This is a genomic window from Actinoplanes sp. NBRC 101535 (assembly GCF_030269225.1).
Taxonomy (GTDB): Bacteria; Actinomycetota; Actinomycetes; order Mycobacteriales; family Micromonosporaceae; genus Actinoplanes; species Actinoplanes rectilineatus.
This window is the reverse complement of sequence record NZ_BSSY01000002.1, coordinates 514,736-572,406: the sequence shown is the minus strand read 5'-3', so window position 1 is coordinate 572,406 and position 57,671 is coordinate 514,736. Positions and strand designations below refer to the sequence as shown.

Below are 57,671 nucleotides of genomic sequence, written 5' to 3'. Positions count from 1 at the left end.
GCCCGGAACCGCTTCATCAGGTCGTCCTGCAGCGACAGGTAGAACCGGGACTCGCCCGGGTCGCCCTGCCGGCCGGAGCGGCCACGGAGCTGGTTGTCGATGCGGCGGGAGTCGTGCCGTTCGGTGCCGAGGACGTAGAGGCCGCCGGCGGCCTGGACCTCGGCTGCCTCCTTCTCGCAGGCCTGCTTGACCTGCGGCATGACCTCTTCGAGGGCCTTCGCGTACTCCTCGGCGTTCTCCACCGGGTCGAGGCCGCGCTGGGCCAGTTCGGCGGCGGCGAGGAACTCGGGGTTGCCGCCGAGCAGGATGTCGGTGCCGCGGCCGGCCATGTTGGTGGCCACCGTGACGCCGCCCTTGCGCCCGGCCTGGGCGATGATCGTCGCCTCCTGGGCGTGGAACTTCGCGTTCAGCACGCTGTGCGGGATGCCGCGCTTGCGCAGGAGGGTGGAGAGGATCTCGGAGTTCTCCACCGAGACCGTGCCGACGAGGACCGGCTGGCCGGTGGCGTGCCGCTCGGCGATGTCCTCGATGACCGCGTTGAACTTGGCCCGCTCGGTCTTGTAGATGACGTCCGGGTGGTCGATGCGGACCATCGGCCGGTGCGTCGGGATGCTCACGACGCCGACCTTGTAGACGCTGTTGAACTCGCCCGCCTCGGTCTGCGCCGTACCGGTCATGCCGCCGAGCTTCTCGTAGAGGCGGAAGTAGTTCTGCAGGGTGACGGTCGCCAGGGTCTGGTTCTCCTGCTTGACCTCCACCCCCTCCTTCGCCTCGATGGCCTGGTGCATGCCCTCGTTGTAGCGGCGTCCGTGCAGGATGCGGCCGGTGAACTCGTCGACGATCAGGACCTCGCCCTCGGGGCTGACGATGTAGTCCTTGTCGCGCTTGTAGAGCTCCTTGGCCTTGATCGCGTTGTTGAGGTAACCGACGAGCGGCGTGTTGACCGACTCGTACAGGTTGTCGATGCCGATGCGGTCCTCGACCTTGGCGACGCCGCGCTCGGTGATCGCGACGGTCCGCTTGGCCACGTCGACGTCGTAGTCGCCCTCGCCGTCCTTGCCGGGCTGGAGCCGGGCGACGATCTGGGAGAACTCGCCGTACCACCGGGCGGAGTGCTCGGCCGGGCCGGAGATGATCAGCGGGGTGCGGGCCTCGTCGATGAGGATCGAGTCCACCTCGTCGACGATCGCGAAGTTGTGGCCCCGCTGGACCAGCTCGGTCTTCGACCACGCCATGTTGTCGCGCAGGTAGTCGAAGCCGAACTCGTTGTTCGTCCCGTACGTGATGTCGCACTGGTAGGCCGCGCGGTGCTCGGCGGCCGGCCGGTTCGGCAGGATCACGCCGACGGTGAGGCCGAGGAAGCCGTGGACCCGGCCCACCCACTCGGCGTCACGCTGGGCGAGGTAGTCGTTGACGGTGATGATGTGTACGCCCTTGCCGCTCAACGCGTTGAGGTAGGCCGGGAACACACCGGTCAGGGTCTTGCCCTCACCGGTCTTCATCTCCGGGATGTTGCCGAAGTGCAGGGCCGCGCCACCCATCAGCTGGACGTCGTAGGCCCGCTGGCCGAGTGCCCGCTTGGCGCCCTCACGGGCGACCGCGAAGGCCTCCGGGAGCAGCGAGTCGAGCGACTCGCCCTCCTCGTAACGTTCCTTGAACTGTTGGGTGCACTCCCGCAACTCGTCGTCGGTCAGATCGACGTAGTCTTCCTCGATCGAGTTGACCGCGTCCGCGATCGCCTTGAGCCGGCGCACCATGCGGCCTTCGCCGGCACGGAGGATCTTTTCCAATATCGACACGGGTCAGCGCTCCCCTAGACAGTCTGCCGACCCATCGTAGGCACTCCCGCCGCGGACCTGTGACCCGAGCCTCCGGCGAATCTCGTAAAACAGGTGAAACCTCCCAGCAAGTTCGCTGAAAGCGCAGTGCTGAGCTCTTCGGAACCCGTTTGGCGCCCGGGCGCGTCCCGGAGAGGATGACCGGGTGGATCAGGGACCCGAACACAGGAACACCGGCCGCGCGGTACGACTCCGCGCCCCCGGTCCGGCCGACTCAGGAATCCGGCCGGACGCCGGGAACGTGCTGGTCGTCACCGACGAGCAAACCGGTGAGGCGCTCGGTGAGGTCACCCTCGACCGCGGGGCGCACGACCCGCAGACCGCCGCCGCGACCTTCTCGGTCCGACCCGCCGCCCGCCGCCGCGGGGTGGCGACCGCCGCCCTGCGTGCCCTCGGCCGGCACGCCGCCGCGAGCGGCGTCCACCGGCTGGAGTTGGTGATCCCGTGGGAGAACACGGCGGCGCAGCGGGCCGCGCTGGCCGCGGGGTTCGCCCGGGAGGGTGCGCGCCGCGGCGCGTTGCCGGCCGCGGACGGCCGCCAGGACGCCCTCGTCTTCGCACGGCTGATCGGCGACCCGGAGGTCGCGCCCGTCCGCCTGCTGCCGGATCTGCCCGGCGGCGAGCTCTCCGACGGCGTGGTGACGCTGCGGCCGCTCGGGCCGGGTGATCTGGATTTCTACACCGAACTGCACCATCTGCCGGACGTGGTGGCGACCAGCGTCCCGCCGGTGCCGATGCCGGACGCCACGATCCGGGAGCGCTGCCACCGGGCCGAGGCGCACTGGCTCGCCGGGAGCCGGGCCGATCTGGTCATCCTGGACGCCGCGACCGGAGCCCCGGCCGGCGAGATCGGGCTCTATTACCAGGAGCCGGCGACCGCTCAGGCGATGATCGGGTACAGCATGCTCACCGCGTACCGTGGCAAGGGTTTCACGACCCGCGCGGCACAGCTCGTCGCGCTCTGGGCCTTCGCCGAGACGGGCATCGCGCGCCTGATCGCCGGGGCCGTCCCGGAGAACATCGGCTCACAACGGGTGCTGGAGAAGGCCGGTTTCCAGCGCGAGGCCTACCAGCGCTCGCGGCTGCCCGGACCGGGCGGGAGCCGGGTGGACGACATCCAGTTCGTCCTCCTGGCCGGAGACCTGCTCGCGCAGGCCTCCGGCAGGGCGTGAGACTCAGACGGCGAGGCTGAGGATGCCGTAGTCGTAGCCGCGACGGCGGTAGACGACGCTCGGGCGCCCGCTCTCCTTGTCGTGGAACAGATAGAAGTCGTGCCCGACGAGTTCCATCTGGAAGAGAGCGTCGTCCACGGTCATCGGCTCGCCCGAGTGTTCCTTCTCCCGGACGATGCGCCACGGCTGGTTCTCGTCGTGCTCGGCCAGCTCGTCGAGGGCCGGTTCGGCGGTCAGGGTGGCGACTCCACCGGTCAGATCGGTGGGGAGGTTGGCGGTGGCTGCCGCCACGGACACCGGCGCATGCCGGCCCCGATGGACGCGGCGCCGGTCGGCGGAACGGCGCAACCGGGCGTCCAGCTTGTTGATGGCGCAGTCCAGGGCTGCATAGAAGTCTTGTGCCTGTGCCTCAGCGCGGATCACCGGGCCCTTGGTACGGACCGTGATCTCGACACGCTGGCAGGTGTCGGCCTGTCGCGGGTTTCGTTCGTGGAAGAGCTCCACGTCCGCCCTCATCAGCTTCTGGTCGTAACGCTCGACCTTGCTCAGCTTGTCGGCGACATGCTCTCGATAGTGGTCGGGAACCTCTACGTTGCGGCCCTTGACGACAATGTCCACTCGTGACCTCCCCCAACGTTGTTCTTTGGTGCGCCGTTTCGCGGCGCATCGTGCAGCTCAGGGAAAACGCCGCGTGACTAGCCACCAGAACGCGGCCTGTGCCAGGGGTGAGACGACTCCTTTCCGGTGCGGCGACAAGACCCGACCTCGGCGCTCCGGTGGCGGGTAAGTCCGTGGGCTTACCCTCGTCACCTAGACGCTAACCTGCCCTTGCCCGCCCGTCACCCCTCGTTGGGGATACCGGAAGGCTGACGTTCGCCTCTATCGGCAGCTCCGGGCGGCTCGGGAGTCAAATCGCACGACGGTTGGCGCGCAGTCGTGTCGCGGCCACCACCGCAGCACCCGTGACCTGCATGTCCGCCTCCTTCAGACGTCGAGCCACCGCGGCCAGAGTGGCCCCGGTGGTGACGATGTCGTCCGTCACCACCAGCGTGCCCCTCGCCCGCACGACGCGTCGCAGAACGCCGATTCGGGAACCGATTCGCAGCGAATTGACAGCTACCGCGAGCCGTTCGTCAGCGCTCAGTGACGTTGAGTCGGGACGTGGCAGCGCCCGCAACGGCTGGGCCGTCCCGGCCTGGTAACCGGCCGCCCGCAGTCGTCGCACGGCGTGGTCCGTCAGCCGCGCCATGTGGTCACCGTGCCGTTCCCGCCGGGCCGCCGCGGTGGACGGGACCGGGATCAGCAGCACCGGACGGTCCCGCGGCACCGTCGCCGCCACCGCTGCGGCCAGCAGCGATCCCAAGGGCCGGGCGAGCCGGTGCCGGTTCTTCTCCTTGTACGCCAGAAGCACGCCCCGTAATGCCCCGGCATAGGGCCCCGCCGCCGTGCACGACGGAAAGCCCGGCGGTGACGGGGTCGGCGCCGTCCGGTGCGGCCGCAGCCCCTCCAGACGGGTCACGCAGTCCGGGCAGGCGCCGGCCACCAACCGGACGCGTTCGGCGCCGCAGCCGGCGCAGGAGGCGGGCAGAACCAGGTCCGCCAGGTCACCGAGCAGCGCGGAGAGCACAGTCGTCCCCTCGGGGAGTCGATCCGGGTGGCGCGGAGGCAGGGATCAGTTCAGGAAGAACGGCGCGGTCGGCACCGTCCCGGCGGGCTGCTCGCCGGCCTCGCCCGCCAGATCCGCCGCCGTGATCTTGACGGAGGTGGAGAGCGCGTCCCAGGCGGCGTCCGCGGTGGTGTACGAGATCGAGTCGGACACTGGTCGGCCGGTCCGGGTGGTCACCGGGTTGGCCGGGTACGCCGTCAGGTAGTTCACCGTGTCCTTGCCGATGTCCGGCAGGCGTGGCTCCTCGAGCGCACCGTCGATCGACACGTGCTTGATCGCGACCCGGTCGTTGTCCTCGCGGGTGCCGGCCACGGTCAGCCAGCCCTCACCGCTGAAGTCCACCGCGGTCACCCCGGACAGCGGCGGCTGGATCTCCTGCGGCGTGCTCAGCGCCAGTCCCTGCCCGCTCGGGGTGAGGACCGCACGGTAGAGCCGCCCGCCGGACACCAGTGCCACCCGGTGTCCGTCCGGCGCCACCGAGATCGCGCTGATCGTGCCGGCGCCACCGGCGGCCACCACCTGCTGGGCCACGCCGCCCTCGGAGCGGAAGCTGTAGAGCTTGCCGCCGGCGATGATCAGGCCGACTCCGCCCTCGGTGGTCGCGTCCGGGATGGTGGCCCACACCGGGTGCTGCAGGCCCTCGGCGGGCAGCCCGGTGACCGCCCGCAGGGTGGCGTTCTCCCCGGGCAGGGCCGCGCCGACCTTGAGCGTCTCCTTCTGCGCCGCCCCGGTGACCAGGGCCGCGAACGTGTGCGTCGTGGAACTGCTCAGCGCCGCCAGCCGGACGTTCTTGTTCTCGTCCGGGCCGACCGCGGGGACCGGATCGAACGCGTTGGGCGACTCGGACAGCCGGCGGATCTGCCCGCCGAAGACCACGAAGCGTTCCGGGTCGGGGGCCAGGCGGTAGGCCACGTTGCTGCTCAGGTAGTCGGAGCCGCTGTAGTGCCGGGTCTCCTCGTGACCGATCTTCAGGTCCAGGCTCTCCGGCAGCAGCGGCCGCAGCGACCACTGGAGCTGTTTGCGCAGCCGTTCCAGCGCCTGATCGGTGTTCTCGGTCGGCAGCGCCTGCGCGGTCAGGTTGATCTGCAGCTTGTCGTCGTCGGTCTGGAACACCTTGCCGACCGTGGCGGTGCCCTCCGGCAGCGGCTCGGCGACGTCGCGCAGCCAGGCGGCCGGGCCGTCGATGAGCCAGCCCAGCACCGTGGTCGGCTCCTGCTCGACCGGCACGCTGCGCAGCATGTAGCGCACGTCCGGGACCAGTCCGGTGTGCTCGGTGTTCCAGAAGTAGATCGTCCGTTCCTCGTAGAACGAGTCCAGAGCGTCGTCGCTGAGCAGCAGGAACGCCGGGGCCTTCAGCACGTAGAGGCCGTTGCCGGGCACCTCGCCGAGGGTGATCTCGTATTTGCCCTCGGTCGGCTCGGTGGCCGGGTCGAGCAGGCCGTTCTTGCCCAGGGTCCCGATCATCTCGTACGAGATGACGACCCGGTCCTGCCCCGGCGTGACCAGTGGTTTCTCGGTGAGCCGGATGACCCGTGGGGTGGGCGGCGCGGTGAACTCGGCGGCCTCGTCGGCCGGCATGAAGTCCTTGACCCGGTCCAGCGCGGTGTCGTAGTCGCCGGCTGCGGCCTGCAGGTAGTTGTCGATGAACTGGGTGCGGTCGGTGGTCTCGTCGCGGGTCACCCGGGCGACCGTGTCGTCGTCGCCGGACGAGATGCCGGTGGACGGCCCGGGGCCGGCGTCGGTCACCCCGGTCTCGTCCGGTATCCCGCAGCCGCCGAGCAGCAGCACCACGGCCGTCGCCGCACCGGCCAGCTTCCGATGACGCATCAGAGGACCTCCGCCGGTTCGCCGGTGGCCGCGGGACGGTCCCGGGGGATCAGCGGGATCGGCGCGGCCACCAGACGGTCGCCGGCCCGGACCGGCAGGGTGAGACGGAACTGGGCGCCCTCCCCGGGCGCGCCCCACGCCTCCAGCCAGCCGCCGTGCAGGCGGGCGTCCTCGGCGCTGATCGACAGGCCGAGGCCGGTGCCGCCGGTCTGCCGGGCCCGGGACGGGTCGGCGCGCCAGAACCGGTTGAAGACCAGGCGCTCCTCCCCCGGCTTGAGCCCGATGCCGTGGTCGCGGACGGTCACCGCCACCGCGGCGTCGTCCGTCGCCATGGTGATCACCACGGGTTTGGCCTCGGCGTGTTCGACCGCGTTGCCGATCAGGTTGCGCAGCACCCGTTCGACCCGGCGGGAATCCACCTCGGCGATCACCGGGGTGTCCGGCAGGTCGAGCTCGAAGGTCACGCCGGCCCGCTCGGCCAGGCTGCCCAGCCGCTCGGTGACCCGCTGCACGATCGGCACCAGGTCGCTGTGCTCGGAGTCCAGCGCGGCGAACCCGGCGTCGAACCGGCTGATCTCCAACAGGTCGGTGAGCAGGTCCTCGAACCGGTCCAGTTCGGCCTGCAGCAGTTCGGCGCTGCGGGCCACCGCCGGATCGAACTCCTCGCGCTCGGCGAAGATCAGGTCGGCGGCCATCCGGACGGTGGTCAGCGGGGTGCGCAGCTCGTGCGAGACGTCCGAGGTGAACCGGCGCTGCAGGCGCGACATCTCCTCGAGCCGGACGATCTGCCGCTGCAGGTTGGCCGCCATCTGGTTGAACGCGGCGGCGAGCAGGGCCAGGTCGTCCTCGCCCTCCACCTTCATCCGCTGGTCGAGCAGGCCGGCCGAGAGCCGCTGGGCGGTGCGCGCGGCGATCCGGACCGGCGTCACCACCAGCCGGGTGACCAGGCCGGCCACCACACCGAGCAGGATCACCAGGGCCAGGCCGGTGGCCAGCACGGTGGTGCCGATCTCGCTGGCGGCGCGGTCCTCGGTGGTCAGCGGGACCAGGTAGTAGAGCTCGACCTGACCGAACTTGGTGGGCACCGGCGAGCCGTACACCAGGTATTTCGTCGTCCGGCCGTCGATCTCGGCGGTGCGCACCTGGTGGGCGACCCGGCCCAGCTGGGACACCCGGCGGATCATGTCGGGCGTGATCAGCTCGCTGGTGTCCACGCTCGGCAGGGTCACCGCCTTGAGGTCCGGGTAGTGCTCGGCCCGGATCGAGACCACCGCGGCCCCGTCCTCCGCCTGGTCCCGGTCGATCAGCTCGTTGACCGTGTCGTTGATGGTGCTCGGCAGCTCCGGGTCACGTGCCTGCGGGTGGACGGTGAGCTGGTTGTAGGCGTACTCCACCTTGCCGCGCATGGACGCGGCCACCTCGTCGGTGGTGCGGTTCAGCAGGATCGTGGCGCTGCGGTCGGCGATGAACCAGCCGAACGTGCCCACCAGCAGGCTGGAGGCGATCAGGGTCAGCGCCACGACCCGCAGCTGCAGCGAACGCCGCCACTGCTTGCGGGCCGGGGCGGACCAGAGGGTCAGCCGTCCGGCGGCCATGCGCCAGTAGCGCCGCACCACCCGCAGGGCGCGGCGCACGGGCATGGGGAGCCAGGCCGGAGCACGCATCGCGGCCAGATTAGCCGCTCGCCCTGATCAGCCGGTGCCCGCCTTGTAGCCGACACCACGAACCGTCAGGATGATCTCCGGTCGTTCGGGATCCGGTTCGATCTTGGCGCGCAGCCGCTGCACGTGCACGTTGACCAGCCGGGTGTCCGCGGCGTGCCGGTAACCCCAGACCTGTTCGAGCAGGACCTCGCGGGTGAAGACCTGGCGGGGCTTGCGGGCCAGGGCCACCAGCAGGTCGAACTCCAGCGGGGTCAGCTTGACCTCGTCACCGTCGCGCGACACGGTGTGCGCCGGCACGTCGATGGTGATCTGGTTGCCGGACGGCCCGATGGTGAGCATCTCCGGCGCGGCGTCCTCACCGCGACGCAGCCGGGCCCGCATCCGGGCCACCAGCTCCTTGGGCTTGAACGGCTTGACCACGTAGTCGTCGGCGCCGGACTCCAGGCCCAGCACCACGTCCACGGTGTCGCTCTTGGCGGTCAGCATGACGATCGGGATGCCCGACTCGGCGCGGATCGCGCGGGCCACGTCGATGCCGCTCATGCCGGGCAGCATCAGGTCCAGCAGGACGATGTCCGGGCGGTTCTCCCGGAAAGCGGCGAGCGCGCGTTCCCCGTCCGCCACGAACGAGGGCAGGAAACCCTCACTGCGCAGGACGATGCCGAGCATCTCGGCCAACGCGGGATCGTCGTCGACGACCAGTACCCGGGCTCTCATGCGGTCCAATATTGCACTGTCCTCCCGGTCCCCGCGCCACCTGGGGGGCGATCTTGCCCCGGGAGCCCGCGGAACGGCGCGTCCTGACTCGAGAAGAACGACGTCGGCGAAAGGCCGGAACGTCGTGATGGAACCCGTCGAGAAGAAACGGGCGGTCCCGGTCCGGGACCGCCCGTGGCGGGCGATCCGAGGATCACACGCCGGGCCGGTCGAACTCCCCTGCGCGTACACCGGCGATGAAGCCGGACCAATCACCGTCGCCGAAGGTCAGCACGGGGCCGGCAACGTCCTTGGAGTCGCGGACGTGCACCTGAGCCGGCACGTTCGCGACCTCGACGCAGTGTCCGGCAGCGCCGCTGCGGCTACTCTTACGCCAGGTGAGCATGGCGTCCTGCATGGTTGTCTCCTTTCTGGGAAAGCATCTCCATTGGACCCCACACCGGCCTCTCACCGGGCGAGACGATCCCTCGTCTCAGCGATGGCCGTTCGGCTCTCTTCTGGCGACAATGTGCGTTCCGCCAGGTCATCGAATGCGTCCTGGTAAACGTCTATTTCCTCGGGCTTCACCCGGAAGAGGCCGCCGGTCAGCCCTTCGATGTGCACGACCGGATTACGCGTGTCGTCGGGGAACTCCATGATCAGGAACGACTCGATCAGCCCGGCGTGCGCGCCCGCCTGGAACGGCAGGACCAGCAACTCGACCCCGGGGGCGTTGCTCGACTCGTGGAGTTTGGCCAGCTGACGGCGCTGGACCTCGCGCCCGCCTATCTCGCGCAGCAACACACCCTGGTCGATGACGATGCGCAGGTTCGGCGGGGGATCACGGCGCAGCACCTCCTGCCGGGCCATCCGGACCGCGAGCCGGCGCTGGATCGTCGCGGTGTCGTCGATGTCCGCGCCGGTCTCGATCACCGCGAGGGCGTACTCGTCGGTCTGCAGCAGGCCCGGCACCACCTGGGCCTCCCACTCCGAGATCCGCACCGCCTCGGCCTCCAGGGCCAGATATTCGTCGTACGGGTCCGGGACCGACGACCGGTACGGCGTCCACCACGCCCGGGTCCGGCCACGGCGGGCCAGGTCGCGCAGCCGGGTGCGCGACTCCACCGCCAGTCCGTAGAGGGTGAGGAGCCGATCGAGGTCGTCCTCGGTGATCCCGGTGTGCGCGGTCTCGATCCGGCTCAGTTTCGACTCCGACCAGCCCAGGGCGGTGGCCACGTCCACCGCCCGGCGCTCGCCACGGAGTCGCCGCAATTCGCCGCCGAGCTCCCGGCGCGCTGTCGATGTCGGCCTCGCCACGATGCCACCATATCGGCGCTTCAATGGACCGCTGCAATGTGCAGAGCAGGCACAGGCCCTCTCCTCGGCGCGACCGGTGTACACGCGACCACGTGCCGCCCCAGTGTGGCCGTCCGTGGCCCCGCATGGCCCCCGTCAGCCCGCAGAACGCCGTTTTTCCACCGTCCTGGTGACACCGGACCGTCCCGCGAACGAGGTCGCCGATTCGGCTCGATCCGGAGAAAGAGGAGGCCGGGACAGCGAACGGGGCGACGAGCCTAAGCTCGCCGCCCCGTTCATCCCCCCGGTTTGGTACCGCGCGCGTCTGTGGGACCCCCCGATCACCAGTGACGCTGCGTACTTCTAGATTCACACTCTGCACATGCCATGTCAAGGTATTTCAAGAAATTTCGGACTCTTCGAGCGCGATTCGCCGGAGCGCGCCGAGAGCCGCCGACCGGCTGCACACCGCCGTTCGCCCGGCTTGCGCGCTCCGGAGGAGCCGGATCAGGGCAGCGGCGTGTTCCCGCTGGCCACAGGAGTCGCCAAAAGTACCACCGACCCCATCAGCACCAATAGAAACAACAATCGCACTAACCGCTGAAAAGCCGTTTTCGTCTCGACAAGCGACAATCCACTGCGAACCGGCAGGGTCAGGCCGGGACCGACGCCACGAACACCACGCCGACACCGGCCACCGTGATCGGTCCGGCGTTCGCCGGCGCGTACGCCGCATCCCCGGCACCGACCGTGACCGGCACGCCGTGGTCCTCACCCACCTGGACCTCGCCCGCCGCGCCCAGCACGATCCGTGGACCCGCACCGGTCAGCCGGACCGGCGGACGGTCCCCGGTCAGCTCCACCCGGCGCATCGCGAAGTCCGGCACCGGCACCTGCCACGCCGTCACCCCCGGCGCCTCGGTCACCCCGTGCAGCAACGGGTCGTCGAGCACCTCGAAGCGCAGCACCTTCAGCAACTCGTCCACGTCCACCCGCTTCGGGGTGAGACCCCCGCGCAGCACGTTGTCGCTGGCCGCCATCAGCTCCACGCCCAGACCGTTCAGATAGGCGTGCAGGTTGCCCGCGGGCATCCAGATCGCCTCGCCGGGCGCCAGCCGGACCAGATTGAGCAGCAGGGCCACCAGCACCCCGGGATCGCCCGGGTAGTGGGCGGCCAGGTCGATCGCCAGCCGGTACGAGTCACCCGACTGCCGCCGGGCCGCCGCCACCACGTCCTCGATCAGCGCGTCGCGGTCACCGGCCGGCCAGGAGAGCAGCAGGCGTACCGCCCCGGCCAGATCACCGGTCTCCAGGGCACTCACCACAGGCGCGAGCCGGGGCAGCCCGAGCCCGCCGATCACGGCGGCCGACGCCGACGGCGGACGGAACCCGCAGAGCGCCTCGAACGGCGTGAGCGCCACCAGCATCTCGGGCTTGTGGTTGGCGTCGGTGTAGTTGCGCGGCAGGGCGGGGTCGGCCTCCTGACGGGCGTAGGCCTCACGCGCGTAGTCCAGGGCCGGGTGTGCCTGCAACGACAGCGGGGCCCCGGCCGCCAGCACCTTCATCAGGTACGGCAGACGGGGCCCGAAACGCTCCTCGACATCGGCGCCGAGCTGGCCGTGCGGGTCGTCGGCGATGAGCTTGGTCAGCTCGACCGGCGTGTCACCGACCGGCACGGTGGAGGGATCGGCGGGGTGGGCGCCGAGCCACAGCTCCGCCTCCGGTCCCTCGGTGGGCGTCGGGCGGCCCTGCAACTCGGCGATCGCGGTCCGGGATCCCCAGGCGTAGTCCCGGATCACTCCGGTCAGCGGGTAGACGGTCATAATCGGCAAACTAACAGCCGTCAGACGGCGCTGGGCGTCACCGCCGAAGTCCGGTCGATGTCCGGCTCGATGTAGATCACCCGGGCGATCGGCACCGCCTCGCGGATGCGTGCCTCGGTCTCGTCGATGTGCGTGGCGACCTCGGCCGCGGTCTCACTGCGCGGCACCGCGATCTTCAGAGCCACCAGCAGTTCCTCCGGACCCAGGTGCAGCGTCTTCATGTGGATGATCCGCTCCACGCCGTCCCCGGCGAGCACGGCCGTCTCGATCCGTTTCACCGCCTCCGGGTTGGCGCCCTCGCCCAGCAGCAGGCTCTTGGTCTCGATCGCCAGCAGGGCGGCGACCGCCACCAGGAGCAGACCGATCGCGGCGGTGCCGACGGCGTCCCAGATCCCGTCGCCGGTGACCAGGGTCATACCCACCCCGAACAGCGCGAAGACCAGGCCGATCAGGGCCGCGGTGTCCTCCAGGAGCACCACCGGCAGCTCCGGCGCCTTGGCCCGGCGGATGAAGTCCACCCAGGAGGTGCGCCCGCGGACCTGGTTGGACTCCCTCATCGCGGTGGTGAAGGAGTACGACTCGAGCCCGATGGCGATCACCAGGACGACGACCGGCACCCACTGCCAGGAGTGGATGCCCTCCCGCTCGTGGAACTTGTGCCACGCCTCGTAGAGCGCGAACAGCCCGCCCACGGTGAACAGCACGATCGACACGATGAACGCGTAGATGTAACGCTCCCGCCCGTACCCGAAAGGGTGTTCCGGGGTGGCGGCCCGCCGCGAGCGCTTGCCGCCGATCAGCAGCAGGAGCTGGTTGCCGGAGTCGGCGACCGAGTGGATCGCCTCCGCCAGCATCGACGACGAACCGGTCAGGAACCAGGCGGCGAACTTGGTCGCGGCGATGCCGAGGTTCGCGCTGAGCGCCGCGACGATGGCCTTGCTGCCACCCTCGGCGCTCACTGCATGCCGTCCACAATCAGGTTCGAGAGCTCTTTCATCTCGCTGATGGCCGGCACCGCCATCGGGTCCAGGCCGTGTGCCAGGGCCAGGTAGAGCGAGGCGAAGTCGGGCACGGCGACCAGCGACGCCAGGCGCTCCAGCGTCGAGCCGCCCTCGGCGGTCAGCACGTCGCAGCGCACCCCCCGGCGGTCGGCCAGGGTCTGGATCGCGTCGGCACGGCGCTCCTCCACGGCCACCGGCTCGTCGGCGTCGTCCTCCGGGTTGAGACCACCGTCGCGGAGCACCACCAGGCGCAGCCGGGTCAGCGCCTCGTCGGCGTCGTCGTCCGGGTCGGCGAAGATGTCCCGCGACGTCTCGGCGAGTCCGCCGAAGACGCCGTCGAGCAGGCCCACCCGGCCGCGGCCGGCCTCGCCGAGCGCGCCGGCCATCACCGGGTAGCGGGCGTTGGCGGCGAGCGTGTCGGCGAACCTGCGGGCGGCCACGGTGGCCAGCGGCGAGGAGCCCCAGATGACCGGGACCGAGCCGGCCAGGCCGAGGGCGAGGGCCTTGGCCGGGTTGACGAACGAGTCGGCGGCCGGACGGCAGCGCTCGGCGTCGGCGTCCAGACGGGTCGCGGTCTCGGCGATGTCCGCCTCGGTGACCTTGACCAGGCCGAGAGCCCGGCCGGCGAGCAGCACCGGGACCGCGAGGCCCCAGAGCGTGGCCCGGGCCGGGGCGCGGCGCGGCACGCCGATGAACGGCGCGCGGGCCCGCTCGGCCATCGCCTCCAGCTCGGAGCCGGGGTTGCCGATGGCGACCAGTCGGGCACCGCGGCGGGCGGCGGCCTCGGCGGCGGCCAGCGCCTCCGGGCTGCGGCCGGACGCGGAGACCGCGATCACCACGTCGGCGGCGCCGACCCAGCCGGGCACGCCGGCACTGCGGTGACCGATGATCGGAACCGGACAGCGCGGGCCTGCCACGGTGGACAGGATGCTGCCGGTCAGGCCGGCGGTGCCGATGCCCGCGACGACGACCGCGCGGGGGCGGCCCTCGTCGGCGAGCATGCTCAGGTCGACCTCGGCGGCCAGTGCGGCGGACTCCCGCACCTGGGCGCCGGCCGAGGCGGTGGCCCGGAGCATGCCGCCCGGGTCGTTGCCGAGCATCGACTTCTCGTCGTCGAGCAGGGACTCGTCGGCGACGCGGTGGCCGTTGACCCCGGCCGATCCGTCCAGCGGGTTGACCATCAGGAAGCCTCACCCTTCGCCGTCGACGCCTCGTCCAGGAGCAGGATCGGGATGTCGTCCCGGACCTCGAAGACCCGGGCGCACTCGGTGCAGGTCAACGTCTGCGCGCCGGCGTCGTAGTCGAGGGGCGCGTGATGCGTGTCCGGGCACGCCAGGATCTCCAGCAACTGCTCATCGAGCGCCACCGTGCCAACTCCTCATGCTGCGAAGGACAGGTCGCCTGGATCCTATCCGCGAACGATGGTCAGCACGCGGTCACGCAGCTCCGCCATCCGCGCGGCGTCCGGCGCCTCCACGTTCAGGCGCAGCAGCGGCTCGGTGTTGGAGGACCGCAGGTTGAACCACGTCCCCGCGCCGACCTGGAACGTCAGGCCGTCGAGATCGTCCACGGTGGCGTCCGGGAAGGCGGCGCGCACTTCGGCGATCTTGGCAGTGGCGTCGGCCACCGTGGAGTTGATCTCACCGGAGGCGGCGTACCGCTCGTACTCCGCGGCGAACTCGGACAGCGGCTGATCCTGGCCGCCGAGCGCGGCGAGCACGTGCATGGCGGCCAGCATGCCGGTGTCGGCGAACCAGAAGTCGCGGAAGTAGTAGTGCGCCGAGTGCTCGCCGCCGAACACCGCGTTCGTCTGGGCCATCTCGGCCTTGATGAAGGAGTGGCCGACCCGGCTGCGCACCGGCTTGCCGCCCCGCTCCGTGATGATCTCCGGAACCGCGGCCGAGGTGATCACGTTGTGGATGATCGTGCTGCCCGGGAACTTCGCCAGCTCCCGGGAGGCGACCAGGCCGGTGATCGCGGACGGCGAGACCGGGTCGCCCTTCTCGTCGATGACGAAGCAGCGGTCGGCGTCGCCGTCGAAGGCCAGGCCGATGTCCGCGCCCTGCTCCCGGACCGCCTTCTGCAGGTCGACCAGGTTCGCCGGGTCCAGCGGGTTGGCCTCGTGGTTGGGGAACGATCCGTCCAGCTCGAAGAAGAGCGGCACGATCTCCAACGGCAGGGCGGCCAGCTCCTGGTCGCCGAGCACGGCCGGGACGGTGTAGCCGCCCATGCCGTTGCCCGCGTCCACGATCACCTTGAGTGGGCGGATGCCGCTGAGGTCGACCAGCGAGCGCAGGTGCGCCGCGTAGTCGGCGAGCAGATTGCGCTCCTGGACCCGGGACGGGCCGTCGGCCTCCGCGTTCAGGTCGGCGAGCAGTTGCTGGGCGCGCTGCCGGACGATCGCGAGACCGCTGTCCTGGCCGACCGGCCGGGCGCCGCGACGGCACATCTTGATCCCGTTGTACTGCGCCGGGTTGTGGCTGGCGGTGAACATCGCGCCGGGCAGGTCCAGCACGCCGGAGGCGTAGTAGAGCTGGTCGGTCGAGGCCAGTCCGATGTTGATCACCGCGGCGCCGGCCGCGTTGGCACCGGCGGCGAACGCGGCGGCCAGAGCCGGACCGGAGTCGCGCATGTCGTGGCCGATCACGATCTGGTCGGGCTCGTCGCCCGACTCACGCAGCATCTCGACGAACGCCGTGCCGATCGCCCGGGCCACCGGCTCGTTGAACTGGTCCGGGACGATGCCCCGGACGTCGTACGCCTTGATGATCTGCGACAGATCGGTCACTACCCGCTCCTCAGCCGATTCCCCTTTGGCCCGAGGGTATCGGAGCGGATTGTGTCGAATGGTTCAACCGCGGTTAACGCAGGAAGTCGCGACAGGCACGATCAGCCGCACGGGTCGTCTCCGGGAGACGGTACCGAGGGGTGAGCGCCAGGGTCAGCGCGCACGCGTTGTCCAGGTCGATCCGGTGCCCCACCGAGACGAAGAGCGGTTTCACGCCGTCGCGCGTCCGCAGCACCGCGCCGACCTCCTCCCCCGCGTCGATCAGCGCCGATCGGTCGCCGCGGCGCTCACCGACCGGCGCGAATTCACCCACCAGGCGGGTCTTACCGACCCCGAACGAGGGCAGATCGGTGAGCACACCGAGATGGGCGGCCAGTCCGAAGCGCCGCGGATGGGCCAGGCCCTGTCCGTCGCAGACCAGCACGTCCGGCCGGACGGTGAGCCGGTCCAGGGCGTCGAGCAGCGACGGCACCTCCCGGAAGGCGAACAGTCCGGGGATGTAGGGGAAGGCCGTCGTGCCGCGGACCACCGCGGTATCCTGCACCGAAAGATCCGGATATCTCAGGACAACGACAGCTGCGGCGAGCCGGTCGCCGTCGTAGGCCACATCCAGCCCGGCGACCGTGGCGGGAGACGCCGGCCCGGGGGCGGAGACCACCCGCGAGCGCAAGGCCCGCTGTTCGGCGAGGGCTTCTTCTTCGGTACGCGGCCCGCTGTGCACCGCAGGAGCATAGAGAGTGTTGTCTACCAGCGTGACCGGCGTCACGATGGACGGGTGAATCCGTGGCTCGCCCTGGTCCCCGGTGACGACCCCGCCGAGCGGAGTCGCCTGGTCGGCCGCGCCCACGAACGTTTCCTGGCCGGCGAGGGGCAGCCCGACCGGATGCGCCCGGTGGTCGCCGACTCCTGGGCCCGCTCGGCCACCTGGATCGGGGCGGACAGCACTCCCCCGATCGACCTGACCGACACCGACCTGGCCGCCTACCGGGAGGCCCACCCCCTGGCCCGGGTCATGCCGATCTTCCGGGACCTGCTCGGCGGGCTGGCCGAGGACGGCGACCACATCCTGGCCGTCTGCGACGCGACCGGCCGCCTGCTCTGGGTCGAGGGGCACCCGGCCACCCTGCGCGGCGCGGCGTCGATGAACTTCGTGCCCGGCGCCCGCTGGGACGAGGCGCACGCCGGCACCAACGCGCCCGGCACGGCGCTCGCCGTCGACCACGCGCTGCAGATCTTCGCCACCGAGCATTTCAGTCACCCGATGCAACGCTGGACCTGCGCGGCCGCCCCGATCCACGACCCCGGCACCGGCCGGCTGCTCGGGGCGATCGACGTGACCGGCGGGGACCATCTGGCCAACCCGCACAGCCTCGCCCTGCTGCGGGCCACGGCGCACGCCGCGGAGGCGTACCTCCGAGGTCTCGAGGAAGGCACCGACCGCCCGGCGGTCGCCGCACTCGGCCGGGACGAGGCCCTGATCGCGGTCGGTGGCAAACGGCTGCGGCTCGGCCGGCGGCACTCGGAGCTGTTGGTGCTGCTCACCGAACATCCCGAGGGACGCACCGGCGACCAGCTCGGCGTCGACCTCTACGGCGACGACGTCAACCCGGTGACCGTCCGCGCCGAACTGTCCCGGCTGCGCCGCGTCCTCGGCCCGGAACTCCTCGACTCGCGCCCCTACCGGCTGCGCGCCGCCCCGGAGGTGGACCTCGGCGTGGTGACCCGGCTGCTGGACCGGGGACGGGTGCCGGAGGCGGTGGCCGCCTATCCGGGGCCGCTGCTGCCGGCCTCGGACGCGCCCGGCATCGTCCGGCTGCGGCTGCGCCTGGAGACCCGGCTGCGCACCGCCCTGCTCGCCACCGCCGACCGCCGCCTGCTGCAGACCTGGCTGACCAGTCCGTGGGGCGGCGACGACCTGGAGGTCTGGGAGGCCTACGCGGTCCTGGCGCCGGCCGACCCGGCCGCCGCCCGCCGGGTCGCGCAGCTGACCCGTGACTACGCGTGCAACGTTGCTGCAACGTAACGGAAACTACCGTCCGCCTTCGAAGAGGAGGCGACGATGACCGTCTACGACCCGCCCACCTATCAGTCCCGCTACGACCACTACATCGGTGGCGAATACGTCCCACCGGCCCGAGGTCGGTACTTCGAGAACCCCAGCCCGGTCAACGGCCGCGTCTTCACCGAGGTCGCCCGGGGCACCGCCGAGGACGTGGAACGCGCCCTGGACGCCGCGCACGCCGCCGCACCCGCCTGGGGACGCACCTCCCCCACCGAACGGTCGATCATCCTCAACAAGATCGCCGACCGGATGGAGCAGAACCTCGAGCGGCTGGCCCTCGCCGAGTCGTGGGAGAACGGCAAGCCGATCCGGGAGACCCTGGCCGCCGACATCCCGCTGGCGATCGACCACTTCCGCTACTTCGCCGGCGTGATCCGCGCCCAGGAGGGCACCGCCGGCGAGATCGACGAGGACACCGTCGCGTACCACTTCCGCGAGCCCCTCGGCGTGGTCGCGCAGATCATCCCGTGGAACTTCCCGATCCTGATGGCCGTCTGGAAACTCGCGCCCGCCCTGGCCGCCGGCAACGCCGTCGTGCTCAAGCCGGCCGAGCAGACCCCCGCCTCGATCCACTACCTGTTCTCGCTGATCGGCGACCTGATCCCGCCGGGCGTGGTGAACATCGTCAACGGGTTCGGTGTGGAGGCCGGCAAGCCGCTCGCCTCGTCCAGCCGAATCGCCAAGGTCGCCTTCACCGGCGAGACCACCACCGGTCGCCTGATCATGCAGTACGCGTCGGAGAACCTGATCCCGGTCACCCTGGAACTCGGCGGCAAGAGCCCGAACCTCTTCTTCGACGACGTCAGCAGCGCCGACGACGACTTCCTCGACAAGGCGCTCGAGGGCTTCGCGATGTTCGCCCTCAACCAGGGCGAGGTGTGCACCTGCCCGTCCCGCGCGCTGATCCAGCAGGGTCACTACACCGACTTCCTGTCCGCCGGGGTCAAGCGGGTGGAGAACCTGGTGCAGGGCAACCCGCTGGACACCGACACCCAGGTCGGCGCGCAGGCCTCCAACGACCAGCTGGAGAAGATCCTGTCGTACCTGGACATCGGCCGGCAGGAGGGCGCCCGGGTGCTGACCGGCGGTGCGCGGGCCGAGCTGCCCGGCGATCTCTCCGGCGGCTACTACGTCCAGCCGACGATCTTCGAGGGCCGCAACTCGATGCGGATCTTCCAGGAGGAGATCTTCGGACCGGTGGTGGCGGTGGCGCCGTTCGCCGACTTCGACGACGGCATCACGATCGCCAACGACACGCTCTACGGCCTGGGCGCCGGCGTCTGGACGCGGGAGGGCACCCAGGCGTACCGGGCCGGGCGCGCGATCAAGGCCGGCCGGGTGTGGACGAACTGCTACCACCTCTATCCCGCGCACGCGGCGTTCGGCGGCTACAAGCAGTCGGGCATCGGCCGGGAGAACCACGCGATGATGCTCGACCACTACCAGCAGACGAAGAACCTGCTGGTCAGCTACTCCCCCAAGGCCATGGGTCTCTTCTAGGCCATGGTCAGCCGCGTCGATGTCACTCCTGCGGCCGCCGACCTGATGCGGCGGCTGCGGGAGCAGCACGGACCACTGATGTTCCACCAGTCCGGCGGCTGCTGCGACGGCAGCGCGCCGATGTGTTACCTCGAGGGCGAGTTCCGGACCGGCGGTTCCGACGTGCTGCTCGAGTCTCTGGCGATCGAGGGGGTGCCGGAGCCCATCACGTTCTGGATGTCGTCCGCGCAGTTCGCACTCTGGAAACACACGCACCTGACGGTGGACGTGGTCCCCGGCCGCGGCTCCGGCTTCTCGCTGGAGGCGCCCGAGGGCGTCCGTTTCCTGATCCGGTCGCGGTTGTTCACCGAGGCCGAGATCGCCACGCTGGAAGCGGAGAAGACCCGGTAGTGGGGCGGGGATCTGCCGGTTGCGCTCCATTCCGGGGTACGCGTAACCGGCAGTCCCGGCATTTTCATCCGGTAACGGTGACCGATCTCCCAAGATCGTGCCATGTTCGCCGCGGGCACCCGGGGACACGCGGCGCTGAGGACGGCACGGTAACGACCTGTCGGACCCTCTTCGCGGGGCTCTCCGTGCGCCGCGTTTTCCCTGAGAGTGACCCGTTTCGGTTACCTCTTGAGCCTGACCGGGGCACACTCCCGATGGTCCGTCGACTCGGTAGACAAATTGGGGCATTTACCTCCATGCCGCCAGGTCGACGTGATGCGCGATGATACGCCGGGAAAACTGAAAGCAGTCCCGTTTTCCGTCGAATCATGCGCATAGGACTGGCGGCCGGCCGCATTCCGGGGCATCGTCGTCAGTTCGCCGACGACCTGGGGAGGATATCGATGCGGCTGTCGCACACCAGAAAGGCACTAGTGATCAGCGGACTGCTGATCATGACTGCCCTTCTCGGCCAGGCGGCCGCGGCCACGACGATCGGACCGCAGACCGCGGCGTCGTCCCAGGCCGCATCCAGCACGCCGCCGGAGGGCATCCCCTCCACCGCACCCAGCGCCCGCGCCGCCCCGTCCGCGCTGCCCGGCGACTCCGCCGGAACACCGGGCGACCCGTCCACGGCCCCCGGCGCCGATCGGACCGAGAGCACCACCGCCCCCGGCGGCAAACACGTGAAGACCGGCCCGGCCGGCAGCCGCCTCGTCACCGGCACCAAGGGCGTGGCCCTGACCTTCGACGACGGCCCCGACCCGGACTACACCCCGGCCCTGCTGAAGATCCTGAAGAAGGAGAACGTCAAAGCCACGTTCTGCCTGGTCGGCTCCAACGCGAAACAGTTCCCGGACCTGGTGCGGGCGATCGTCGCCGACGGCCACGCCCTCTGCAACCACACCTGGAACCACGACCTGAGAATCGGCAAGAAGTCCGCCGCGAAGATCAAAGCCGACCTGGAACGCACCAACGCCGCCATCCGCGCCGCGGTCCCCGGCGTGGCGATCCCGACCTTCCGCGCCCCCGGCGGCAACTTCACGCCGAAACTGGTCAAGGGCGCCAAGCAGCTGGGAATGTCCAGCATCTACTGGAAAGTCGACCCGCGCGACTGGGACCACTCCCACGGCGAGTCCCACGGCGCCCACACCGCCAAAATCATCTCGTACGTGAAGAAGCGAACCCGCGACGGCGCGATCGTGCTGTCCCACGACTACGCCCAGCCCGACACGATCAAGGCCTACCGGACCCTGATCCCGTGGCTGCACGACCGCTTCGAACTGGTCCCCCTGACCTCCTGACCTCCCGCCCTCTGAGCTCCCGCCCTCTGACCTCCCGCCCTCTGACCTCCCGCCCTCTGACCTCCCGCCCCCTGACCTCCGGCCCCGGTCTTCGGCCTCTCAGCCTTCGATCTCCTGGCCGCAGACGTAGACGCGCCCACCGCCCACCCGGGCCGGTGGGCGCTCCCATATCCGCACAAACGCCGCAATCCACAGGGCTGACAGGGCTGGGCAGACGAAGGAACCGGCTGGAGGAAGTGCCCGGCAGGCAGAAGGACCGGCAGGCGGAACGACCGAACTGGCGAATGAACCCGGCTGGACACCCGGACGAAATCAGCCCGCCCCAGCCGTAGCCCACGGTCGCCCGGGGCGCAGATCTCAGCCCTCAGCGACGGCTCGGGGCATCCGGCCGTCGCTGAGGGCTGTCCCCGGCCCACAAACTGACCCTCACTGACGGCCGAACCAGCCGAGCCGTCGCCAACGGCTCCCCAGCAAGAGAAACTCAGCCCCCAACGACGGCTCGGAGCACCCAGCCGTCACCTACGGTCGGGATTCGGCCAGCGGGCGAACCATGAGCGACGGCCGGCCTTGCCGAGTAGCACGGCCGGCCTCACCGAGCCACCGAGCCACCGAGCCACCGAGCCACCGAGCCACCGAGCCACCGAGCCACCGAGCCACCGAGCCACCGGCCGATGATCAACCCACGGACAGACTGCCTGCAAAGGCTGCACCGCCGACGACGGCTGCACTGGCGAACCGGCTGCGTCGCCATGACGGCTGAACACGTGACCGTGAAAGGGCGTGTGCCACGACTCGGACCGCGGAAGTACCTCGAAAACGGACCCGCACGAAAGCTCCCGAAGACGGCACAAGCGCGCCGAAGCTACGCGGAACCAGCCGCCGGGAAAAACGACCAACCGCCCCTAATGCGACGGCGGGATGACTCGCAGATGGCCGCGGCGACCGGTCTGGTGCCCCGGCTGGGGCGGGTCCTCGGGACGGGGCGGCGCCGGCCTCGCGGCCTCGCGAACCGCCTCGGCCAGGGCGACCAGGTCGTCGGTGGTGGGGGGTGGGGGTGCGAAGTCACCGTCGTGGCGGACCAGTTCCCAGCCTCGGGGGGCGGTGAGACTGCGGGCATGTGGCTCGCACAGGTCGTACGTGTGCGGCTCGGCGAAGGCGGCGAGGGGGCCGACGACCGCTGTCGAGTCGCTGTAAACATAGGTCAGCGTGGCGACCGCCTGTCGGGGACAGCCGTTCCGGGAGCAGCGCCGTGGTGACCTCACGGCGGGACAGTATCTCCCCATCGGCCGATCCGGGGCGTGTTGCCTCGCGACACGCCGACTGAGCACTTATCACGATTCGGCCATGGTCGTTCGACACGCCGTCTCGTTGGGGCGAATTAACGGCTCGGACACACGAGGCGATCGGGCTGACCACGTATATCGGCCGCGTGGAGATACGCTGGCCGCGTGACCACCAGCCCCGAACGCCGCCGGACGGATCCGCCGCGGGCGGCCCGCACCTCCGGCCCGGGTCATCCGGCACGTCGCGACCGGCATGGGCGCGGCTTGCGGGGTCGCCTGGTGCCGGCGACCGTCCCGCTGGCCCGGACCAAGGCGGAGATCTTCGACGACCTGGTGCTCGACACGGTCGAGGGCCTGGAGCGCCGCTATGCGAAAGAGCTGGCCGGTGTCGAGTTCGCCGTCGAGGACGTGCCGCCGGAGCTGAACGTCTACGACTCGGACGTGCTCGAGGACGGCGAGGTGCCCCTGGCCCGGCTGCTGCCGGGCCGTCCCGGGCGGCACGAGTTGCCGCCACGGATCGTCCTGTATCGCCGCCCGCTGGAGTTCCGGGCGATGGACCGGGAGGACCTCGCCGACCTCGTCCACGACGTGATCATCGAGCAGGTCGCCAACCTGCTAGGTGTGGATCCGGACGAGCTGACCTAGAGCCTGTCCGCAGGCGCCGCCGGGGGCCACGCCCGGACAGCGCCGCATGTCCCCCGGTGATCGGCGGGACAGGCCCTGGCTGTTCAGGCCACGCGGCGCTTCAGCTTGCGACGTTCACGTTCGGACAGTCCACCCCAGATTCCGAACCGTTCGTCGTGACCGAGCGCGTACTCGAGGCATTCGGCCTTGACCTCACAGCGACCGCAGATGCGCTTGGCCTCGCGCGTAGATCCACCCTTCTCCGGGAAGAAAGCTTCTGGATCGGTCTGCGAACACAGCGCCCGTTCCTGCCACTCGGGCGCGTCCCCGAGCAGGTCTACCCCTTCAACCTGCTGTTCCATCGGCGTGCCTCCAAATTTCCGCGCCGGCTGCGAAGCCGGCGCTGACCCCCCACGCACGCGGCGTGTTTCTGTGGGTTCGACGCAAAAGTGCCACATCGTCCCCACAACCCCACCAAAATTACACGCGTGTAAGACGTGCGTCGTCAAGCCGAACCTGCTAAATGGGCCCTTTTCCCGGAGCGCTTGAGGACGCTTCGGGTGCCCGTTCCTGCCCTATCTCTCGGGGCAGGAGGAAGGTAACGCCAGGCCGGGCCACCGAGTCCAATTTAACCCGATTTGTGACCTCTGAGCGATCGGGTCCCCCAACCCGGTCACTGACGGCCCTCCGGCGCCCGCCCACACTGCGGGACACCGTCGATCCCCTCCAGCAGCAGAACGCCGATCGCGGCGGCCGCGACCCGCGCCTCCCGCCACATGGGACCGGGCGGGATACCCCCTCACCGAGCAGATGAATCGTCTTCGTGACCGGCGTCATGCGACGAACGGTCACGCATCGGCGGAACGCCCGGCGACATCACCGGGAGAACCACCAGCAGCGGCACCCTCGGCCGAGCAGCCGACCGGCGAACGCCACGGCCGGCCGGTCGGCGCCAGGTCCAGGGCGAGACCGTCCGGACCGGACAGGGCGGCCACGTGACCGGCCACCCCCGGGTCGAGCCAGCCCTCAGCACCGCGCAGGACGTACTCGGGATAGATCGTGAGCCGCTCCCGCAGCTTGAATCCCGATTTCTCTGACATTTCGGCCAAAAGGTCGATCTGGGGCCACGGCCGCTCCGGGTTCACGTGGTCCGGCGTCACCGGCGACACACCGCCCCAGTCGTCGATCCCGGCCCGCATCAGCAGCGGGAACTCGGCATCGATCAGGTTCGGCGGGGCCTGGATCCGGGCCCGGGGACCCATCACGATCCGCCCGACCGCCACCGTCGCCGCCAGCTCGCGCAGCTCGGCGTCCGGCATGCCGCGCATCGCCGTGTCCGGCTTGGCGCGGAAGTTCTGGATGATCACCTCTTGGATGTGCCCGTACTCGCGGGACGTCGCGCGGATCGCGAACAGCGACTCGGCCCGCTCGGTCACCGTCTCGCCGATCCCGATCAGGATGCCGGTGGTGAACGGCACGCCCGCCCGGCCGGCGTCGTCGAGCGCCCGCAGGCGGACCGCCGGCTCCTTGTCCGGTGAGCCGTAGTGCGGCGCGCCCTTCTCCGACCACAGCCGGGTCGCGGTGGTCTCCAGCATCATCCCCATGCTCGGCGCCACCGGCTTGAGGCGCTCGAGCTCGGCGAGGCTCATCACGCCCGGGTTGAGGTGCGGCAGCAGGCCGGTCTCCTCGAGCACCAGGATCGCGCAGGCCCGGACGTAGTCGAGCGTCGACGCGTAGCCCCGCTCGTCCAGCCACGTGCGGGCCGCCGCCCAGCGCGCCTCCGGCCGGTCCCCCAGCGTGAACAACGCCTCCTTGCACCCCTGCGCGGCGCCCTGGCGGGCGATCTCCAGAACCTCCTCGGGCTCCAGGAACGCCGCCGGCAACCGGTGCGGCACCGTCGCGAACGTGCAGTAGTGGCACCGGTCCTGACAGAGCCGGGTGAGCGGGATGAAGACCTTGCGGGAGTAGGTGACGACACCCGGCCGCCCGGCCTCCCGCAACCCGGCGTCCCGCAGGTCACCGGCGATGGCCAGCAGCTCGTCGAACCGGTCGCCGGTGGCCGCGAGCAACGCGACCGCCTCACCGACATCGATGGCTTCTCCGTCGGCGGCGCGCCGCAGGGCACGCCGGACGCTCACGTCAGTGGGTTCGACCTCGACCTCTACCACGCAGAGCAGCCTAGGCCGGAAATCCCGTTGCTGCCGCAGTGGCCCACAAGGACCACCAGTGTCAACAAACACCATCTCGAATGGGTTGCGGCAGGTTCTTCCTCTTGCGCTTCCTCTTCTTGTACGCGTGACGACCGCCCACTTCCCGGCTGAGCGCGATCACCGCGATGGGTCGCGCCCACCGGCGCGACCGCCGGGCTGCGGGCGCGGGGAGACCACCACGGCCCCGTCTCTCCGGCGGCTGCCACCAGCCGAAGGAATCCGGCCCGGCCGCCGTCGGGCGACCGGGCCGGTTCAGGGCACGGGCAGATCTCCACCGCCGGCGGACCGGTGGCACCGATCCATCAGCGCCGACGGCGGACCCTCGTCACGGATGGATCAGCACCGCGAAGGGATCAGTGACGCGAAGGGATCAGTGACGCGAAGGAGTCAGTGACGCGGCGGGTCCTGCACGGCCGGCCCGAACCCGGGGCGGTCGTCCGGCACCACCTGGGTCGGGTCAGCAGTCGAGGGAGCCCCGGTGCCGGACACCACCTGGGTCGGGTCCGCCGCCGCAACGACAGGCGGCGCAGGCAGCGGCACCGCGGCCGGGAACTCCGAGGCCGGCGCCGCAGCGGGAGCGTCCGGAGCGGCGGGCTCAGCCGTCAGCGCCGGCTGGACAGCGGCCGGAGCGCCGGACGTCGGCTCCACCGCGGTCGGAGCACCCGAGACCGGCTCAGCAGGGGCCGCGGCGGGCGGCGCACTGAACGGCGTGGTGCTGAACGGCGGCGCGCTGTACGGCTGGCCCATCGGCGGCGCTGAGACGGGCAGCTGGCCCACCGGCGGCGCGGAGACCGGCGGCTGGTTCCAGATCGGCGCGGCGCCGGGCTGCGGCTGCCCGTAGACCCCCGGCACGAATCCCGGCTGCGGCTGCCCGTAGACACCGGGCGGCGGAGCGAACGGCGGCTGCCCGGGCGGCGGGGCGAACGGCGGCTGCCCGGGCGGCGGGGCGAACGGCGGCTGCCCACCGAAGGCCTGCCCCGGCGTGGGAGGCGCGCCATAAGGCTGGCCCGGCGCGGGCGGAGCGCTGAACGGCTGGCCCGGAGCCGGGGGCGCACTGAACGGCTGGCCCGGCGCGGGCGGCGCACTGAACGGCTGACCGGGTACCGGCGGCGCCCCGTACGGCTGCTGGCCGAAGGGCTGCTGGTGGTAGGGCTGCCCGTAGACCCCGGCCGGCGGCTGCCCGTAGACGCCCGGCTGCGGCTGCGGACGCGGCACCATGAACATCCCGCGCCAGATCTGCGTCACCGTGTACGCGGCCAGGCCGAACACCGCCAGCCATGCGACCCGGACCAGCAGTTCGCTGAAGGCCGTGCCCGGGTTGTCGGTGGCGAGCGAGCTCACCCCGAACAGCACGCCGAACAGGACGCCGAAGAAGGCCACCACGCCGTACTCGATCAGCGCGGCGAGCACGATCAGTCGCGCCTTGGGGTGAACCGGCTTGACTCCGAGTGACAACAGGACCGCGGCGAGCGGGAAGAAGATCGTCGCCAGGTTCACAAAACTGGCGAAGCTGTAGCGGGTGCGCCCGACGAAGTCGCTGCCCAGCAGATCGACGACGGAGACGAAGAGCAGCACTGCTGTGGCGCCCGCCAGGACATAGGCGGCGATGTCGCGCAGCGGCCGCAGGAACTGTCCGAGCGGCTTGTCGCCGCCCGGCGTGGGCTGCGATCCAGTGGTCACGATTACTCCCGGTGCGTGATCGAGGTGGGCCCAGCGTAAACCGCGACCCACGAACGGGTGGCGTCACGCAGGTGGGGGAGGATGGGGAGATGCGGATCGTGGTCCTTACCGGGGGCATCGGAGGCGCCCGGTTCCTTCTCGGCGTGCGGGCTCACGCACGCACCATCGGCGCCGATGTGACGGCGGTGGTCAATGTCGGCGACGACGTGCGCATGCACGGCCTCCAGATCTGTCCCGACCTGGACAGCGTCATGTACACCCTGGGCGGCGCCGCCGACCCGGAGCGTGGCTGGGGCCGGGTCGGCGAGTCCTGGGTGGTCAAGGAGGAGCTGACGAAGTACGGCGTCGAGCCCTCCTGGTTCGGTCTGGGTGACAAGGACACCGCCACTCACCTGGTACGCACCACCATGCTGAACGCCGGTTACCCGTTGTCGGCGGTGACCGCGGCCCTGTGCGAGCGCTGGCAGCCGGGCATCACGATGCTGCCCGCCACCGACGACCGGCTGGAGACCCACGTGGTCGTCGACGTCGAGGGTGAGCGCAAGGCCATCCATTTCCAGGAGTGGTGGGTGCGCTATCGCGGGGCGGTCCCGACGCACCGTTTCGTGTTCGTCGGTGCCGAGTCCGCCAAGCCGGCGGCCGGCGTCCGGGACGCGATCGCGGGAGCCGACGTGATTCTCATCGCCCCGAGCAATCCGGTGGTCAGTATCGCGCCGATTCTGGCCGTACCCGGGCTGAAAGAGGCGGTGATGGACGGCCCGGCGCCGGTGGTCGGGGTGTCGCCGATCATCGGGGGCTCACCGGTGCGGGGCATGGCCGACAAGTGTCTGAGCACGCTCGGGGTGGAGGTGAGCGCCGCCGGTGTGGGCCGGATGTACGGTCCTCGCGCCGAGGGCGGGCTGCTCGACGGCTGGCTGGTCGACGAGTCGGACGCGGGCGCCGAGGTGCCTGGGGTGGCCACCCGCGCGGTGCCGCTCTGGATGAAGGACGAGCAGCTCACGGCCCGGATGGTCGCCGACGCGCTGGAGCTCGGGGGTGTCCGGTGAGCGACGGGCTCGAGGTTCTCCCGGTCCGCGGCATCGGTGACGTCACCGCGGGCGACGACCTCGCCGACCTGATCCTGGGCGCCGGCCCGTGGATCGCCGACGGCGACGTCCTGGTGGTGACCAGCAAGATCGTGTCGAAGGCGGAGGGCCGCCTGGTCGAGGTGCCGGCGGACGGGCCGGACCGCGAGGAGGCCCGGCAGCGGGTGCTGGCCGGTGAGACCGCTCGGGTGGTGGCCCGTCGTGGCCCCACCACGATCGTGGCGACCCATCACGGTTTTGTGATGGCCGCGGCCGGCATCGACGCGTCGAACGTCGACAAGACCCATCTGGTGCTGCTGCCGGTCGACCCGGACGCCTCGGCCCGGGCCCTGCGTGCCGAGTTGCTGCGCCGGGGCCGGGACGTCGCCGTGATCATCTCGGACACGTCCGGCCGGGCCTGGCGCAACGGCCTGACCGATGTGGCTCTGGGCGCTGCCGGCATCGGCGCGCTGCTCGATCACCGGGGGCAGATCGACCCGTACGGCAACGAGCTGAGCCTGACCCAGATGGCCGTGGTCGACGAGCTGTCCGCGGCGGCCGAGCTGGTCAAGGGCAAGTGTGACCGGGTGCCGGTGGCGGTGGTCCGGGGTTACACCTGGCCGGCCGACCCGGAGGAGCGCGGTGTCCGCCCGCTGATCCGGGACACGGCGAGCGACATGTTCAGTCTCGGCACCGCGGAGGCTCGTGCGGCGGGTCTCCGCGCCGCGGCCCTGCTCGATGATGCCAGCGTTTCTGACATTTCCGAAATATCGGAAAAGGTGGATCAGGCCCTGGAGCTCGTCCATGACGTGATCGCGGCCGGGACCGGCATCGTCCGTGCGGGTGGAACCCTGCGGCTCACCGCTGCCGGAACGGACGGGGTAAGCCTGGTTCGGTTGGGTGCCGACGCCCATCGGGTACGCTCCGCGCTCGCCGCCGAAGGCGTGACCAGCAGCATCGACGTCGACGAGACCGGCGTCACCATCAGTTTCGGAGCTCCCTGATGACCGACCGCACCGACTACACGCTCTTCGAGGACGCCGTCCGTGTCCTGACCGGCTGGACGGCCACCTCGGAGGCCGCCGACGACGCCCGCCGGCGCACCCTCGACCTGCTCGCCGACGGTCCGGTCGCGATGACCCGGGCGCACCGGGCCGGGCATGTCACCGCCAGCGCGCTGGTCGTCGGCGACGACGGGCGGGTGCTGCTCTGCCTGCACGGCCGTCTCGGCCGGTGGATGCAGCTCGGCGGGCACTGCGAGGAGGGCGACAGGTCGCTGGCGGCGGCCGCGTTGCGGGAGGCGACCGAGGAGTCCGGCATCGAGGGCCTGGTGCTCGACCCGGAGCCGATCGACGTGGATGTGCACGAGGTGCGCTGCGGCGCGGGTGACGGCTCCCCCGCCGGGCCTTCGGTGCACTACGACGTGCGGTTCATGCTGCGGGCGCCGACCGGCGCGGTGGAGCGGATCAGCGAGGAGTCCGCGGATCTGGCCTGGTTCGCGCCGGACGACCTGCCGTCGCCGTTGGCATCCGGCACCGCCCGGCAGATAGCGCCGGCCCTGGCCCGGCAGCTGTGAACCGCGTTCCCCGGATCGCGATCCCCGCTCTCGCCGCCCTGACGCTGCTGAACGCCTGCGGCCGGAGCACCACCACCGCCGAGCCGGCCGCCACCCCCACGCCCGCCGCGGTCACCCCGTGCGCGAACGCCGATCTCGGGGTGACCGTCACGGTCGAGGAGGAGGACTCCACCTTCGCGCTGATGTCGGTCCTCAACAAGTCGACCGGCACCTGCGCGGTGGCGGGCTGGCTCACCGTCACGCTGCTCACCGCCGGCAAACAGGCGACCAAGGTGGGCAGCACCCGGGTCGACGAGCCGGGGCCGTCGACCGAGGTGGTGCTGCGGGCGGGCGAGGCCGCGTCGGCCGGCCTGCGCTGGACCGCCTGCGTGAAGGCCGACGAGGGGTGCGGTGTCGGCAACATCGTGCGGTACGACGTGGGCCTGTCCGGCGCCGGCCGGACGGCCGAGCTGGCGGGTTTCCCCACGTCGAAGAAGAACAACATCGCGTGGAAGGAACTGCAGATCGGCACCCTGCAGCCGGCCGGCGTGACCATCGGGGCCTGGTAGTCACCCACCGGCCCCGATGACCGCGGTCAGATGTATCCGTGCTGCCCGAGCTCCTTCAGCTCGTCCACCAGGTGTTTGACCTCCTGCGCGCGTTCCCGCGGGCAGACCAGGACGGCGTCCTCGGTGTCGACGATGACCAGGTCCCGGACGCCCATCGCGGCCACCAGACGGCGGCCGTTCGGGACGATCACCAGGTTCTCCGCGTCGCGCAGCAGCACGCCGGGGCGTTCGCCCGCGCCGTCGTGGCCGACCACCACGTTGCCGGCCGGGTCGGCGGTGAGGACCTCACCGAGGGTGTGGAAGTCGCCGACGTCGTTCCAGCCGAAGTCGCCGGGAACGGTGCCGACCCGGCCGACGGTGGCCGCGCCCTCCATGACCGCATAGTCGACCGAGATCCGCGGCAGGGTGGGCCACACCTCGCCGAGGACCTCCTCGCGGGCGGCGGTGTCCCAGGCGTGGGCGATCCGGCTCACCCCGGAGGCGAGCTGCGGCTGCTGCCGGGCCAGTTCGGCGAGGAACACGTCGACCCGCCAGACGAACATGCCGGCGTTCCACAGGTAGTTGCCGGACTTCACGTAGTTCTCGGCGACCTCGTAGGAGGGCTTCTCCTTGAACTCCTCGACCTTGAGCACCGGGCTGCCCTCGGCCGCCGCCCCGCACTGGAGGTAGCCGTAGCCGATCTCCGGGCGGGTCGGGGTGATGCCGAGCGTCATCAGCAGACCCTGCTGGGCGCCGACGACCGCGCGGCGGATCACCTCGGCGAACTCGGGCTGGTCGGCGATCAGGTGGTCGGACGCGAACGAGCCCATGATCGCCTCCGGGTCGCGGCGGGCGATGACCGCCGCGGCCAGGGCGATCGCCGCGCACGAGTCCCGGGGGGACGGCTCGACGAGCACGTTCTCGTCCGGGATCGCGGCGAGTTGCCGGGAGACCGCCGCGGCGTGCGCCACGCCGGTCACCACAAAGATCCGTTCGGGGGAGGTCAGCGTGTCCAGCCGGTCCACGGTGGCTTGCAGAAGGGACGCCTCCGTGCCGGTCAGCGGGTGGAGGAACTTGGGATGACCGGCGCGGGACAGCGGCCAGAGACGGGTACCGGTACCGCCTGCGAGAACCACCCCGTACAGCACAGCCTGTTCGTCGCTCATGCGCGGAGAGTTTAGTAGATGATCAAGTAGCGACTCGGGTCCAAGTCGTTACATGTACCTCCGCGCTGGACGCCCAGGTGAACTCTTTCGCACGATCGAAACCCGCTTTGGCGAGCGTCTGGCGCCGCTTCTCGTCGTGCAGCAGGTCAGCGAGGTCCTCGGCGATCCGCTCCGGCGCCTCGGTCGTATATGCGACAGCATCGCCGCCGACCTCCGGAAGGCTGAGCCGGGGCGTGGTCAGCACCGGGGTGCCGCAGGCCATCGCCTCCAGGATCGGCAGGCCGAAACCCTCACCGAACGAGGGGTAGCAGGCCACCAGGGCGCCGCCGAGGAAACCGGGCAGGTCCGCGTAACGCAGATAGCCCGGACGGAGCAGCCGCAGGTGCGAGGGAACCTCGGCGACGGCCTTGTCGATGTCGTCGTCATGCCCCTGTCCCCCGGCGAGGACCAGGGCCGGCGGGTGCGGCCAGTCGGCGACGGCGCGGGCCCAGCCGCGGATCAGGTTGGGCACGTTCTTGCGGGGCTCCTTGGCGCCGAGGAACGCCACATAGCCGGTGTCGCCGAGGCCGAGCCGGGCACGGACCCGGGCCTTCTCCTCGTCGGTCGGCATGTGGAACGCCGAGTGGTCGACCCCGTGGTACGCCACGTCGATCCGGGTCGGATCGGCGTCCAGCAGGCGGATCAGTTCGTCGCGGGTCGCCTTGCTGGGGACGATCACCCGGCCGGCCCGCCGCAGCGACGTCTTGATCGCACTGCGGAAGAAGGTCCGCTTGGTGTTGTCGTAGTGCTCCGGTTCGGTGAAGAACGTCGCGTCGTGCACGGTGACCGTGACCGGGCATCCGGTGCGCAGCGGGCAGGTGTAGAAGGGCGAGTGCAGCACCTGCGCGCCCACCTGCTGGGCGAGCAGCGGCAGACCGGTCTGCTCCCAGGCGAGGCGGGCCGGACGGTGCACGATGGCGGCCGGTCCGGGGATCACCTCGGCCGAGGGGAGCATGCGACGGTAACGCTCCGCATCCGAACGCTGTGCGACGACGGCGAGGGCGACACGCTCGTCGTTCAGCTGTCCGAGGGCTCCGAGCAATCCGTCGACGTATCTGCCGACACCGCCTCTGTCGGCGGGAACACTAGTGGCGTCGACCAGCACTCGCGGGGGGCGACCGGGGGTCACGAGGCATCTCCTTGGCGTCTCTGACGTTCCGATGCTGCGGTGGGAACTCCGACGTTGAGAGTCGGCAACGTCACCGTCGAGGGTACGCCTGCAACGCTGCGGGCAAGCGTCCGCGACGCCGGAGCATCGTCGATCGCGCCACCAGGGGAGTCGACACGGTTCCACTGCGATCACGGACAGTGATACGCCTATGGTGTGAGGCGATGAAGACCACGATTCCACAGGCGTTCGCGGAGGCGGTCCGGCGCGACCCGGCCGCTCCCCTGCTGACCTGGTACGACGACGCCTCCGGCGACCGCACCGAACTCTCCGGCCTGACGCTGGAGAACTGGGTCTCGAAAACCGCGAACCTGCTGGTCGACGGGATCGGGCTGGGCCACGGCGACACGGTGGCGCTGCTGCTCCCGCCGCACTGGCAGACCGCGGCCCTGCTGCTCGGCGTCTCGGCCGCCGGTCTCGGCGCCGACCTGGGCGCGGACGCCCCGCAGCCGGTCGAGGCGCTGTTCACCACACCGGACCGGGTGGACGCCGCGGCCGCGTGGAACACCGGTGACCGGTACGCCACCGGCCTGCTCCCGCTGGCCATGCCGCTGCGCGACGTGCCGCCGGGCTACCAGGACTACGTCACCGAGGTCCGCAACTACGGCGACCACTACCGGGGCGCTCCGGTGGCCCCGGCCGACCTGGCCCTGGGGGGCCCGTTCGAGCTGAGCCACCAGGACGCCATCGAGGAGGCGGCACACCGGGCCGCCGCCCTGGGCATCCCGGACGGCGGCCGGGTACTGATCGACACGGCGGCGTACCCGGAGGCGATCGACTGGCTGATCGCCCCGCTGGTGGCCGGCGCCTCGGTGGTGCTCTGCGCCAACCTGGACCGGGCCAAGCTGGACGCCCGGGCCGCCACCGAGAAGGTGTCAGCGATCCTGGCGTAGGAGCGCGAACTCGGTCAGCGACTCCGGGTTGACCAGTGCCCCGGCGGCCGCCGCGACCGCGACCGGCGTCCCGGTGAGGATCCGCTTCACCGGGACTTCCAGTTTCTTGCCGGACAGGGTGCGGGGCACTGCGCGTACCCGATGGAGAAGGTCGGGAACGTGCCGTGGCGACAGCGCGGCACGCAGCTCCCGGGCGATCCGGCCGCGCAGGTCCTCGTCGAGCTCGGCGCCGTCCGCGGTGACCACGAAGAGGATCAGCTCACCGTTCGGGTCGCCGGGCTTGTCGAGGTGCACCACCAGCGAGTCGGCGACCTCGGGCAGGCTCTCGACGACCGCGTAGAACTCGGCGGTGCCCAGCCGGACGCCGCCACGGTTGAGGGTGGCGTCCGACCGTCCGGTGATCACGCAGCTGCCGTCCGCCTCGACGGTGATCCAGTCGCCGTGCCGCCACGCCCCGGGGTAGACGTCGAAGTAGGCCTCGCGGTACCGCCGGCCGTCCGGGTCGTTCCAGAAGCCGACCGGCATGCTCGGCATCGGCGCGGTGATCACCAACTCGCCGAGTTCACCGGTCACCGGCTTGCCGGACGGGTCGAAGGCCTCCACCCGGGCGCCGAGGGCCCGGCAGGCGATCACCCCGGCCCGGACCGGCAGCAGCGGTGAGCCGCCGACGAACCCGGTGCAGACGTCGGTGCCGCCGGACAGCGAGGTCAGCTGCACGTCGGGGCCGACCGCCTCGTACACCCAACGGAAACCCTCCGGGGGCAGCGGCGCGCCGGTCGAGCCGATGCCCCGCAGCCGCTTGCGTGGGGTGAGACCGGCCTTGCGGCAGGCCATCAGGAACGGTGCCGACGTGCCGAGATAGGTGATCCCGGCGGTGTCCACCAGGTCCCAGAGGGTGTTCAAATCCGGCCAGGCCGGGTTGCCGTCGAAGAGCACCACGGCGGCGCCCACCGCCGGACCGCTGGCCAGGTAGTTCCACATCATCCAGCCGGTGGTGGTGAACCACAGGAAACGGTCGTCCGGCCCGAGGTCGTGGTGCAGCGCCAGGATCTTGAGGTGTTCCAGCAGGATGCCGCCGTGTCCGTGCACGATCGGCTTGGGCAGGCCCGTGGTGCCGGAGCTGTAGAGGACGTAGAGCGGGTGGTCGAAGGGGACCGGCTCGAAGGCGAGCGGGTCGTCGCCGGTCAGCCCGGACCAGTCGCCGCCCTCGTGCAGATAGCCGATCCTGATCACGTGCTCGATCGACGGGACCGCCGCGGCGATCGCGTCGATCTCGGCGCTCCGGTCGATCGCCTTGTCGCCGTAGCGGTATCCGTCCGTGGCGACCAGCACCGACGGCTCGATCTGGCTCCACCGGTCGATCACGCTGCGGGCGCCGAACTCCGGCGCGCACGACGAGAAGATCGCGCCGAGGCTGGCGACGGCCAGCATCAGGACGTAGGTCTCCGGGATGTTCGGGGCGTAGGCCGCCACCCGGTCGCCCCGGCCGACGCCGCGGGCCCTCAGCCCGGCACGGACCCGGCGGACCTCCTCGCGCAGCTCACGGCCGGTCAGCCGCACCGGCTCACGACTCTGGGAGTACGCGTGAACGACGACGTCCTCCGGGTCCCGGCCGGGCATCCGCAGCACGTTCTCCGCGTAGTTGAGCGTGGCGCCGGGGAACCAGCGCGCCCCCGGCATCACCGCCTCGGTCAGCACCGCCGTGGGTGGATCGTGCGCCACCACCCCGAAGTGGTCCCACACCGCACCCCAGAAGCCGGCCAGATCGGTGACCGACCACTCCCAGAGCGCCGGATAGTCCGCGAAGGACAGACCGCGCTCCCGCTCCAGCCACGACAGGAACCCACCGATCCGCGAGGTCGTCCGGACGTCGGCGGGCGGCTCCCACAACACTGTGCCCATCGCCACACCTTAACGGCGGGTCAGGCCTTCGTGACCGCCGGTTCCGTGCCCGGAAGCACCCGGTCAGGGCATTTCGCCACGCTTGCCGGACCGGGGTAGCCTGCCGGATCATGCGCCACCTCCGGTCGATCATTTATGCCCTCGTGCTGGCCCCCGCTCTCTGGGTGCTGGCCGGCGTGGGATTCACCCACGACCTGTCGAGCCGAGGACGAGAGCTCTTCGCCGCCGAGTCGATCTCCGGCCTGCTGTTGCTGCTCTTCTCCGGCATCCTCTTCACGATCCTCACGTTCGCCCCGGTCTCCCCCGCCGGACCGGTGCTGGCCGGCGCGGGCTTCCTGGGGATCGCACTGTGGGCGTTCAACGACCCCACGGGGTACGCCGCGCTGTGGGCGCCGGAGGTCGCCAAGGAGGGGTTCGACCTGAGCCGGCCCGGCTACGGTCTCGCCGCGCTGCTGGCCATCCCGCTGCTCGGCACCGGGTTGAGTGGTCGCCGCTGGGCCCGTTACGAGCCGCCGGTGCTGCCGATCATCGGTGAGATCGGACGGTTCCGGGGTGCGGCCAAGGTGGCCGGTGTCCCGATCGCGGCCAGTGAGACCACGGTGATCCGTCCCGGACGCCCGGCGGACGCCACGGTCACTCTGGGGTCGCCGGCGGATCGCACGGTCGCCATCAACTCGCCGGCCGCGGCCGACCGCACGGTGGCGATCAACTCGCCGTCCACCCCTCCCCCGACTCCCCCTGTTCCCGTCGTTCCCGCTGCTCCCGTCGTTCCCGCTGCTTCCGCCGTTCCCGCTGCTCCCGCCGCGTCTTCGGCCGCTCCGCCCGTGTCGGCGGCTCTGCTGCCGGAGTCGGACCGGACGATCGCGATGCCGACGGCCGGTTCCAAGCGGTCCCGGGCCGCCTCGCCCGCCCCGGCGATCCACCCGGCGTACTCCACGTCGGGTGACGCTCCCTCCCAGGCGGTGCAGGCCGCACAGGCCGCACAGGCGAAATCGGCGACGGAAACCAATAAATCCGGTATTACCGTCAATTCAGCTATTGCCGGAAAGGTCGCCGATCAGGATCGGACGCAGGCTCGGCCGCCCTCGGCCACCCCGCCGGTCGTCCCGGGGCAGCGGCCCGGTTCCTGACCGGACGCGGACGCGACACTGCCGGAGGTGAGCTTGTGGCTCGCCCCCGGCAGGCGTGCGACTGATCCGCCCCTACTCGGTCAGCCGCGGGCAGTTCATGAAATGAACCCCCAGGGGCCACAGTAAACCGCGGGCAGTTGATCACCAACCGCCGAGCGGCCGGGCAACCACACCCGTCGGCGGGTTGCGCGGGCCCGCCGACCGATACCTGAGTACTACCCGCGATCTGGCTCCACGGATTGACGAAAACCCCCGTTCCGGCTCCCTACCTTTCCTCTCGCATCGTTCATCGGAGCGGGAGGAACCGGAATGAATCGACTGTGGATCGCGGCTGCACTGCTGCTCGTGACCCCCGTGCTCTGGCTGTGCGGGCCCACCCGCGCGACCGCGTCACCGCTGCCCCGGACGGCCGAGTGGCTGTCCGACCCGGCCCGGCTCCCGGACCCCGCGACGGCCATGCCCGCCCAGGTGGCGGCCTTCTTCGCCGGGCTGTCCCCGGCGGCCGCGGCGGACCTGACCGCCCGTTACCCGCAGATCGTCGGCAACCTCGACGGCGCCCCGCTCGCCCTGCGCTACGCCGCCAACCGCGACCCGGCCCGCCCCGGCCGGCAGATCTTCGCCCTGGACCGGCGGGGCGACGGGATGATCGCCACGGTGCTCGGCGACCTGGAGACCGCGGACCGGGTGGCGATCCTGATCCCCGGCGTGGACACCACCCTCGCCAACTTCGACACCGGCCTCGGCGGGGTGCTCCGGCGGGCGCCCTCCTGGCAGGCCGAACAGCTCTTCGCGCAGATCCGGCGGGCGGATCCGGGCGCGCGGGTCGCGGTGATCGCGTGGCTGGGCTACGACACCCCGGAGGGGGTACGCCGTGAAGCACTCCGCGAAGATCGGGCGGCCTCCGGCGCCCCCGTCCTCGAGAAGCTGGTCGACGGTCTCGTGACCGGCCACCCGGACCGTGCCATCGTCGTGGTCGGGCACAGCTACGGTTCCATCGTGGCCGGGCACGCGGCGGCACGACTGAGCCGTCAGGTCACCGACATCGTGGCGATCGGCAGCCCGGGCATGGGCGTGCCGGACCGGTCCGCGCTGGGCACCGCGGCCCGGGTCTGGGCGGGCAGCGCACCGGACGACTGGACGCGGCGGCTTCCGGGCGTACGCATCATGGGGGTGGGTCATGGCCGGCAACCCGCCGAGCCGGACTTCGGCGCCCTGACCCTACCGTGCGACGACGTGACCGGCCACGACGGCTACTACGCTCCCGGAACAGCGTCCCTGCGGGCGATGGCCCGGATCGTCGCGGGCGCCGGTGACGCGGGCCGGTACGACACGACCAGCACCGGAACTCTTCTCGCCCACGCCGGCTGACGTCCGCCCTCCGCTCCCCGCACCAGAGCAAGGTCACCATGGGCTTGCCCGTTCTAGACATGTTTCGTGGTCAGGGTGCGAAGCCCGTACGCGTGGTGATTTCGGGCGCGCTGGACGCCCCAATTCACCACACCCGTGGGGAGTGTGGTGATTACGGGCGCGCTGGACGCCCGAAGTCACCACACCCGTGGGGGGGTGTGGTGTTTCCGGTTGGTCAGCGCGCCCGAAGTCACCACGCAGGCAGACCCTGACTGCATTAGGTGTCTAGCGGATGTCGCGGTTCTCCAGAATACGGTGGGGAAACCCGGTGCGGGCGGCGCGCAGCATGGCTCGGCCGAGTCGCTCGGTGGTGATCGCGTACTGCGGGGCGATTCTCTCGAGCAACGGAAATACCGGGGCGGTGAACGCGTATACGGTGCGGAACAAGTTGGTCTTCGAGGTGGCGTGGAATGTGGGCTGGACCATACCGGGACGGAATGCGTAGCCGTTCCGAAAGGTAGCGATGACGGCGTTCTCGGTTCGGCCCTTGACGCGGGCCCACATCTGCCGACTGTCGGGGTCGGTGCCGCCTCCCGAGATGTACACGAAGGTCATGTCAGGGTTGATCTTGACGAGCGTGCGTGCGGCGGCGACCGGGTATTCGTAGTTGACCTCGGTGTAAGCAGCCTCGTCCAGACCGACCGAGGACACCCCGAGGCAGTAGAAACAGGCGTCGTACCCGGCCGTCTCGTGCTCGATCGGTGTCAGGTCGGCAAAGTCGTCCAGTAGCACCTCGCGCACTTTCGGATGCCTGATCCCGGTCGGCGTGCGCACCACAGTGAGCACCTGATCGACGTCCGGATCCAGCAGGCTCGCGTGCAGCACGCTTTGGCCGACCATGCCGGTCGCGCCAAAAATGATCACATTCATGTCTGTTCCCCTTCGGTGGGCGTTCTTGTGCCTCAAGGACGTGTCGTCGGCTTGATCTCGATGAGGGCCAGGGCCAAGGGCCAGGTGAGGCCGCCCACCGGAGCCCGATTGATCTGAGGGACTAGAAACGTTTCGTGGTCAGGGTGCGAAGCCCATCCGCGTGGTGATTTCGGGCGCGCTGGACACCCGTAATCACCACACCCGTGGCGGTGTGGTGAATACGGGCGCGCTGGACGCCCCAAATCACCACACCCCTGGTGGTGTGGTGAATACGGGCGCGCTGGACGCCCCAAATCACCACACCCCTGGTGGTGTGGTGAATACGGGCGTGCTGAGCGCCCGAAATCACCACAGCGGCAGACCCTGACTGACTCATTAGGTGTCTAGTTCTGGATGCCGGTAGCCATGACGGGGAACCGCACGCCGGTGAGGTTTTCGGAGACGGTCCACAGCCGCTGCTGGATGGCCACCTCGTAGGACTGCGGACTGGAGGTGACCAGCCGGGGGTGGCCCTTGATCTCGAAGTTTCCGCCGGGGCCGTAGTACTGGCCGCCGAGTGCGGCGGGGTCGGTGGCGGCACGCAGGGTCGGCAGCGCGCCCATGGCGGGTGTCTGGGTGGCCAGTGGTGCGACCAGGGTGATCGGGAGCCGGAAGACGGCGGGGCTGTTGCGGGCCAGTTCGGTGCTGGACAGTCCGGGGTGCGCGGCGACCGCGACGGTGGTGCCGTGCGTGGCGAGCCGGCGTTGCAGCTCGTAGGTGAACATGAGGTTGGCCAGTTTGGACTGGCCGTAGGCGCCGGCCCGGCTGTACGACTTCTCCCACTGCAGGTCGTCGAAGTGGATCGCGGCGCGGATGCGGTGGCCGGTGCTGCTGACCGTGACCACGCGGGAGCCGGGTACGGGTAGCAGCAGGTCGAGCAGCAGTCCGGTGAGGGCGAAGTGTCCGAGGTGGTTGGTGCCGAACTGCATCTCGTAGCCGTCGCGGGTGGTCTGCTTCGGGTTGTACATGACGCCGGCGTTGTTGATCAGCAGGTCGATGCGGTCGAGCCGGTTCCGCAGCTCAGCCGCCGCGGTACGGACGGAGTCGAGCGAGGTCAGGTCGAGTGCCTGCACTCTCACGTCGCCGGTCATGCGGGCCGCGGCTTGTTCGCCCTTCTCGACGTTGCGCACGGCGAGCACGACGGTTGCCCCGCGCTCGGCGAGTGCTTTGGCGGTCTCGAACCCGAGTCCGGTGTTGGCGCCGGTCACCACGGCCACCCGTCCGCGCTGGCCGGGGATGTTCGCCGTCGTCCACTTGTCGCTCATGTCGCGCCCCTCACTTAAGTACCGCAGGTATCTTGCAACGACGACGTTAAAGTACCGCCGGTATGATTGTCAACGTACCGAGGGTACTTAAGTTAGGGTGGTGGTCATGACGTTTCAGCGGGCACGCACCGAGGAGCAGCGGGAGATCCGCCGCCGGGCCATCCTCGACGGGGCATCGGCGATGCTCGACGAGATGCCGGTCGCCGCGGTGACCCTGAACGAACTCAGCCGCCGGGTCGGCCTGGCGAAGCCGAACGTGCTGCGCTACTTCGAGTCGCGGGAAGCGGTGCTGCTGGATCTGCTGGACCGTTTCCTGCAGGAGTGGTTGACGCAGCTGGCGGGCGAACTGACGACCGGCGTCGACGACACGCTGCCACCGGCCGAACGGGCGGTGGCAGTGGCCGAGACCCTCAGCCGATCACTGTCCGGCCGGGTCGTGTTGTGCGAGCTCTTCGGCGCGCAGGCAAGCGTCCTGGAGCACAACGTCTCCGTCGAGGTCGTCGCGCGTTACAAGCGCGCCTCCCTGACCCGGCTGGCGACCATGGCCGAGCTCCTGCAGAAGTGTCTGCCGGAACTCGGGGATGATGCAGTGTTCTGCAGCCTGCAGACCATGCTCACCGCCGGCGCGCTGTCGCCGTACCGAACACCGCCACCCAGCCTTGAGGCCGCGTACCACACCGAGCCCGACCTTGCCCGCTCCCGCCTGGACCCCCGCGACTACTTGACGCAGGCGCTGACCGTGACCTTCCTTGGCGTACTCGCCCGCCGCTGACGGCATAGGACGACATCGCCCCTCACCGGTGCGACCAAGGGGCAGGTCGAGGCGGTGGGTGAGGAGTCATTCAGTCTCGGCGCGCTGCCCGGCGGTGATGGTGGTGAAGATCTGTCCGAGGCCGTCGGCGCGGGTGACGACCGAGTCGGCGTTGGTGCCGAGGCTGCCGGCCCATTCCATGAACCCGAGGAACCGCTGGCGGGTGTCCGGGGCCGGTGGACCACACCCTCGGGAGTGCCGGTCTGCAGGATCGCGCCCTGCGGGATCATCCCGGCTGCTCGGCATGCCGAACACGCTGCGTGTCTGATCATTTTCGGCCTCCCGCAAGACCCCGCCAGCGTGAGAGCGTGATCGTTAGCGGTCGCGTCATCGCTTTAAGCGAATATTCAGATACATAGCTTCCCGATAGATTCCGCCCAGCTTCCTACCATGATCCACATTGAATCTTCCGATCCATGGCAGATGCGCGGAACATCATCAACCACCGCAAACCCTCCCGGTTCCCCACTCGGCGTCAGGTGCTCGCCGGAACCTTCGGCTTCGGCGCCCTGGCGGCCCTGGCCCGCATCGGCAGTGGCACCTCGTTCGCCGAGGAGACCACCGCGACCGACACCACCGTGACGACCACCGCCACCACGAACGCCACCGCCGCCACCGGCACCCTGCCCATCCCCGACCTGCTCACCGCGACCGACGACGGCGGCGTCTCGGTCTTCGCCCTCGAGACGCAGGCCGGCACCAACACCACCCTGATCAGCGGCAAGACGATCACGACGGCCGGGTTCAACAGCACCTTCCTCGGCCCGACGATCCAGGTCACCGACGGGCAGGCGGTCCGGTTCGACATCACCAACACCCTCGACGACGAGACCACCGTGCACTGGCACGGGCTGCACATCGCCCCGTCCGAGGACGGCGGACCGCAGAACATCATCGAGGCCGGCGGCACCTGGTCACCGGCCACCACGATCAACCAGGGCGAGGCCTGCACCCTCTGGTACCACCCGCACGGCCTCGGCACCACCGCCGAGCAGGTCTCCCTCGGGCTGGCCGGCATGCTGATCGTCGACGACGGCTCGGCGGCCAACGCGGCGCTGCCCACCGCGTACGGCGCCGACGACATCCCGCTGATCATGCAGTCCACCTCGGTCAGCTCGGCCGGCTCGTTCGCGGCCACCAACGCGGCCTTCACCGCCTCCGGCGCTACGCTGAAGTTCCTGGTCAACGGGATGAGCGCCACGGACGAGACGCCGACGCTGTCGGTCGCCTACAGCCGGGTACGCCTGCGCCTGCTCAACGCCTCGCTGACCGACAGCATCACCGTGGCCCTCTCCGACGGCGGCGCCTTCACCCAGGTCGCCAGCGACGCGGCGCTGCTGCCCGAACCGCTCTCGATCACCAGCCTGCGGATCAGCCCCGGCGAACGGGCCGAGATCGTGCTGGAGCCGTCCGGCACGGTGACGTTGCGGGCCACCGTGCGCAACACCACCAACGGAACCCGGTACACCGTGTCGATGCTGGAGGTGAGCAGCACCGGCACGGACACCCCGGACGCCCTGCCCGATACCCTCAACACGATCACCGACCTGGACACCACCGACGCGACCACCCGGACGTTCACGCTGAGCAACAGCGGCGCCAGCATGCTGATCAACGGGATCGCCGCCACCACGATGGACATCATGGACGCCAACGCGATCATGACCACCCTCGACGCCGTCGAGAAGTGGACCATCACCAATGCCAGCACGAACATCTACCACAACTTCCACCTGCACGACGTGCCGTTCCAGGTGGTCTCGGTCGCCGGCGCCACCCCGACCGGCGCGAACCTGGGCTGGCGGGACACCATCGAGGTCGCGCCCGGCACCAGCGTCGTCATCAAGATGCAGTTCACCGACTACGCGGACAACGAGTACATGTACATGCTTCACTGTCACAACGTGGTGCACGAGGACGACGGGATGATGCTCGGGCTCATGGTTATGTCCTGATTAAGTCCGGCATAACCAGTGAACGTTCGGCACGCTGCGTCAGTACCAGTAGGCGGCTGCGACGATGCGGCCCTGACTTGGGGGAACGATGAGCGAGCGGACCGGACGTGACGAGCAGCAGCAGGACCGGCTGCGGGCACGGCATCTGGCAGTGATCGTGGCGGTTCTGCTCCTGGCCGCGGTGACAGTCTTCGTGGCACAGCGTTACGGCGCGGGGATGGTCAACTCCTGACAGCCGCATTCCGTCACACTCTGGCCGTCGCTGCCGTGGACCCGGGCGGGTCCACGGCAGCGACGGATTGACTACCGTGGCCGGATGCCTTCCGTGGAACCGCCCCGCATCACGGCCGCTCCCCCGGCGGTAAGCCGGATCCGGCGAGATGGGTGAGCCGGTGCCATGGGGCGTAACCCGGCAAGCCGTTCCTCCGTTGGACCACGGACCACGGACCACGGACCACGGACCACGGACCACGGACCACGGACCACGGACCACGGACCACGGACCACGGACCCTTGGGCGACCGTCTCCTGTGAACAGGACGTTCTGCTGGTCGCGCGCACCGCTGCCGCGCTGAACCGGCTGCTCGACGTGGTGACGCTGCTGGCGGGCGACACCCGGCTGCAGATCTACCTCACCCATGACGCGGAGAACCCGGCCATGCTCGGGGACGGATTCCCGGCGCTCGTCGGTGGCCTCGGCATCCTGACGCTCACCTGGGACGAGGCCCGGACGCGGCACTTCGGCCTGGTGCTCTCCGCCAGCGAGAACGACCGGCTGCACCAACTGTCGCCGCCGATCCTGCTGCTGTCGCACGGGCTGGGATTCCAGAAGTTCTACCCCGGCACCCGGGTGATCGCCGGACTCGACCCGGAACGGTCACCGGCGACCACCACGATCGGACTGTCCCATCCGGACCAGCAGCGCCACCTGAACGCCGACCAGGAACGTCGCGCCGCTGTCGTCGGCGACCCCGCCCTGGGGCGGATGGCGGCGAGCACCCACCGACGTGATCATTACCGGGCTGCTCTCGGCGCCGACGGACGGCGACTGGTCGTGATCGCCTCGACGTGGGGTCCGGACTCGCTCTACGGCAGCCTGCCCCTCCTTCCGGAACGGCTGTGCGGGCAGTTGCCGATGGACGAGTACACGGTTGCGGTGGTCCTGCACCCGGGAATCCGCGCCCGGCACAGCGACTGGCAGGTGCGGGCCTGGCTGGGACGAGCGACGACATCGGGGGTACGCGTCGTGCCGCCCGCCGGGGAGTGGCAGGCCGCCGTCGTCGCCGCGGACTGCGTGCTGTCCGACCACGGGTCGATGAGCGCGTACGCGGCGGCTCGGGGCGTACCCCTGATCCTCGGTCCGGCGGTGAGTGACACGACCGTGCCCGGATCCGTGGTGTCCGACCTGGCGGACCGGTGCCCACGGCTCGACCCGGACGGCGACCTCCGCAAACAGATCGACACCGCCATCGCCGCCGATCCGGTGTTGCCGCGGCCGGGGACCGGCCACATGCGCCCACCGCCCTCACCGGCGCAGAGCCGTCTCAACCGCTTGCTCCCGCCGTCCTCACCGGCACAGAACCGGATCGACCACGCGCTCGCACCGGACGACCCGGCGTCGGCCGCGCCTCTGCGACGCCAGATGTACCGCATGCTCGGCCTGGACGAACCGGGCGAACCCGCGGAGTTCCCGCCGTTACCCGTCCCCGCGGCTCTACCGGCGACGGTCGGCGCGTGGGTGGCGGGGATCGACGACAACGGGCGGCTGACCCGATTCCCGGACAGCGGGGCGGTCCACGACGACCTGCCGATGCGGCACGTGGTCGCCGACGTGGAACACGCCACGCTGACCCAGGTGGCGGGCGCGACGGTGCTGTGCAGCACCGCGCCCGGCGACCTGCTGGCCCAGTGGCCGCAGGCGGTGATCGCCGCTTCCCCGATGGAGGGCGGCTGCCGGGTCCGGACCCGCTCCGGCGACGACGTCGTGATCCGGACCGAGCCGGGCGTCGACCGCTGGGCGGCGGCCTCGTGGGCCTACCGGCGGCTGCGCCGGGGTGAACCGCTGACCGGCCCGGGACTGCTGCGGCTGGGCGACCGGGAGATCACGGTGCGGGCGGAAGCTCACTGAGCCGCTGCGCGACGTGGGCGAAAGCCGGATGACCGGACCGGAAGTACTGGCCGGCGATCCAGCCCCACCGAGCGCGGGCCGCCTCGACGTCGCCGCGCAGAAGCTCCAGCCGGGCCTCCAGGTCGACGATCTCGATCTCGTACTGCGTCGCGCCGCCCGCCCCGATCAGCACCCGCACCCGGCCCAGTTCACCGGCCGCCGCGTCCGCCTCGCCCAGACCCAGGTACGCCTTGGCCCGCACGGTGTGCACCCGGGCCGCGTTCCGCGCGTCCCCCTCCAGCACCGGCACCGTGGTCAGCAGGGCGAGCGCTTCCCGGTCCCGGCCGGCGCCGGTCAGGACGTTGGCGAGCATCCGCAGGTGCAGGGCCAGCGCACGCTGGTCGCCGGCCTCCCGATCGATGCGGACCGCCGCTCGCAACGACTCCTCGGCCCGGAGCCGGGCCTCCTTCTCCGTGCCGTTCTGCCGGCCCTTCTCCAGGGTCCAGCCGGCCCGGAACTCCAGCAGCGACGACGCCAGCTGCCGGTCGTCCGGCGGCCGCAACTCCTCCGCGGCCCGCAGCTCCCCATCAGCGCGGTCCACCTGGCCCATCAGGTAGCTGATCCGCCCCTGCAGCGAGTGCAGGCGACTCGCCGCCGCGGGCAGCCCGGCCGCACCGGCGCTGGCAATGCCCCAGGTGTTGACGGTGGCGCAGAGCAGGTGGTGGCCGCGCGAGGTCAACAAGGCCTCCAGGGCGCCGCAGATCTGCAGCACCTCGAGGTGGCGGCCCCGCCGGTGCGCCTCGGCCAGCAGGCCGATCACCCCCGGGGATTCGCCCTGCAGCCAGTCCAGCGGAGTCAGGTACGGCAGCGGCCAGGCCACCACGGGCGGTGCCGGATAGCGGCGCAGCCGCCCCTGCCGGGCCCGGTCGGTGACACCGGACGGATCCATGCCCAGGTCGGCGGCACCGGCCATGTCCCGGAACCAGAGCAGGTACCGGTTGAACGCCTCGTCGTGCCGGGCCGCTTCGACGGGCAGCGCGGACGCCCGGCGCCGCACCGGCCAGAGCAGTCGCAGACGGCCGCCGACACCGTGGAAGAGCAACCCGGCCTCGATCAGGCCGTCGAGCAACGCGTCACCGGAACTTCCCAGCCAGACGGTCGCCGACAACCGGGTGAAGTCCTCACCCGGGAACCGGGCCAGCAGCGCGAGATCGCCGATCGCCGCGGCGGACAGCCCGTCCAGGCTCCGGCCCACCGACGTCTCGAGCACCCCGGCCACGTCCCCGCCGTCGCCGAGCTGCCTCACGAGGTCGGCGACCACACCCGGCTCGCCCCGGCGAGCCTGCAACCGGGACGAGAACTGCAGCAGCACCGCGGGAATCCCGGCACTGACACCGATCAGAGCATCGACGGCGGCAGGTTCGGCCGCGAGCACCGCCGCACCGCACTTCGCAACCAGCAGTTCCCGCGCCCCGTCATCGTCGAGGCCCCGCAGCACCATCGGCTCGGACGGGCACCAGGCACGCAGCTCGGCGGTCAGCACCCGGGTAGTGATCAGCACGGTCGCGGCCGGCCAGCCGTGGGCCAGCACCCGGGCCTCCTCGGCGCCCACCACGTTGTCGAACACCACCGCGATCCGCCGGTGCACCAGCGCACGGAGGTACTGGTCGGCCACCACCGCGGCGGAGTCACCGGCGAGCGGGACGCCGAGCTGCCGGAGGATCTCCTGCTGCACCTCGACGATCCGCAGCACCGGGCCGTCCCGGTAGTCGTCGAGGTCTACTTGCGCGTACCCCTGAATCTGATCGTGGATGTCGTGCACCACCTGCCGGACCAACGCGGTCTTGCCGGTGCCGAAGGCCCCGGCCAGCAGGTGCAGACCAGGCTTGCACAGGCGGGCGCGTGCCTCGACCCGGTCGACGAAAAAGGCCGGCGGGACACTCGCGGCCATGTCGACGTCCTCGACCGCGACCAACTCCTGCACCAGCCGCGCCGCGAACTCCGCATCGTCGCGGGACCGGCGCACGACAGCGGCGACGAGCGCGTCCCGGTCCTTCGGCAGGCTCCCGCCACCGAGAACGAGGTGCCGCAGTCGTGCCAGCGCACCGGCGGCGACGCCGGCGATCCCGGGCGTGAGAACCCGGACCGCTTCCGAGGCGACGACCTCAAGCATCGACATGGGCCGCCCCTTTCCCCTGTGGTCACCGGACGCTAACACAGCGCGATGCACAAAAAGGACAGACAGCCGACGGTGGAGGGAAGGCCTACCGTCACCGGTAGGCCTTCCCTCGTTCGCTATGGCGGGCGTGCCGTGGGCGGCAAGCACGAACAAGGTGGTGCGCCGGACGTAGTGGTCGCTGAGCAGGCCGGTAAACGAAACGGGGCCGACTCCGAAGAGTCAACCCCGCTCTGAACTGCAAAAACTTGCTTTCTCAATCTTTCAGGAGCTGCCGCGCCATCACAATCCGCTGAACCTGATTGGTGCCTTCATAGATCTGGGTGATCTTGGCGTCGCGCATCATGCGTTCGACCGGGTAGTCGCGGGTGTAGCCGTAGCCGCCCAGCAACTGCACCGCGTCCGTGGTGATCTCCATGGCCGCGTCGGAGGCGAAACACTTCGCCGCCGCTCCGAAGTACGTCAGGTCCGCGTCGCCGCGTTCGCTCTTGCCGGCCGCCACGTACGTCAACTGGCGGGCCGCCTCCAGCTTCATGCCCATGTCGGCGAGCATGAACTGGATGCCCTGGAAGTCGGCGACGGGCTTGCCGAACTGTTTGCGCTCCTTCACGTACCCCTTGGCGAAGTCGAGGGCGCCCTGCGCGATGCCGACGGCCTGGGCGGCGATGGTGACCCGGGTGTGGTCGAGGGTCTTCATCGCGGTGGCGAAGCCGGTGCCTTCCGCGCCGATGATGCGGTCGGCGGGGATCCGGACGTTGTCGAAGTAGACCTCGCGGGTCGGGGAGCCTTTGATCCCCAGTTTCTTCTCCGGGGCGCCGAAGCTCACTCCCTCGTCGCTCTTCTCCACCACGAAGGCGGAGATGCCGCGGGAGCGGGCCGACGGGTCGGTGACCGCGAAGACCGTGTAGTACTCCGAGACTCCGGCGTTGGTGATCCACCGCTTGACGCCGTTGAGCACCCAGTGGTCGCCGTCGCGGACGGCTCGGGTGGTCATCGAGGCGGCGTCCGAGCCGGCTTCGGGTTCGGACAGGCAGTAGGAGAACATCCCCTCGCCGGCGGCCACCTTCGACAGGTATTTCTGCTTCAAATCCTCGGAGCCGGCGATCAGCAGCGGCATGGTGCCGAGTTTGTTGACCGCCGGGATCAGTGAGGAGGAGGCGCAGGCGCGGGCCACTTCTTCGATGACGATGGCGGTGGCCAGGGCGTCCGCGCCGGCACCGCCGTATTCCGCGGGGATGTGCGGGGCGTGGAAGTCGGAGGAGCGCAGAGCGTCGTACGAGGCCTTCGGGAAGTCGCTCGTCTCGTCGGCCTCCGCGGCGTGCGGTGCGACCCGCGCGTCACAGACCTCGCGCACGGCGGCGCGGATGGTCTCGTGGTCCTCCGGAAGCTGGTAGACATCGAATGCAGGCATGACCTTAACCTTCCCTCAGCCGGTCCCGCCGCTATGTTACCGGCGCGTAGCGTGCGCTTGGCAACAGAAGAGGACTTGCCGGGTTCGGGCATCTCTCTGCCCGCTTGAGACTGTTCTAATGAGGTGTCGTACCGGCATGCTCTAACTACACAGAGCGGCCGGCTGGCCAAGGAGGTCTCGTGGCGAAGGCTGACGATCCCGACTACGCGGACGAACTGGCTCGGATCGACGCCTCGATCGCGGCGCTGAAGGTCGAGGACATGTCGGCCGCGAACCAGCGCACGCAGATCGCCAGCAAGATCCAGGCGGCGCAGTTCCAGCGGGACATCCTGGCTCACGCGCAGAAGGCGAAGGGTGCGAAGAGCAAGCGCAGCACCCGCCGCCGGCCGCCGGCTCCGGGTGACTTCCCCCCGCCGCCGCCACCGGGCGCCCGCGCGGAGAGCCCCGCCGCCGAAACGGAGCGGCCCGACCGGCCCGAACGACCCGAACGGCCCCCCGCCGCGGAGCAGGAACGCCCCCGCCGGCAGCCCCGGGTCATCGTCGACGACGGCGCGACCCTGCTCCGGGAGGAACCGCCGCCCGCGCCGCGCCGCCCGCCGCTGGCCACCATGGAGCATCCGCCGGAGGCCTCCACCCAGTCGGTGCAGAACATCCTGCTGGTGCTCGGTGCGCTGCTGCTCGGCGTCGCCGCGGTCACCTTCGCCGGGGTGGCGGTCGACAACCCGTTCGCCCGGACCCTGATCCTGGCGCTGGCCACCGGCGTCGCGCTGTCCGTCGCGCCCGGCACCGCCCGCCGCGGGCTGACCTCGACCGGTGAGACGATCGCCGCGATCGGCCTGGCCATGCTTCCGGTGACGCTGTTCGCCCTGCACGGCAGTGCGCTCACCGGTGGACCGGACGTGCCGGTCGCGCTCTACCTCGGCATCACGTTTGCGATCACCGCGGTGGCGTCCTTCGTCTACGCCGGGGTCACGCGACTCGCCACCCCGCGGTACGCGACGGTCATCGCCGCACAGCCGGTCGCGCCGCTTCTGGCGTACCCGCTGATTCAGAGCCCGGCAGGGTGGGGCCTGGCCCTGACCGTGGTGGCCGTGCTGGATCTTCTGCTTCTGACCACGGTGATCCGGGCCGGTCGTCTGGTGCCGAGCTGGCCGCTGGGACGCCCGACCCCCGCCGACCGGGCCGCGCAGGTGAACCCGGAGATCCGGCCGGAGTCGCACCCGGAGGAACCGGATCTGATCATCTCGGGAATGCGCCCGCGGCGCAGTCGCTGGCTGCCCACCCGGATCTTCCCCGGTCCGCGTCCGGCCGGAGCCGCGCCGGCCGGTTCGGTGCCGCTCGCCCCGCCGGCCACCCCACCCTCGGCGAACTGGCTGCGGGAACTGACCTTCGCCCTGCTCTGCCTGGCCTGCACGGGCGCGCTGCTCTACTCCTCGGTGGCGCTGCTGCAGGCGCAGGTGCTGGGGGACGCGTTGCGTTCCGGCCTGATACTGGTCGCCGCCGCGCTGACCGGGGTCGCCGCCGCCCGGCTGCTGCGCCACCCGCTCGCGGTGAACGTGACCGGTGCGGTCCTCACCCTCGCCGTGATCGGTGCGACCGCCCGGATCATCGACGTGCTCGCGCAGCACTGGACGCTGATCTTCGCCGCGGTCGCCGTCGCGGCCGCCGGTGCGGTGGTGCGGAACCTGCCCGAGGAGATCCGGCGCGGTCCGCAGCTCGCGTCGGCCGCCGCCCTCGCCCTGATCGGCCTGATCGTCGGGGTGGACGCGCTGCGGGCGGCCATCGCCCCGGTCGCCGCGGCCCGGCCGATCTGGAATGCGGACACCACCGCGTACGCGCTGCAGCTCGCCGAGGCGGTCGGCCCGTCCGGCCAGCTGCTCGCGCTCAGCGCCCTGGTCCTGACCGTCGCGGCCGCGCTGGCGCTGCCGGCCGGCATCCGGCACGAGGGCGCGGTCGCCGGGGTGGCGATGACCGCCCTGGCGGTGCCCGCCTCGCTGGGTCTGCCCTGGTCGGAGGCGCCATGGCCGCTGGTGCTCGCGGCCATCGGGCTGGGTGCGGCCGGCCTGTGGGCGAACACCCGGCGGATCGCGATCACGCATGTCGTCGCGGCCGGGGTGGTCGGCCTGTTCGGGGCGGGCGCGGCGCTGAGCGCCTCCTGGCTGACCGCCGCGGTGCTGACCGCCATCGCCGGCGCCGGGGTGATGGTCGCGATCGCCGCCCGGCAGATCGTGGTCCGGATCTTCGCCTGGATGGTCGGCGAGTGGGCGGCCGGCGCCGCCGCGCTGGCCATTCCGGGTGCCGCGGTCACCGCCGCCCTCGCGATCTCCGACGTCGGTGGCGGGCCGCCGCCCACCGCCGCGGCCACCGTCCCCGCGCTGGCCGCCGGTTTCCTCGCGGTGGCCGGCACCCTCAGCTACGCGGCCGTCTTCCAGGTGGCCCGCCGGGAGATCAGCCTGCCGGTGACGGCCGGCACCGGGCTGGGCGCGCTGGCCATGGCCGCCGCGGCACTGTTCGCACCCGGGGCCACCGCACCCGACCTGTGGGTCGGCGCGCTGCTGCTCTGCGCGGCCGGTCTGCTCTTCCTGGCCAAGTCGATCGACGCGCGGGGGCGTACCGACCGGGCGCTGGACGGCCCGGACATCGCCGCGGCGGCCGCCACCGTCGCCATCTGCGGCGCGCTGGCCCGGGTCGCCGCGCTGGCGTTCCCGAGCGCGCCGCTCGCCGTCGCCGGCGTCGTCGTGCTGCTGGTCGGTGTCGGTGTCGGCCTGCTCGCCGACGACTGGCGGCGCGGCCCGTCCCGCGGCCTGGCCATCGCCGCCACCGTGATCGGCCTGTTCGCCGGCGCCCAGGCGCTCGACTACGCCCTGCGGATCCTCTCCGCACCCGGTCCGCTGTGGTACGCGGACCTCAGCGGGTACGTCACCACCCCGCCGCCGGGCGCGTGGCAGGCCCCGTTCGCGCTGGCCATGATCGCGGTCACCGCCGCCGTCGCGATGCCCCGCACCTACGGGCCGTACGTCTCCGGCCTGGCCGCCGCACTGGCCGCCATCAGTGCCCCGTTCGCCTTCGGCATGCCCTGGTGGTCGCCGCTGCTGGTCGGCACCGCCGTCGCCGTCGGTTACGTGCTCGCCGCCGTCGCCACCGCGGTCCCGTCCGCGGCCCGGGCCCGCGCCGCGGTCGCCGCCGTGGTGCTGGTGCACAGCGCCGCCACCGGACTGGCCCGCCCGTGGTCGACCGCGATCGCGCTCGGCGCGGTGGTGCTGGTCGGCGCGCTGGCCGCGGTCACCGCGCGGATCCCGCTGCGCCGAGCCGGCTTCGAGGCGGAGGACGTGCTTCCCCCGCACCGGGCGCAGATCGGCGGGGCGGCCACCGCGGCGATCCTGCTCGCGCTGCCCGGGGCGCTCGCCGCGACCGCCGCCGACCTGGGGCACGGCGCGCAGGTGGTGCTGACCGCCGGTCTCGCCGCGTCCAGTCTGGGCCTGGCCGTTCTCGCCGCGCTCGGCAGGCGCGTCCCGCAATACCTTCCCTGGGCCACCATCGGCCTGGTCCTGGGCGCCACCGTCACCGCGCTCGCGTCGATCCCGTCGGACTTCCCCACCGCCCTGTACGCGGCCGCCGCCGCCCTGCTCGGCGTCCTCGCCGAGATGCTGCGCGGTGCCACCCCGGCCCCGGCCGCGCCGGTCGACCCGGACGAGGTGCCCGGCCGCGGCCGGTACACCCGGATGCGCCGTGGTGCGCTGCGCTCCAGTGGCCTGGCCGGCAGCCGGCTCAGCGAACGCTGGCTCTCCGACCCGGCCACCGGAGCGGTGATCCTGGCCCTGCTGCCCACCATCGTGGCGTTGTTCTCGCTGGCGCCGGCCCTGCGCGCCGCCCTGATCGACCCGCTCGGGCAGATCCGGGCGATCTGGGAGGGTCCGATCCCGGCCCTGGCGAACCCCGCCGCGGGCACCGTCGACGGGACCAGCGCGCTCGCCGCGGTCCTGCTCACCGGGGCCGCCGCGCTGGCCGCGATCGGGTTCGGCGGCCGGGTGTCCGAGGCGGTCCCGGTGATCCTTCCCGGCGTCGCGCTCACCCTGCTGATAACGCCGATCGCGCTGCACGCCGGTTTCCCGGCGGCCACCGGTGCCGCCCTGGTCGTCTTCACCATCGCGATGCTCGGCCTGGCGCTCACCCCGCCGCCGATCGAGACCCGGGCGCCGCTGCTGCGCGGCACCCGGTCGGTGGTCTTCGCGGTCGGCCTGCTCGCCGGGGGCGCCGGTCTCGCCGGCAGCCTCGCCACGGAACCGCTGACCCTGCTCACCGTCGGCTCCGCCGTGGGCGTCGGGCTGGTGGCCGCGCTCGCCGGGCGTACCCAGGGCGCACGCCTTCTGGGCTGGGTCTTCGCCGCCTTGATGGGCCAGATGTTCGTGTTGACGGTGGCGATCTCCGCCGGTCTGCCGCGGCACTGGGCGGCGTTCGGGGTGCTGGCCGTCGGCACGGTGCTGCTGTCACTGTCGACGCTGATGCCGCGGCTGGGCATGCCGCAGTACCGGGTCGAGGCCACCACGGTGGAGTGGTGCGGCTACGCGTCCGCGCTGATCGCGGGCGCGCTCGCCTTCGACTCCCCGGCGCACCTCGCCGCGCTGCTGGCCGCGTGGGGTGCCGTGCTGGGGCTGGCCGCGTCCCGCCCGGACCGGACACCCGGCCAGCGGCGGACCCTGTTCTGGACGGCGGTCGGCTTCGAGATCGTCGGCTGGTGGCTGTTCATCGCGCTCGCCGACGTGGGGCTGCCGGAGGCGTACACCCTGCCGTTCGCCGGTCTGGCGCTGGCGGTCGGTGTGGTGGAGGCGCATCACCGGCCCGACCTGAGCAGCTGGGCGGCTTACGGCCCCGCACTGCTCGCCGCTTTCGTGCCGACGATCGGGATCGTCCTGGCCGGCAACGGTGGCGACCTGCGCGGGGTGCTGCTCCTGCTGGGCGCGGTGGCCACGTTGCTGGTCGGCACGCGTACCCGGCAGCAGGCCCCGGTGGTGGTCGGCGCCGCCGCGACGGTGATCGCCGCGTTCCGGTTCGCGTTCACGCTGGGCGGGCCGTGGCTGGCGCTGGTGCCGGTCGGCGTGATCCTGCTGTTCCTGGGCGCCACCAACGAGAGTCGCCGGCGCGCCCAGGAGCTGCGTGAGGTGGTCTTCCGGATGCGCTAGAAGAGATCAGCCGAGAAGGCGGTCGCGGAGGGCGGCGTCCTTCTCCTCGACCATCTTCTCCAGGCCGACCTGGAAGTCCGCCATCCGCCGGCGGATCACCGGGTCGGCAGCGCCGAGGATCCGGACCGCCAGCAGGCCCGCGTTGCGCGCGCCGCCGATCGACACCGTCGCCACCGGGATGCCGGCCGGCATCTGCACGATGGACAGCAGGGAGTCCATGCCGTCGAGGTGTTTCAGCGGGACCGGCACGCCGACCACCGGCAGCGGGGTCAGCGACGCCACCATGCCGGGCAGGTGGGCCGCACCGCCCGCACCCGCGATGATCACCTTGATGCCGCGGCCGGCCGCGGCTTCGGCGTAGTCGACCATCTTGCGGACCGTGCGGTGGGCGGAGACGACGCCGACCTCGAAGGGCACGTCGAACTCGGCGAGGGCGATCGCGGCGGCCTCCATGGTGGGCCAGTCGGAGTCGCTGCCCATGATGATGCCGACCTGCGGAGACATCTACACACCTTCCTGGAGCCACTTGGCGGCCCGGGCGGCCCGTGCCCGCACCGTGGCCAGATCGTCGCCGAGCACGGTCACGTGGCCGATCTTGCGACCGGGGCGGACCTGCTTGCCGTAGAGGTGCACCCGCGCGTCCGGCACCTCGGCGAAGAGGTGGTGCAGGCGCTCGTCGACGCTGATGCCGCCGGGCTCGCCGCCGAGCACGTTGGCCATCACGACCACCGGCGCGGTCAGAGCGGTCGAGCCCATCGGGTAGTCCAGGACGGCCCGCAGGTGCTGCTCGAACTGGGAGGTCCGGGCACCCTCGATGGTCCAGTGACCGGAGTTGTGCGGGCGCATGGCCAGCTCGTTGACCACGATGCCCTCGTCGGTCTCGAACAGTTCCACGGCGAGCAGGCCGACCACGCCGAGTTCGGTGGCCAGGTCGATGGCGAGTTGCTGCGCCTCGAGCGCACGCTGCTCGCTCAGGCCGGGCGCCGGGGCGAGCACCTCGACGCAGATGCCGTCGCGCTGCACGGTCTCCACCACCGGGTAGGCCGCGACCTGCCCGAACGGGGAACGCGCCACCAGGGCGGCCAGCTCACGCTTGAGCGGGACCTTGTCCTCGACGATCAGCGGCACACCGGTCGAGACCAGGTCGTCGGCGGCCTCGCGGGAGCCGACGATCCAGACGCCGCGACCGTCGTAGCCGCCGCGGGTCGCCTTGGCCACCACCGGCCACGACCCGGCCGCGAAGGCCTCGATGTCGTCGGCGGTGCCGACCCGGGCCCAGCGCGGGACCGGGGCGCCGAGAGCCGCCAGGCGTTCCCGCATCATGCCCTTGTCCTGGGCGAAGACCAGGGCCTTCGACCCCGGGAAGATCTTGACGCCCTCGTCCTCGAGCGCCTCGATGTGCTTGGTCGGCACATGCTCGTGGTCGAAGGTGACGGCGTCGCAGCCCTTGGCGAACTCACGCAGCGCGGCCAGATCGGTGTGCGTGCCGATCGGCACGTCCGACGCGACAAGCGCGGCACTGTCGTCGGGTCGCTCACTGAGCACACGCAGTGACTGGCCGAGGGAAATGGCGGCCTGGTGGGTCATCCGGGCCAGTTGCCCGCCCCCCACCATGCCGACTACAGGCAGACCGGTTCGGGTATCCATCGCCCGAACAGCCTACTCTCCGCGGGATTCGACCCCGGCGGCCGAGCCACGCTCCGCGACCCAAGATCATTCTGCGGGGGTACGAGCCACCACTCCCCAGAAGCAGCCGACCCGTCCCCGCCCTCCGGGCGCTACCGCCGGTGTGCCGGGGCGACGTGTCCGCGCAGATCATCTTCCGTGGTGACGGGTCGTTCGCAGACGAACCCACGACACACGTAGGCGGTCGCGGCTCCCCCGATCAGGGGACGGTTCGCGAGCAGCGGCACGCCGTCCGCGCCCGGCGCGCCCGCGACGATCACCGTGCCGGCCGGGGCGTACCGGAACGCGGCCGCCACCAGCGGATCCGCCGGGTCGTCCGTCGCGACCGCGATCTCCAGCGGCCCACTCAGCGCCGCCTCGGCGACCGCCGCGGAGTAGCCCGCGAACCGCGGATGCCCGCCGATCAGCGGCCCCAGGGTGGCCAGGGTCGCGTCGGCCGCCTCCCGGTAGGCCGTCTCCCCGGTCAGCGCCGCGTAGCCCACCAGCGCCGCACCGATCGACGACGCCCCCGACGGGGTGGCGTTGTCGGTCGGGTCGGCCGGGCGGGTCAGCAGCTTCTCCGCGTCGTCGGCGGTGTCGTAGAAGCCGCCCTCGCCGGTGCCGAAGTGCGCCAGCGCCACATCCAGCAGCTGCTTCGCGAGCCCGAGCCAGCGCGGATCACCGGTGATCTGGTGCACGGCGAGGAACCCCTCGGCCACGCACCCGTGGTCGTCGAGCACCCCGGCCGGTTCCCCCACCACACCGTCCCGGGACACCCGGCGCAGCCGGCCGTCCACCAGATGCCGGTCGGCGAGCACCCCGGCCAGCGCCACGGCGGCGTCCCGGGAGGCCGCGGTGCCGGTCAGCACCCCGTGTTCGGCGAGGGCGGTGACGGCCAGGCCGTTCCAGGAGGCGACCACCTTGTCGTCGCGGGCCGGCTGCGGGCGGGCGGACCGGGCGGCCAGCAGCCGGGACCGGACGTCCTGCCAGCGGGCGATCAGCGCCGGGTCGGCGGCGTCGATGTCGCGGGCCAGCACCAGGACACTCCTGCCGTCCTCGAACGTGCCCTTCGCGGTGACCCGGAACAGGTCGGCCGCCCACGCGCCGTCCTCGTCGCCGAGGTGCTCCACCAGTTCGGCGGGCGTCCACGCGTAGGTCAGCCCCTCCACCCCGTCGGTGTCCGCGTCCAGCGCCGACGCCAGCCCACCCTCCGCGGTGCCCAGGTCCCGCAGCAGGAACGCGGCCGTCTCGCCGGCGACCCGCCGGGCCAGGTCGTCCCCGGTCAGCCGCCACAGCTGGGTGTAGACACGCAGCAGCAGAGCATTGTCGTAGAGCATCTTCTCGAAATGCGGCACGGTCCAGGTGTTGTCCACCGCGTACCGGGCGAACCCGCCGGCCAGCTGGTCGTAGATGCCGCCCCGGGCCATCTGCTCGGCCGCGTGCCGGACCGTCTCCAGCGCCTCCGGAGACCCGGTGCGCTCGTGGTGCCGGAGCAGGAACAGCAGACTCATGTGCGGCGGGAACTTCGGGGCGCCGCCGAATCCCCCGTACATCGGATCCTGGTCCTTGAAGAGGCCCTGCGCCGCGGCCGTGAGCAGTTCCGCCGAGATCGGCGCGGTCGGCCCGCCGACCAGCTGGGCGCCGCCGACCGCCTGGACCACCGCCGCGCCCTGCTGGACGACCGCCTCCCGCTGGTCACGCCAGGCGGTCGAGACCGAGCCGAGCAGGGCGGTGAACCGCTCCCGGGAGTAGTACGTCCCGCAGAAGAACGGCTCCCCGTCCGGCGTGGCGAAGACCGTCATCGGCCAGCCGCCCTGCCCGGTCATCGCCTGCGTCGCGGTCATGTAGACGGCGTCCACGTCCGGCCGTTCCTCACGATCCACCTTGATCGCCACGAACCCGTCGTTCATCAGCCCGGCGACCGTCGCGTCCTCGAACGACTCGTGCGCCATCACATGACACCAGTGGCAGGCGGCGTAGCCCACCGAGATGATCACCGGCACGTCCCGCCGCCGGGCCTCCTCGAACGCCTCGGGCGACCACTGCCACCAGTCCACCGGGTTGTCCCGGTGCTGCTGCAGATAGGGCGAGGTGGCATCGGCAAGACGGTTGGCCATACCGCCCACTCTGACACAACGCCCGGGACACGGCCCGGATCAGCGCCGGCGGTCCTCGATCACCGGCAGCAGCACGGTGGCATCCGGGTCGACCGGCGGCCGGGAGCGGCTGCGCACCCGCTGATAGACGAAGAGACCGATAGCGATCACCACGCCGACGATCACGACCTTCTGGAAGACGCCGGCATAATCCTCGACGACGTGCCAGTTCGCTCCCAGCTGGTAGCCGGCGGTCACGAAGAGGGTGTTCCAGATCAGGCTGCCCGCGGTGGTGAGCAGCAGGAACAGTCCGAAACTCATCCGCTCGACGCCGGCCGGGAACGAGATGAAGCTGCGGAACA

The 57,671-nt window shown here is 71.1% G+C and carries 46 protein-coding genes and 1 pseudogene (2 of these 47 running past the window's edge); 18 read left to right on the top strand and 29 right to left on the bottom strand.

From position 1 onward, the window contains the following. Positions 1 to 1,799, bottom strand: partial view of a preprotein translocase subunit SecA gene (secA, locus tag QSK32_RS07655; protein ID WP_045743279.1) — the 5' portion only. The gene continues 1,198 nt to the left of window position 1, outside the view; the window shows 1,799 of its 2,997 coding nt (coding positions 1-1,799); it begins with the start codon at positions 1,797 to 1,799; its stop codon lies beyond the left edge, outside the window. A 184-nt stretch (positions 1,800 to 1,983) separates the two neighbouring features. On the opposite strand from secA, the gene QSK32_RS07650 reads away from it, so the two are divergent. After that, the gene (locus QSK32_RS07650; protein ID WP_285471521.1) at positions 1,984 to 3,009 is read left to right on the top strand and encodes a GNAT family N-acetyltransferase; all 1,026 of its coding nucleotides are present in this window, start codon (positions 1,984 to 1,986) and stop codon (positions 3,007 to 3,009) included. A 3-nt stretch (positions 3,010 to 3,012) separates the two neighbouring features. On the opposite strand, the gene hpf is transcribed toward QSK32_RS07650, so the two are convergent. From hpf to nfi, 13 genes are all read right to left on the bottom strand, one after another. Beyond that, positions 3,013 to 3,627 (bottom strand): ribosome hibernation-promoting factor, HPF/YfiA family, encoded by a 615-nt coding sequence (gene hpf, locus QSK32_RS07645; protein WP_045743280.1) that lies wholly within the window; start codon positions 3,625 to 3,627, stop codon positions 3,013 to 3,015. 289 nt (positions 3,628 to 3,916) lie between these two features. Beyond that, entirely contained in the window at positions 3,917 to 4,636 is a 720-nt protein-coding gene (locus tag QSK32_RS07640) for a ComF family protein (RefSeq protein WP_045743281.1), read from the bottom strand. A gap of 45 nt (positions 4,637 to 4,681) precedes the next feature. After that, positions 4,682 to 6,502, bottom strand: coding sequence for an LpqB family beta-propeller domain-containing protein (locus QSK32_RS07635; protein ID WP_285471520.1), 1,821 nt, complete (start codon positions 6,500 to 6,502; stop codon positions 4,682 to 4,684). After that, positions 6,502 to 8,097, bottom strand: a complete 1,596-nt coding sequence (gene mtrB, locus QSK32_RS07630; protein ID WP_045743322.1) for an MtrAB system histidine kinase MtrB — start codon at positions 8,095 to 8,097, stop codon at positions 6,502 to 6,504. The genes QSK32_RS07635 and mtrB overlap by 1 nt, the downstream gene beginning before the upstream one ends. Before the next feature lie 96 nt (positions 8,098 to 8,193). Continuing rightward, the gene (mtrA, locus tag QSK32_RS07625; protein ID WP_045743283.1) at positions 8,194 to 8,883 is read right to left on the bottom strand and encodes an MtrAB system response regulator MtrA; all 690 of its coding nucleotides are present in this window, start codon (positions 8,881 to 8,883) and stop codon (positions 8,194 to 8,196) included. Positions 8,884 to 9,076: 193 nt separating this feature from the next. Further along, complete coding sequence (locus QSK32_RS07620) at positions 9,077 to 9,280, bottom strand: DUF397 domain-containing protein (RefSeq protein ID WP_045743284.1); 204 nt, start codon at positions 9,278 to 9,280, stop codon at positions 9,077 to 9,079. 50 nt (positions 9,281 to 9,330) lie between these two features. Then, positions 9,331 to 10,179, bottom strand: coding sequence for a helix-turn-helix domain-containing protein (locus tag QSK32_RS07615; RefSeq protein WP_045743285.1), 849 nt, complete (start codon positions 10,177 to 10,179; stop codon positions 9,331 to 9,333). Between the two features lie 632 nt (positions 10,180 to 10,811). Continuing rightward, positions 10,812 to 11,981 (bottom strand): mannose-6-phosphate isomerase, class I, encoded by a 1,170-nt coding sequence (gene manA, locus QSK32_RS07610; RefSeq protein WP_285471519.1) that lies wholly within the window; start codon positions 11,979 to 11,981, stop codon positions 10,812 to 10,814. A 20-nt stretch (positions 11,982 to 12,001) separates the two neighbouring features. Further along, positions 12,002 to 12,940, bottom strand: coding sequence for a cation diffusion facilitator family transporter (locus tag QSK32_RS07605; RefSeq protein WP_045743287.1), 939 nt, complete (start codon positions 12,938 to 12,940; stop codon positions 12,002 to 12,004). Continuing rightward, complete coding sequence (locus QSK32_RS07600; protein ID WP_045743288.1) at positions 12,937 to 14,163, bottom strand: SIS domain-containing protein; 1,227 nt, start codon at positions 14,161 to 14,163, stop codon at positions 12,937 to 12,939. The genes QSK32_RS07605 and QSK32_RS07600 overlap by 4 nt, the downstream gene beginning before the upstream one ends. Continuing rightward, the gene (locus tag QSK32_RS07595; RefSeq protein WP_045743289.1) at positions 14,163 to 14,348 is read right to left on the bottom strand and encodes a Trm112 family protein; all 186 of its coding nucleotides are present in this window, start codon (positions 14,346 to 14,348) and stop codon (positions 14,163 to 14,165) included. Before QSK32_RS07595 ends, QSK32_RS07600 begins: the two co-directional genes overlap by 1 nt. 42 nt (positions 14,349 to 14,390) lie before the next feature. Then, complete coding sequence (locus QSK32_RS07590) at positions 14,391 to 15,770, bottom strand: phosphomannomutase/phosphoglucomutase (protein WP_045743290.1); 1,380 nt, start codon at positions 15,768 to 15,770, stop codon at positions 14,391 to 14,393. A 73-nt stretch (positions 15,771 to 15,843) separates the two neighbouring features. Then, positions 15,844 to 16,491, bottom strand: a complete 648-nt coding sequence (gene nfi, locus QSK32_RS07585) for a deoxyribonuclease V (protein WP_285471518.1) — start codon at positions 16,489 to 16,491, stop codon at positions 15,844 to 15,846. Positions 16,492 to 16,545: 54 nt separating this feature from the next. On the opposite strand from nfi, the gene QSK32_RS07580 reads away from it, so the two are divergent. The 4 genes from QSK32_RS07580 (at position 16,546) to QSK32_RS07565 (ending at position 21,065) form a co-directional block, all read left to right on the top strand. Continuing rightward, entirely contained in the window at positions 16,546 to 17,793 is a 1,248-nt protein-coding gene (locus QSK32_RS07580) for a helix-turn-helix domain-containing protein (protein ID WP_045743291.1), read from the top strand. Positions 17,794 to 17,829: 36 nt separating this feature from the next. Then, on the top strand, positions 17,830 to 19,332 hold the full coding sequence (gene exaC, locus QSK32_RS07575) for an acetaldehyde dehydrogenase ExaC (RefSeq protein WP_045743292.1): 1,503 nt from the start codon (positions 17,830 to 17,832) through the stop codon (positions 19,330 to 19,332). Positions 19,333 to 19,335: 3 nt separating this feature from the next. Beyond that, positions 19,336 to 19,722 carry a DUF779 domain-containing protein gene (locus QSK32_RS07570; protein WP_045743293.1) on the top strand — a complete coding sequence of 129 codons (387 nt, stop codon included), beginning with the start codon at positions 19,336 to 19,338 and terminating at the stop codon, positions 19,720 to 19,722. Positions 19,723 to 20,090: 368 nt separating this feature from the next. Beyond that, positions 20,091 to 21,065: a polysaccharide deacetylase family protein gene (locus QSK32_RS07565; protein ID WP_285471517.1), complete on the top strand. Its 975-nt coding sequence runs from the start codon at positions 20,091 to 20,093 to the stop codon at positions 21,063 to 21,065. 902 nt (positions 21,066 to 21,967) lie between these two features. On the opposite strand, the gene QSK32_RS07560 is transcribed toward QSK32_RS07565, so the two are convergent. Continuing rightward, positions 21,968 to 22,327 (bottom strand): DUF3499 domain-containing protein, encoded by a 360-nt coding sequence (locus QSK32_RS07560; RefSeq protein ID WP_083449103.1) that lies wholly within the window; start codon positions 22,325 to 22,327, stop codon positions 21,968 to 21,970. Positions 22,328 to 22,513: 186 nt separating this feature from the next. Between QSK32_RS07560 and QSK32_RS07555 the strand changes: the two genes are divergently transcribed. Continuing rightward, positions 22,514 to 22,993: a metallopeptidase family protein gene (locus QSK32_RS07555; RefSeq protein WP_063775526.1), complete on the top strand. Its 480-nt coding sequence runs from the start codon at positions 22,514 to 22,516 to the stop codon at positions 22,991 to 22,993. Between the two features lie 83 nt (positions 22,994 to 23,076). On the opposite strand, the gene QSK32_RS07550 is transcribed toward QSK32_RS07555, so the two are convergent. The 3 genes and pseudogenes from QSK32_RS07550 to QSK32_RS07540 all read right to left on the bottom strand — a co-directional run bounded on the left by QSK32_RS07550 (position 23,077) and on the right by QSK32_RS07540 (position 26,862). Further along, positions 23,077 to 23,334 carry a WhiB family transcriptional regulator gene (locus QSK32_RS07550; protein ID WP_045743295.1) on the bottom strand — a complete coding sequence of 86 codons (258 nt, stop codon included), beginning with the start codon at positions 23,332 to 23,334 and terminating at the stop codon, positions 23,077 to 23,079. 561 nt (positions 23,335 to 23,895) lie between these two features. Further along, positions 23,896 to 25,140 (bottom strand): annotated as a pseudogene (gene cofG, locus QSK32_RS07545) (7,8-didemethyl-8-hydroxy-5-deazariboflavin synthase CofG); the annotation flags it as partial. 429 nt (positions 25,141 to 25,569) lie between these two features. Further along, positions 25,570 to 26,862: a hypothetical protein gene (locus tag QSK32_RS07540; RefSeq protein ID WP_285471516.1), complete on the bottom strand. Its 1,293-nt coding sequence runs from the start codon at positions 26,860 to 26,862 to the stop codon at positions 25,570 to 25,572. A gap of 89 nt (positions 26,863 to 26,951) precedes the next feature. Here QSK32_RS07540 and cofD point away from each other — a divergent pair, with 89 nt between their 5' ends. Genes cofD through QSK32_RS07520 form a run of 4 tightly spaced genes read left to right on the top strand, consistent with a single transcriptional unit; the run spans position 26,952 to position 30,050 of the window. Beyond that, positions 26,952 to 27,908, top strand: a complete 957-nt coding sequence (gene cofD, locus QSK32_RS07535; protein ID WP_285471515.1) for a 2-phospho-L-lactate transferase — start codon at positions 26,952 to 26,954, stop codon at positions 27,906 to 27,908. Then, positions 27,905 to 28,930 carry a coenzyme F420-0:L-glutamate ligase gene (locus tag QSK32_RS07530; protein WP_045743297.1) on the top strand — a complete coding sequence of 342 codons (1,026 nt, stop codon included), beginning with the start codon at positions 27,905 to 27,907 and terminating at the stop codon, positions 28,928 to 28,930. The genes cofD and QSK32_RS07530 overlap by 4 nt, the downstream gene beginning before the upstream one ends. Beyond that, complete coding sequence (locus tag QSK32_RS07525; RefSeq protein WP_285471514.1) at positions 28,930 to 29,502, top strand: NUDIX hydrolase; 573 nt, start codon at positions 28,930 to 28,932, stop codon at positions 29,500 to 29,502. Before QSK32_RS07530 ends, QSK32_RS07525 begins: the two co-directional genes overlap by 1 nt. Then, entirely contained in the window at positions 29,499 to 30,050 is a 552-nt protein-coding gene (locus QSK32_RS07520) for a DUF4232 domain-containing protein (protein ID WP_045743299.1), read from the top strand. The genes QSK32_RS07525 and QSK32_RS07520 overlap by 4 nt, the downstream gene beginning before the upstream one ends. A gap of 26 nt (positions 30,051 to 30,076) precedes the next feature. On the opposite strand, the gene QSK32_RS07515 is transcribed toward QSK32_RS07520, so the two are convergent. Then, complete coding sequence (locus QSK32_RS07515) at positions 30,077 to 31,195, bottom strand: mannose-1-phosphate guanylyltransferase (RefSeq protein ID WP_425394653.1); 1,119 nt, start codon at positions 31,193 to 31,195, stop codon at positions 30,077 to 30,079. Between the two features lie 22 nt (positions 31,196 to 31,217). Then, complete coding sequence (locus QSK32_RS07510; RefSeq protein ID WP_045743300.1) at positions 31,218 to 32,363, bottom strand: glycosyltransferase family 4 protein; 1,146 nt, start codon at positions 32,361 to 32,363, stop codon at positions 31,218 to 31,220. Positions 32,364 to 32,566: 203 nt separating this feature from the next. Here QSK32_RS07510 and QSK32_RS07505 point away from each other — a divergent pair, with 203 nt between their 5' ends. Continuing rightward, the gene (locus QSK32_RS07505) at positions 32,567 to 33,295 is read left to right on the top strand and encodes a TIGR03089 family protein (RefSeq protein WP_045743301.1); all 729 of its coding nucleotides are present in this window, start codon (positions 32,567 to 32,569) and stop codon (positions 33,293 to 33,295) included. Here the strand turns inward: QSK32_RS07505 and QSK32_RS07500 are convergent. Continuing rightward, the gene (locus QSK32_RS07500; protein WP_285471513.1) at positions 33,278 to 35,197 is read right to left on the bottom strand and encodes an acetoacetate--CoA ligase; all 1,920 of its coding nucleotides are present in this window, start codon (positions 35,195 to 35,197) and stop codon (positions 33,278 to 33,280) included. The two genes, QSK32_RS07505 and QSK32_RS07500, sit on opposite strands and share 18 nt — an antisense overlap. A 110-nt stretch (positions 35,198 to 35,307) precedes the next feature. On the opposite strand from QSK32_RS07500, the gene QSK32_RS07495 reads away from it, so the two are divergent. Together QSK32_RS07495 and QSK32_RS07490 are read left to right on the top strand one after the other, a co-directional pair. After that, positions 35,308 to 36,327 (top strand): hypothetical protein, encoded by a 1,020-nt coding sequence (locus QSK32_RS07495; RefSeq protein WP_285471512.1) that lies wholly within the window; start codon positions 35,308 to 35,310, stop codon positions 36,325 to 36,327. A gap of 309 nt (positions 36,328 to 36,636) precedes the next feature. Further along, on the top strand, positions 36,637 to 37,695 hold the full coding sequence (locus tag QSK32_RS07490) for an alpha/beta hydrolase (RefSeq protein WP_285471511.1): 1,059 nt from the start codon (positions 36,637 to 36,639) through the stop codon (positions 37,693 to 37,695). A 264-nt stretch (positions 37,696 to 37,959) separates the two neighbouring features. On the opposite strand, the gene QSK32_RS07485 is transcribed toward QSK32_RS07490, so the two are convergent. Next, the gene (locus tag QSK32_RS07485; RefSeq protein ID WP_285471510.1) at positions 37,960 to 38,604 is read right to left on the bottom strand and encodes an NAD-dependent epimerase/dehydratase family protein; all 645 of its coding nucleotides are present in this window, start codon (positions 38,602 to 38,604) and stop codon (positions 37,960 to 37,962) included. Positions 38,605 to 38,987: 383 nt separating this feature from the next. Continuing rightward, a complete protein-coding gene (locus QSK32_RS07480; protein ID WP_285471509.1) occupies positions 38,988 to 39,908 on the bottom strand; it encodes an SDR family NAD(P)-dependent oxidoreductase in 921 nt (306 codons plus the stop codon). A gap of 106 nt (positions 39,909 to 40,014) precedes the next feature. On the opposite strand from QSK32_RS07480, the gene QSK32_RS07475 reads away from it, so the two are divergent. The 4 genes from QSK32_RS07475 (at position 40,015) to QSK32_RS07460 (ending at position 44,802) form a co-directional block, all read left to right on the top strand. Beyond that, complete coding sequence (locus QSK32_RS07475) at positions 40,015 to 40,680, top strand: TetR/AcrR family transcriptional regulator (RefSeq protein WP_045746563.1); 666 nt, start codon at positions 40,015 to 40,017, stop codon at positions 40,678 to 40,680. Positions 40,681 to 41,135: 455 nt separating this feature from the next. Beyond that, positions 41,136 to 42,674, top strand: a complete 1,539-nt coding sequence (locus QSK32_RS07470) for a multicopper oxidase family protein (protein WP_285471508.1) — start codon at positions 41,136 to 41,138, stop codon at positions 42,672 to 42,674. Between the two features lie 88 nt (positions 42,675 to 42,762). Further along, positions 42,763 to 42,906: a hypothetical protein gene (locus QSK32_RS07465; RefSeq protein WP_157411431.1), complete on the top strand. Its 144-nt coding sequence runs from the start codon at positions 42,763 to 42,765 to the stop codon at positions 42,904 to 42,906. A gap of 357 nt (positions 42,907 to 43,263) precedes the next feature. Then, positions 43,264 to 44,802, top strand: a complete 1,539-nt coding sequence (locus tag QSK32_RS07460; protein WP_285471507.1) for a hypothetical protein — start codon at positions 43,264 to 43,266, stop codon at positions 44,800 to 44,802. Here the strand turns inward: QSK32_RS07460 and QSK32_RS07455 are convergent. Both QSK32_RS07455 and QSK32_RS07450 read right to left on the bottom strand, forming a co-directional pair. Then, complete coding sequence (locus tag QSK32_RS07455; protein ID WP_285471506.1) at positions 44,777 to 46,960, bottom strand: NB-ARC domain-containing protein; 2,184 nt, start codon at positions 46,958 to 46,960, stop codon at positions 44,777 to 44,779. The genes QSK32_RS07460 and QSK32_RS07455 overlap by 26 nt on opposite strands. A 253-nt stretch (positions 46,961 to 47,213) precedes the next feature. Beyond that, on the bottom strand, positions 47,214 to 48,368 hold the full coding sequence (locus QSK32_RS07450) for an acyl-CoA dehydrogenase family protein (RefSeq protein ID WP_285471505.1): 1,155 nt from the start codon (positions 48,366 to 48,368) through the stop codon (positions 47,214 to 47,216). 179 nt (positions 48,369 to 48,547) lie between these two features. Between QSK32_RS07450 and QSK32_RS07445 the strand changes: the two genes are divergently transcribed. Continuing rightward, complete coding sequence (locus QSK32_RS07445) at positions 48,548 to 53,548, top strand: SCO7613 C-terminal domain-containing membrane protein (protein ID WP_285471504.1); 5,001 nt, start codon at positions 48,548 to 48,550, stop codon at positions 53,546 to 53,548. A gap of 6 nt (positions 53,549 to 53,554) precedes the next feature. Here the strand turns inward: QSK32_RS07445 and purE are convergent, their stop codons facing one another. From purE to QSK32_RS07425, 4 genes are all read right to left on the bottom strand, one after another. After that, entirely contained in the window at positions 53,555 to 54,052 is a 498-nt protein-coding gene (gene purE / locus QSK32_RS07440; protein WP_045746549.1) for a 5-(carboxyamino)imidazole ribonucleotide mutase, read from the bottom strand. Beyond that, complete coding sequence (locus QSK32_RS07435) at positions 54,053 to 55,195, bottom strand: 5-(carboxyamino)imidazole ribonucleotide synthase (RefSeq protein ID WP_285471503.1); 1,143 nt, start codon at positions 55,193 to 55,195, stop codon at positions 54,053 to 54,055. 131 nt (positions 55,196 to 55,326) lie between these two features. Next, positions 55,327 to 57,330, bottom strand: coding sequence for a thioredoxin domain-containing protein (locus QSK32_RS07430; RefSeq protein WP_045746561.1), 2,004 nt, complete (start codon positions 57,328 to 57,330; stop codon positions 55,327 to 55,329). 39 nt (positions 57,331 to 57,369) lie between these two features. Further along, positions 57,370 to 57,671 carry the 3' portion of a DedA family protein gene (locus QSK32_RS07425; RefSeq protein ID WP_502872513.1) on the bottom strand. 328 nt of this gene lie beyond the right edge of the window, so the window shows 302 of its 630 coding nt (coding positions 329-630); the start codon falls outside the window, past its right edge; the stop codon is at positions 57,370 to 57,372.

Bases quoted from the DNA above. Each gene is read 5' to 3' on its own strand.
- QSK32_RS07505 (WP_045743301.1), top strand. From the start codon at position 32,567: ATGAAGACCACGATTCCACAGGCGTTCGCGGAGGCGGTCCGGCGCGAC.
- QSK32_RS07620 (WP_045743284.1), bottom strand. From the start codon at position 9,280: ATGCAGGACGCCATGCTCACCTGGCGTAAGAGTAGCCGCAGCGGCGCT.
- QSK32_RS07470 (WP_285471508.1), top strand. From the start codon at position 41,136: ATGGCAGATGCGCGGAACATCATCAACCACCGCAAACCCTCCCGGTTC.
- QSK32_RS07455 (WP_285471506.1), bottom strand. From the start codon at position 46,960: ATGTCGATGCTTGAGGTCGTCGCCTCGGAAGCGGTCCGGGTTCTCACG.
- QSK32_RS07485 (WP_285471510.1), bottom strand. From the start codon at position 38,604: ATGAATGTGATCATTTTTGGCGCGACCGGCATGGTCGGCCAAAGCGTG.
- QSK32_RS07515 (WP_425394653.1), bottom strand. From the start codon at position 31,195: ATGAGCGACGAACAGGCTGTGCTGTACGGGGTGGTTCTCGCAGGCGGT.
- QSK32_RS07480 (WP_285471509.1), bottom strand. From the start codon at position 39,908: ATGAGCGACAAGTGGACGACGGCGAACATCCCCGGCCAGCGCGGACGG.
- QSK32_RS07600 (WP_045743288.1), bottom strand. From the start codon at position 14,163: ATGGTCAACCCGCTGGACGGATCGGCCGGGGTCAACGGCCACCGCGTC.
- QSK32_RS07565 (WP_285471517.1), top strand. From the start codon at position 20,091: ATGCGCATAGGACTGGCGGCCGGCCGCATTCCGGGGCATCGTCGTCAG.
- QSK32_RS07430 (WP_045746561.1), bottom strand. From the start codon at position 57,330: ATGGCCAACCGTCTTGCCGATGCCACCTCGCCCTATCTGCAGCAGCAC.
- QSK32_RS07550 (WP_045743295.1), bottom strand. From the start codon at position 23,334: ATGGAACAGCAGGTTGAAGGGGTAGACCTGCTCGGGGACGCGCCCGAG.
- exaC (WP_045743292.1), top strand. From the start codon at position 17,830: ATGACCGTCTACGACCCGCCCACCTATCAGTCCCGCTACGACCACTAC.
- QSK32_RS07495 (WP_285471512.1), top strand. From the start codon at position 35,308: ATGCGCCACCTCCGGTCGATCATTTATGCCCTCGTGCTGGCCCCCGCT.
- QSK32_RS07450 (WP_285471505.1), bottom strand. From the start codon at position 48,368: ATGCCTGCATTCGATGTCTACCAGCTTCCGGAGGACCACGAGACCATC.
- QSK32_RS07570 (WP_045743293.1), top strand. From the start codon at position 19,336: ATGGTCAGCCGCGTCGATGTCACTCCTGCGGCCGCCGACCTGATGCGG.
- mtrA (WP_045743283.1), bottom strand. From the start codon at position 8,883: ATGAGAGCCCGGGTACTGGTCGTCGACGACGATCCCGCGTTGGCCGAG.
- purE (WP_045746549.1), bottom strand. From the start codon at position 54,052: ATGTCTCCGCAGGTCGGCATCATCATGGGCAGCGACTCCGACTGGCCC.
- manA (WP_285471519.1), bottom strand. From the start codon at position 11,981: ATGACCGTCTACCCGCTGACCGGAGTGATCCGGGACTACGCCTGGGGA.
- QSK32_RS07435 (WP_285471503.1), bottom strand. From the start codon at position 55,195: ATGGATACCCGAACCGGTCTGCCTGTAGTCGGCATGGTGGGGGGCGGG.
- QSK32_RS07490 (WP_285471511.1), top strand. From the start codon at position 36,637: ATGAATCGACTGTGGATCGCGGCTGCACTGCTGCTCGTGACCCCCGTG.
- QSK32_RS07465 (WP_157411431.1), top strand. From the start codon at position 42,763: ATGAGCGAGCGGACCGGACGTGACGAGCAGCAGCAGGACCGGCTGCGG.
- QSK32_RS07475 (WP_045746563.1), top strand. From the start codon at position 40,015: ATGACGTTTCAGCGGGCACGCACCGAGGAGCAGCGGGAGATCCGCCGC.
- cofD (WP_285471515.1), top strand. From the start codon at position 26,952: ATGCGGATCGTGGTCCTTACCGGGGGCATCGGAGGCGCCCGGTTCCTT.
- QSK32_RS07500 (WP_285471513.1), bottom strand. From the start codon at position 35,197: ATGGGCACAGTGTTGTGGGAGCCGCCCGCCGACGTCCGGACGACCTCG.
- QSK32_RS07635 (WP_285471520.1), bottom strand. From the start codon at position 6,502: ATGCGTCATCGGAAGCTGGCCGGTGCGGCGACGGCCGTGGTGCTGCTG.
- mtrB (WP_045743322.1), bottom strand. From the start codon at position 8,097: ATGGCCGCCGGACGGCTGACCCTCTGGTCCGCCCCGGCCCGCAAGCAG.
- QSK32_RS07525 (WP_285471514.1), top strand. From the start codon at position 28,930: ATGACCGACCGCACCGACTACACGCTCTTCGAGGACGCCGTCCGTGTC.